Annotated in this window: 45 protein-coding genes; 33 read left to right on the top strand and 12 right to left on the bottom strand. The window is 64.2% G+C overall.

Annotation, left to right across the window (positions count from 1 at the left end):
* Positions 1–1,577: sigma 54-interacting transcriptional regulator (locus VE092_RS05920; RefSeq protein WP_324874799.1), on the bottom strand; the 1,577-nt coding region annotated here is incomplete at its 3' end.
* Between the two features lie 254 nt (positions 1,578–1,831).
* On the opposite strand from VE092_RS05920, the gene VE092_RS05915 reads away from it, so the two are divergent.
* From VE092_RS05915 to VE092_RS05865, 11 genes are all read left to right on the top strand, one after another.
* Positions 1,832–2,380, top strand: coding sequence for an OsmC family protein (locus VE092_RS05915; protein ID WP_324874797.1), 549 nt, complete (start codon positions 1,832–1,834; stop codon positions 2,378–2,380).
* Between the two features lie 37 nt (positions 2,381–2,417).
* Positions 2,418–3,560 (top strand): acyl-CoA dehydrogenase family protein, encoded by a 1,143-nt coding sequence (locus tag VE092_RS05910; RefSeq protein WP_324874795.1) that lies wholly within the window; start codon positions 2,418–2,420, stop codon positions 3,558–3,560.
* The gene (locus VE092_RS05905) at positions 3,557–4,912 is read left to right on the top strand and encodes an FAD-dependent oxidoreductase (RefSeq protein WP_324874792.1); all 1,356 of its coding nucleotides are present in this window, start codon (positions 3,557–3,559) and stop codon (positions 4,910–4,912) included. The genes VE092_RS05910 and VE092_RS05905 overlap by 4 nt, the downstream gene beginning before the upstream one ends.
* A 55-nt stretch (positions 4,913–4,967) precedes the next feature.
* Positions 4,968–6,362, top strand: coding sequence for a CmpA/NrtA family ABC transporter substrate-binding protein (locus VE092_RS05900; protein ID WP_324874790.1), 1,395 nt, complete (start codon positions 4,968–4,970; stop codon positions 6,360–6,362).
* Between the two features lie 18 nt (positions 6,363–6,380).
* Positions 6,381–7,259, top strand: a complete 879-nt coding sequence (gene ntrB, locus VE092_RS05895; RefSeq protein WP_324874788.1) for a nitrate ABC transporter permease — start codon at positions 6,381–6,383, stop codon at positions 7,257–7,259.
* Entirely contained in the window at positions 7,249–8,190 is a 942-nt protein-coding gene (locus tag VE092_RS05890) for an ABC transporter ATP-binding protein (protein ID WP_324874786.1), read from the top strand. Before ntrB ends, VE092_RS05890 begins: the two co-directional genes overlap by 11 nt.
* 43 nt (positions 8,191–8,233) lie before the next feature.
* Entirely contained in the window at positions 8,234–8,683 is a 450-nt protein-coding gene (cynS, locus tag VE092_RS05885) for a cyanase (protein ID WP_324874783.1), read from the top strand.
* Between the two features lie 134 nt (positions 8,684–8,817).
* Positions 8,818–9,240, top strand: a complete 423-nt coding sequence (locus tag VE092_RS05880; protein WP_324874781.1) for a DUF302 domain-containing protein — start codon at positions 8,818–8,820, stop codon at positions 9,238–9,240.
* Between the two features lie 55 nt (positions 9,241–9,295).
* Entirely contained in the window at positions 9,296–11,155 is a 1,860-nt protein-coding gene (locus VE092_RS05875; protein ID WP_324874779.1) for a methyl-accepting chemotaxis protein, read from the top strand.
* A gap of 118 nt (positions 11,156–11,273) precedes the next feature.
* Entirely contained in the window at positions 11,274–11,597 is a 324-nt protein-coding gene (trxA, locus tag VE092_RS05870; RefSeq protein WP_324874777.1) for a thioredoxin, read from the top strand.
* Between the two features lie 247 nt (positions 11,598–11,844).
* The gene (locus VE092_RS05865; protein ID WP_324874801.1) at positions 11,845–12,777 is read left to right on the top strand and encodes a LysR family transcriptional regulator; all 933 of its coding nucleotides are present in this window, start codon (positions 11,845–11,847) and stop codon (positions 12,775–12,777) included.
* Here the strand turns inward: VE092_RS05865 and VE092_RS05860 are convergent.
* Positions 12,726–14,009, bottom strand: coding sequence for an HD-GYP domain-containing protein (locus VE092_RS05860; protein WP_324874775.1), 1,284 nt, complete (start codon positions 14,007–14,009; stop codon positions 12,726–12,728). The genes VE092_RS05865 and VE092_RS05860 overlap by 52 nt on opposite strands.
* Positions 14,010–14,597: 588 nt before the next feature.
* On the opposite strand from VE092_RS05860, the gene VE092_RS05855 reads away from it, so the two are divergent.
* The 8 genes from VE092_RS05855 (at position 14,598) to VE092_RS05820 (ending at position 24,645) form a co-directional block, all read left to right on the top strand.
* On the top strand, positions 14,598–15,662 hold the full coding sequence (locus VE092_RS05855) for a DUF1338 domain-containing protein (protein WP_324874773.1): 1,065 nt from the start codon (positions 14,598–14,600) through the stop codon (positions 15,660–15,662).
* On the top strand, positions 15,652–17,058 hold the full coding sequence (locus VE092_RS05850) for an FAD-binding oxidoreductase (RefSeq protein ID WP_324874771.1): 1,407 nt from the start codon (positions 15,652–15,654) through the stop codon (positions 17,056–17,058). Before VE092_RS05855 ends, VE092_RS05850 begins: the two co-directional genes overlap by 11 nt.
* A 127-nt stretch (positions 17,059–17,185) precedes the next feature.
* Positions 17,186–18,070: a transcriptional regulator GcvA gene (gcvA, locus tag VE092_RS05845; RefSeq protein ID WP_039876716.1), complete on the top strand. Its 885-nt coding sequence runs from the start codon at positions 17,186–17,188 to the stop codon at positions 18,068–18,070.
* A gap of 380 nt (positions 18,071–18,450) precedes the next feature.
* Positions 18,451–19,965, top strand: a complete 1,515-nt coding sequence (locus VE092_RS05840; protein WP_324874767.1) for an aldehyde dehydrogenase family protein — start codon at positions 18,451–18,453, stop codon at positions 19,963–19,965.
* A 208-nt stretch (positions 19,966–20,173) separates the two neighbouring features.
* Complete coding sequence (locus VE092_RS05835) at positions 20,174–21,214, top strand: ABC transporter substrate-binding protein (RefSeq protein ID WP_414653422.1); 1,041 nt, start codon at positions 20,174–20,176, stop codon at positions 21,212–21,214.
* 198 nt (positions 21,215–21,412) lie between these two features.
* On the top strand, positions 21,413–22,633 hold the full coding sequence (locus VE092_RS05830; protein WP_324874763.1) for a PLP-dependent aminotransferase family protein: 1,221 nt from the start codon (positions 21,413–21,415) through the stop codon (positions 22,631–22,633).
* 128 nt (positions 22,634–22,761) lie between these two features.
* Positions 22,762–24,267, top strand: coding sequence for a DASS family sodium-coupled anion symporter (locus VE092_RS05825; protein ID WP_324874761.1), 1,506 nt, complete (start codon positions 22,762–22,764; stop codon positions 24,265–24,267).
* A gap of 66 nt (positions 24,268–24,333) precedes the next feature.
* Positions 24,334–24,645 (top strand): HigA family addiction module antitoxin, encoded by a 312-nt coding sequence (locus tag VE092_RS05820; RefSeq protein WP_324874759.1) that lies wholly within the window; start codon positions 24,334–24,336, stop codon positions 24,643–24,645.
* A 72-nt stretch (positions 24,646–24,717) separates the two neighbouring features.
* On the opposite strand, the gene adhP is transcribed toward VE092_RS05820, so the two are convergent.
* Positions 24,718–25,743 carry an alcohol dehydrogenase AdhP gene (gene adhP, locus VE092_RS05815; protein WP_180666105.1) on the bottom strand — a complete coding sequence of 342 codons (1,026 nt, stop codon included), beginning with the start codon at positions 25,741–25,743 and terminating at the stop codon, positions 24,718–24,720.
* Positions 25,744–25,991: 248 nt separating this feature from the next.
* Positions 25,992–26,750, bottom strand: coding sequence for a DeoR/GlpR family DNA-binding transcription regulator (locus tag VE092_RS05810; RefSeq protein ID WP_006464950.1), 759 nt, complete (start codon positions 26,748–26,750; stop codon positions 25,992–25,994).
* 200 nt (positions 26,751–26,950) lie between these two features.
* Here VE092_RS05810 and glpD point away from each other — a divergent pair, with 200 nt between their 5' ends.
* The 9 genes from glpD to VE092_RS05765 all read left to right on the top strand — a co-directional run bounded on the left by glpD (position 26,951) and on the right by VE092_RS05765 (position 36,666).
* Positions 26,951–28,483, top strand: coding sequence for a glycerol-3-phosphate dehydrogenase (gene glpD / locus VE092_RS05805; RefSeq protein WP_324874755.1), 1,533 nt, complete (start codon positions 26,951–26,953; stop codon positions 28,481–28,483).
* A 50-nt stretch (positions 28,484–28,533) separates the two neighbouring features.
* Complete coding sequence (locus VE092_RS05800; RefSeq protein WP_324874753.1) at positions 28,534–29,634, top strand: ABC transporter ATP-binding protein; 1,101 nt, start codon at positions 28,534–28,536, stop codon at positions 29,632–29,634.
* Position 29,635: 1 nt separating this feature from the next.
* Positions 29,636–30,724, top strand: coding sequence for an ABC transporter ATP-binding protein (locus VE092_RS05795; RefSeq protein WP_324874751.1), 1,089 nt, complete (start codon positions 29,636–29,638; stop codon positions 30,722–30,724).
* A 4-nt stretch (positions 30,725–30,728) separates the two neighbouring features.
* Positions 30,729–31,619, top strand: coding sequence for a carbohydrate ABC transporter permease (locus VE092_RS05790; RefSeq protein ID WP_006464946.1), 891 nt, complete (start codon positions 30,729–30,731; stop codon positions 31,617–31,619).
* Positions 31,612–32,442: a carbohydrate ABC transporter permease gene (locus tag VE092_RS05785; protein WP_324874748.1), complete on the top strand. Its 831-nt coding sequence runs from the start codon at positions 31,612–31,614 to the stop codon at positions 32,440–32,442. Before VE092_RS05790 ends, VE092_RS05785 begins: the two co-directional genes overlap by 8 nt.
* Before the next feature lie 2 nt (positions 32,443–32,444).
* Complete coding sequence (locus tag VE092_RS05780; protein ID WP_324874746.1) at positions 32,445–32,729, top strand: DUF2160 domain-containing protein; 285 nt, start codon at positions 32,445–32,447, stop codon at positions 32,727–32,729.
* A gap of 241 nt (positions 32,730–32,970) precedes the next feature.
* Positions 32,971–34,719 carry an ABC transporter substrate-binding protein gene (locus VE092_RS05775; RefSeq protein ID WP_324874744.1) on the top strand — a complete coding sequence of 583 codons (1,749 nt, stop codon included), beginning with the start codon at positions 32,971–32,973 and terminating at the stop codon, positions 34,717–34,719.
* Between the two features lie 179 nt (positions 34,720–34,898).
* Positions 34,899–36,380 carry a glycerol kinase GlpK gene (glpK, locus tag VE092_RS05770; protein WP_324874742.1) on the top strand — a complete coding sequence of 494 codons (1,482 nt, stop codon included), beginning with the start codon at positions 34,899–34,901 and terminating at the stop codon, positions 36,378–36,380.
* A 136-nt stretch (positions 36,381–36,516) separates the two neighbouring features.
* Complete coding sequence (locus tag VE092_RS05765) at positions 36,517–36,666, top strand: hypothetical protein (protein WP_324874740.1); 150 nt, start codon at positions 36,517–36,519, stop codon at positions 36,664–36,666.
* 12 nt (positions 36,667–36,678) lie between these two features.
* On the opposite strand, the gene VE092_RS05760 is transcribed toward VE092_RS05765, so the two are convergent.
* Positions 36,679–37,902 (bottom strand): HD-GYP domain-containing protein, encoded by a 1,224-nt coding sequence (locus tag VE092_RS05760; RefSeq protein ID WP_324874737.1) that lies wholly within the window; start codon positions 37,900–37,902, stop codon positions 36,679–36,681.
* 537 nt (positions 37,903–38,439) lie between these two features.
* Here VE092_RS05760 and VE092_RS05755 point away from each other — a divergent pair.
* Positions 38,440–39,102: a PEP-CTERM sorting domain-containing protein gene (locus tag VE092_RS05755; RefSeq protein WP_324874735.1), complete on the top strand. Its 663-nt coding sequence runs from the start codon at positions 38,440–38,442 to the stop codon at positions 39,100–39,102.
* A gap of 88 nt (positions 39,103–39,190) precedes the next feature.
* On the opposite strand, the gene VE092_RS05750 is transcribed toward VE092_RS05755, so the two are convergent.
* Positions 39,191–40,429 (bottom strand): MFS transporter, encoded by a 1,239-nt coding sequence (locus tag VE092_RS05750; protein ID WP_324874733.1) that lies wholly within the window; start codon positions 40,427–40,429, stop codon positions 39,191–39,193.
* 92 nt (positions 40,430–40,521) lie between these two features.
* Between VE092_RS05750 and VE092_RS05745 the strand changes: the two genes are divergently transcribed.
* On the top strand, positions 40,522–41,367 hold the full coding sequence (locus tag VE092_RS05745) for a helix-turn-helix transcriptional regulator (protein WP_324874731.1): 846 nt from the start codon (positions 40,522–40,524) through the stop codon (positions 41,365–41,367).
* Here VE092_RS05745 and VE092_RS05740 read toward each other — a convergent pair.
* Complete coding sequence (locus VE092_RS05740; protein ID WP_324874729.1) at positions 41,354–41,725, bottom strand: hypothetical protein; 372 nt, start codon at positions 41,723–41,725, stop codon at positions 41,354–41,356. The genes VE092_RS05745 and VE092_RS05740 overlap by 14 nt on opposite strands.
* Before the next feature lie 187 nt (positions 41,726–41,912).
* Between VE092_RS05740 and VE092_RS05735 the strand changes: the two genes are divergently transcribed.
* Positions 41,913–43,748 (top strand): hypothetical protein, encoded by a 1,836-nt coding sequence (locus VE092_RS05735; protein ID WP_324874727.1) that lies wholly within the window; start codon positions 41,913–41,915, stop codon positions 43,746–43,748.
* Positions 43,749–43,760: 12 nt separating this feature from the next.
* On the opposite strand, the gene VE092_RS05730 is transcribed toward VE092_RS05735, so the two are convergent.
* Entirely contained in the window at positions 43,761–45,410 is a 1,650-nt protein-coding gene (locus VE092_RS05730) for an isovaleryl-CoA dehydrogenase (protein ID WP_324874725.1), read from the bottom strand.
* 299 nt (positions 45,411–45,709) lie between these two features.
* Here VE092_RS05730 and cysM point away from each other — a divergent pair, with 299 nt between their 5' ends.
* Complete coding sequence (gene cysM, locus VE092_RS05725) at positions 45,710–46,612, top strand: cysteine synthase CysM (protein ID WP_324874723.1); 903 nt, start codon at positions 45,710–45,712, stop codon at positions 46,610–46,612.
* A gap of 108 nt (positions 46,613–46,720) precedes the next feature.
* Here the strand turns inward: cysM and VE092_RS05720 are convergent, their stop codons facing one another.
* Both VE092_RS05720 and VE092_RS05715 read right to left on the bottom strand, forming a co-directional pair.
* Positions 46,721–47,068 carry a hypothetical protein gene (locus VE092_RS05720; protein ID WP_324874721.1) on the bottom strand — a complete coding sequence of 116 codons (348 nt, stop codon included), beginning with the start codon at positions 47,066–47,068 and terminating at the stop codon, positions 46,721–46,723.
* Between the two features lie 337 nt (positions 47,069–47,405).
* On the bottom strand, positions 47,406–48,017 hold the full coding sequence (locus VE092_RS05715) for a DUF1415 domain-containing protein (protein ID WP_324874719.1): 612 nt from the start codon (positions 48,015–48,017) through the stop codon (positions 47,406–47,408).
* Positions 48,018–48,141: 124 nt separating this feature from the next.
* Between VE092_RS05715 and VE092_RS05710 the strand changes: the two genes are divergently transcribed.
* Positions 48,142–48,684 carry a YaeQ family protein gene (locus VE092_RS05710; RefSeq protein WP_324874716.1) on the top strand — a complete coding sequence of 181 codons (543 nt, stop codon included), beginning with the start codon at positions 48,142–48,144 and terminating at the stop codon, positions 48,682–48,684.
* A gap of 15 nt (positions 48,685–48,699) precedes the next feature.
* Here VE092_RS05710 and VE092_RS05705 read toward each other — a convergent pair whose 3' ends face one another.
* Together VE092_RS05705 and VE092_RS05700 are read right to left on the bottom strand one after the other, a co-directional pair.
* Entirely contained in the window at positions 48,700–49,881 is a 1,182-nt protein-coding gene (locus VE092_RS05705) for a phosphotransferase enzyme family protein (protein WP_324874714.1), read from the bottom strand.
* 15 nt (positions 49,882–49,896) lie between these two features.
* Positions 49,897–50,268, bottom strand: a 372-nt coding sequence (locus tag VE092_RS05700) for a TonB-dependent receptor domain-containing protein (RefSeq protein WP_324874712.1), incomplete at its 5' end; no start/stop codon positions are given.

Genomic DNA, 50,268 nt, shown 5'->3' with positions numbered 1-50,268 from the left:
TGTGCGGCACGGGACTTGTTGCCGGCGCTTTGCGCCAGCGCCGCCTTCAGTTGCGCCGCCGAATGCGAAGCGGCCGGTGCATAGGGCCTGACCGCCATGGCCGCCGGCGCTGGCGGTTGCATGTCGGGCGCGGCGTGCGGCGCTCGCGGGGCACTTGGCCATTCCGGTGCCCGACGCTGATCTCGGTCCTCGTACCTGCGTTTGTCAGGCAGGAAGCGCGCAATGTCATGGGCATCCAGGATGGGATGTTCCGCCAGCAGGATCACCCGCTCGATCAGGTTGGACAGCTCGCGGATATTGCCCGGCCATTCCTGCTGCTGCAGCAGGTCCAGCGCATCCTGGGACAGGTTGACGTTGCGCTGGTGCGCCTGGTTGATGTGATTGAGGAAATGCAGCACCAGCGCCGGAATGTCCTCGCGCCGCTCGGCCAGCGAGGGCAGATGGATGGGGATCACATTGAGCCGGTAATACAGGTCCTGGCGGAAGACGCCCTCATCGACGCCGCGCGCCAGATCCCGGTTGGTGGCCGCGACCAGTCGCACGTCGATGGCGATCTCCCGTTTGCCGCCCAGGCGGGTGATGGTCCCTTCCTGCAAGGTACGCAGCAGCTTGGTCTGCATCGCCAGCGGCATTTCGCCGATCTCGTCGAGGAAGATGGTGCCGGCGTTGGCCTGCTCGAACCAGCCCGCGCGCGCGCTGGCAGCACCGGTAAAGGCGCCGCGTTCGTGTCCGAACAGTTCCGACTCGAACAGGGTGTCGGGAATGGCCGCGCAGTTGATCTTGATGAAGGGCTTGTCGCGCCGTGGGCTGGCCAGGTGCAGTGCTCGTGCGAAGAGTTCCTTGCCGGTCCCCGATTCGCCCATGAGCAGGACGCTGGCGGTGGCGTCTGAGACCCGTTCCAGTTCCGAGATCGCCTTCAGCAGCGAAGGTGCCGTGCCGACGATCCCATAGCGGGTGGCCTCGGCCTGCAGGGCCTTGGTCAGGATTTCGTTACGCTGCTCCAAGACCTTGGTCTTGGCCAGCAGGCTCTGTTGCAGCTGCAACAGCTGGCCCGCCAGCGTACTGAGGATGCGCAGCACCGTCAGGTCGTCGCTGAGCGTACGCATCCGTGTGCGGATGCGGTGACAGGCCATCACGCCCACGGTCTGGCGGTCGATCGTGATGGGCATGGCGATGAACGAGACCGGGCCGGGCGGCAGATCCTCGCGCGGCACTGCGCGCAGCAGGAAGCGTGGTTCCTGGTCGATGTCCTGGACGATGGTCAGTTGCCCGCTCTCCAGCACTCGCCCGGTCACGCCATCGCCCGGCTGGTACACGCCGCGTGCCATTTCCTTGCGCGTCAGTCCGTAGGCGTAGCGGATGCGCGCGGTGTCGCTGCCCTCGTCGCGCAGGACCACCCGGCCCCGGTTCAGCCCCAGCAATTCGGAGAGCAGATGCAGCATCTCGCGCAGCACCACATCCGGTGAAAGGCTCTTGCCGACCAGGGACATGACCTGCTCGAACAGCAACATTTCCTGCTGGCGCCAGAACGAAGGGGAGCTGCCTGCATCGGCGTCGATTTCTGTATCGGGTGTCATGGGCGTGCGCGGGGAAGGGTGGCGGGCTCCCCTGATTATCGGGACGAATATCGCCAATGTCTACAAATTGTAAACATTGTTGGACATTCTGCGAACCTGGGGTGTGCCACCGTAAATCAATATTTATGATTTAAATCAATGACTTAACTTGATTTTTCGGATTGGCACAGCTTTTGCGAATAGGGAGAGGCCGGAGGCGCAGACCTCTGGCTGGCACGGCGCCAAAAGCCGTCATTTTTCCCTAGGAGCCTTCCGTGACTACCGCCACTCCCCAGACTGTCAAGACCTATCTGCGCCCGATCGATCGCGACGGACTGCTGAAATTTGCCGAACAGGGGCGTGACAACCCCGCGCGTCGCGGCACCAACAAGGTCCATACCGTGGTCGAGGGACAGTACCGCACCTTGAGCTATGTCGGTAACCACACTGCGGTGGTGGTCGACGAGCCGCTGCACCTGTTCGGCGAAGACACCGCGCCGGCGCCGGGTGAGATCGTGCTGTCGGCACTGGGTGGTTGCCTGGCCGTGGGGATCACCGCCGTGGCGACCTGGAAGCAGGTCAAGCTGTCGCGCCTGGAATTGTTCGTGGAGGGTGACATCGGCAATCCCGCCGCATGGGGTGCCGGTGGTGCGCAGATGCAGCCGCCCGAGATGGGGTTCCAGCAGATTCGCGTCAAGGTGCTGGTGGAAGGCGATGCCAGCCGCGAAGAACTCGAGGAGATCGTCAAGCACGCCAATTTCTACTCGCCCGTGGCCAACACCATGCGCAATCCCATCCCCTTCAGCATCGGCCTGGCCGACTGATTTGACCGCGCCCGCCCAGCCCACCGAGGAGAATGTGATGACCACCGTAGATATCCGCAGTGCGCAACTCGATCCGGCCCTAGGCGATGCCGCCGTGTTGGCCGCCGTGGCCGGCGTCGCTGGCGGGCAGCTGGCGCCGCTGGCGACCAGGATCGACCATGAAGGCCACTATCCGCTGGAGGTCATGGCTGCGCTGGGGCGCGCGGGCGCCTTCGCCGGTCATCTGCGGCGCAACGGCGAGCGCTACGGACTGGCGCTGGGCAGCATGCACGAGATCAGCCGCCATTGCGGTTCGACCGGCTTCCTCACCTGGGCACACGATGTCTGCGGCCTGTACCTGGAGCAATCCGGCAACCCCGCCCTCGACGGCCAACTGTTGGACGACCATGTCTCCGGCCGCAGCTTTGGCGGCACCGGTCTGTCCAATCCCATGAAAGCCTTCGCCGGGATCGAGCGCATGCTCCTGCGCGCGCGCCAGGTACCCGGCGGTTACCGGGTCAGCGGTGCCTTGCCCTGGGTCAGCCATATCGGGCCGGGCCAATACTTTGGCGCGATTGCCTCGGTCTATCGCGATGACCAGTCGCATTCGCATGACATCATCTTTCTGGTTCGCTGTGACCGACAGGTGGTGCTGCGTCAATGTCCGGAGTTTTCCGGGATGGAAGGCACCAGTACCTGGGGTGTGCGCCTGGAAGACTACTTCGTCGGCGAAGACAACATGATCGCCGATCCCGCCCGCCCCTTCATCGAAAAGATCCGCGCTGCCTTCATCCTGCTGCAGATCGGCATGGCCACCGGACTGATCCAGGGCGCGCTCGATTCCATGCGTGATGTGGAACCGCTGCTGGGCCACGTCAACCAGTTCCTCGATGACCGGCCCGATGAACTGGAAGCCGAATATCTCGAACTGGCCGGTCGTGTCGCCAGGCTCACCGGCTCGCCCTTCGACGGCAGCAAGGACTATCTGCTGGACGTGCTCGACGCCCGCGCCCAGGGGGCCGAACTGGCACTGCGCGCGACCCAGTCGGCCTTGCTGCACCAGGGCGCGCGCGGTTACCTGATCAACTCCGCGCCGCAACGCCGGGTGCGGGAGGCGCATTTCGCTGCCATCGTCACGCCCGCCATCAAGCACCTGCGTTCCGAAATGGCACGCCTGTCCCGCGACGAGGTGCCGGCATGAGCCTCGCGGTGGTGAAGTGGCGCCAATACCTGTGTCGCGCCTGCGGTCTCATCTACGACGAACAGCTGGGCGATCCGGATAGTGGCCTGGCACCTGGCACGCGCTTCGAAGACATTCCCGACGATTGGGTCTGCCCGCTGTGCGGTGTGGTCAAGGCCGACTTTGAACCCTATGCGCCGCAGCTGGTTGGCAGCACCCCGGCGCCGGGCACCGCGAAGTCGCTGCCGGTGCACCGGCGCGGCGTGGTCATCGTCGGTGCCGGCATCGCCGGGTGGTCGGTGGTCGAGGCACTGCGCAAGCTGGATGCCGCGCTACCCATCACCCTGGTGACCGCCTGCGCCGGTGATCGTTACCACAAGCCGGAGTTGTCGATCGCATTGAGTCGCCGGCTCGACCCCGTCGCCCTGGTCCGCGAACCGGCCGCCGATGCGGCGCGGCGCCTGGGTGTGCGACTGCTGAGTGCGACCCATGCCATCGGCATCGCCCCGGGGCTGCGGCAACTGCGGACCACGCGCGGTACGCTGCGCTATACCGACCTGGTGCTGGCCCAGGGCGCCAAGCCCTTTCTGCCGGCCGAGGTGCCTGCGGCGCTGTGCTGGCGCGTCAATGACCTGGCCGGCTGGAGCGGCCTGCAGGCGCGCCTCAGTGGCGGCGCACGGCACGTGGCCATCATCGGCGCCGGCATGGTGGGCTGCGAACTGGCCGAGGACTTCGTCCGTGCAGGACATCAGGTCAGCCTGCTCGACCTGGCCCCGCTCCCCCTGGCGCAACTGCTGCCGGCGCAGGCCGCCGCGCGCATGCACGCCAGCCTGCAGGCGCAGGGCATCGCCTTCTACGGACAGGCCCGGATCAGCCACATCGGCGGCAGCGCGCAAGGCCTCAAGGAAATCCGCAGCGCCGATGGCCGCAGCGTGCGCTGCGACGAGATCGTGGTCGCCAGCGGCCTGCATACCGATGGTCGACTGGCGCGCGGTGCCGGCCTGGCCTTCGAGCGCGGTATCGCGGTCGATGCCACCACCCTGCGTACCAGCGCCGAGCACATCTATGCGCTGGGAGACTGCATCAGCATCGCCGGCGCACCGTGTCGCTTCATCGAACCGCTGGCGCGGCAGGCGGCGGTGATCGCTGCCGGCCTGCTCGGCCTGCCCGCAGCGCAGTACGAACACCGGCCGCCGGTGATCCGGCTCAAGACCAGAGCGCTGTCGGTGGTGCTGCACGGTCAGCCCCACGCCGATGGTCGATGGCAGGTGCTGGAGGACAGTCCCGATGTCCTGCGCATGCAGCAGCACCACCAGGACAGCGTCGTCGCCGCGCTCGACATGAGCGTGCCGCGGCAGCGGCTGGCTGCCTGATAGCACCGTTGCACTGTTGATCCGCCATTCTTTTACATCTAGCCAGGGGCCTTGCATGACCGATGACAATCTCTATCGTCCGTATTCCATCGATACCTCGTTGAGCCGCTGTTCATGCGGCCAGCACGCCTCCGAAGAGGAGCATGCAAGCCAGGCCGCGGCCGCCCGGGCTGCCCGCGCCACCGATGTCGAAACCCTGTCGTGCGACTTCGTCGAAGCCGCTGCCGTGCGTGCCCTGTTTCCGCAGGATGCCACGCGCCGCAAGCTGATCAAGGCGATCGGCTCCCAGGCGCTGATGGCCGCGGTGGCCTCGGTGCTGCCCCTGGCCAGCCTGCAGGCGCAGGCGCTGGAAAAGAAGGGCAGCCTGGAAAAGAAGAACCTCAAGATCGGTTTCATCCCCATCAATTGCGCCACACCGCTGATCATGGCCGACCCGATGGGCATGTACCGGGAACAGGGCCTGGAGGTCACGCTCAGCAAGACCGCCGGCTGGGCCCTGGTGCGCGACCAGATGATCAATGGCGAACTGGATGCCTCGCACTTCCTGGCGCCCATGCCGCTGGCCATCTCCGCCGGGCTGGGGGCGGCACCGCAGCCGATGCGGGTGGCCATGATCCAGAACATCAACGGCCAGGCCATCACCCTGGCGCTGCGGCACAAGGACAACCGGGACCCGCGGCAGTGGAAGGGCTTCAAGTTCGCCATCCCCTTCGAGTATTCGATGCACAACTTCCTGCTGCGCTACTACCTGGCCGAGCATGGCATCGATCCCGATCGCGATGTGCAACTGCGGGTGACGCCACCGGCGGAGATGATCGCCAACCTGCGCGCCGGCAACATCGACGGCTTCCTCGGCCCCGATCCCTTCAATCAGCGTGCGGTGTACGACCAGATCGGTTTCATCCACCTGCTCACCAAGGACATCTGGAACGGCCATCCCTGCTGTGCCTTTGGCACCACGCAGGCCTTCATCGACCGCAACCCCAATACCTTCGCGGCGCTCTACCGGGCCATCCTCAACGCCAGCGCCATGGCGCACAAGGCCGAGAACCGGCCCGCCATCGCCCGCGCCATCTCCACTCCGGGCTATCTGAACCAGCCGGAGACAGTCGTGCTGCAAGCCCTCAGCGGGCGCTATGCCGATGGCCTGGGCAATGTGCGCAATGAACCGGAGCGCGCCGATTTCGATGCCATGCCCTGGTACTCGATGGCGACCTGGATGCTGACCCAGATGAAACGCTGGGGTTACATCAAGGAAGACATGAACTATCAGGCCCTGGCCGAAAAGGTGTTCCTGCTCACCGATGCACGCCGCCAGATGAAGGCGCTGGGCATGCCGGTGCCGGCGGCGGCCAGCAGCGGCTACCCCAGCTTCAGCATCATGGGCAAGACCTTTGACCCGGCCCATGCGCAGGCCTACCTGAACAGCTTTGCCATCAAGCGCGGCTGAGCGCGACGAGGACCGACCATGAACCATCAACTCAAACTGCGCGCCGCCCTGCTATCGGTGTTGCTGCTACTGCTCCTGCTGGGCATCTGGCAACTGGCGACCTTGCCGCGTGCCTCGGCCCCTTCCGCCACGACCACCCTCAGCGCCAAGGACGCCGAATACGCGGCCCTGATGGGGCAGGCACCGGCTGCGGGTGGCAACGCCCCGGCGAAGATCGAGGGCTTCCCCACGCCGGGGCAGTTCCTGGGCATCGCCGCGCGTCACCTGAGCGATCCCTTCTACGATCATGGCCCCAATGACAAGGGCATCGGCATCCAGCTCGGGCATTCGCTGCTGCGCGTGGCACTGGGCTATCTGCTGGCCATGCTGGTGGCGATCCCGCTGGGCTTTGCCATCGGCATGTCGCCCCTGCTGTATCGCGCCATCGATCCCTTCATCCAGGTGCTCAAGCCGATCTCGCCGCTGGCCTGGATGCCCATTGCGCTCTACACCATCAAGGATTCTTCGGTCTCGGGCATCTTCGTCATCTTTATCTGCTCGGTATGGCCGATGCTCATCAACACCGCATTCGGCGTGGCCGGCGTACGCCGCGACTGGCTCAACGTGGCGCGTACGCTGGAGGTGTCGCCACTGCGCAAGGCCTTCCTGGTGATCCTGCCGGCCGCCGCGCCGACCATCATCACCGGCATGCGCATCTCCATGGGCATCGCCTGGCTGGTCATCGTGGCCGCCGAGATGCTCATCGGCGGCAATGGGCTCGGCTATTTCCTGTGGAATGAATGGAACAACCTCTCGTTGTCGAACGTGATCTTCGCCGTTCTCGTCATTGGCGTCGTGGGCATGCTGCTCGACGTCCTTTTCGCCGCCCTGCAGAAGAAGGTGACCTATGCTGAATGATCGCTCCCGGGACGCTTCCCGTTCCTCCGCCAGCCGCCCCTTCGTCCAGGTCGATGGCCTGTCCAAGCAGTATCGGCCCGACTTGCCGCCGGTATTCCATCAGGTGCAGTTCGGCATCGAGCGCGGCGAGTTCATCTGCATCATCGGCCACTCCGGATGCGGCAAGAGCACCATCCTGAATGTGCTGGCCGGGCTGGAGGCCGCCACCACCGGCACCGTCATCATGGACAACCGCGAGGTGGTCGGACCGGGTCTGGACCGGGGCGTGGTGTTCCAGAGCCATGCCCTGCTGCCCTGGCTGAGCGTGGAAGAGAACATCGCCTTCGCAGTGCGTTCGCGCTACGCCGACTGGAGCCGCGACAAGGTGGCGGCCCACGCTGCGCGTTTCATCGAGATGGTCGGCCTGTCGGCCGCAGCCAAAAAGAAGCCTGCCGAGCTTTCCGGCGGCATGAAGCAGCGCGTCGGCATAGCCCGCGCCTTCGCCATCGAGCCCAAGATGCTGCTCATGGATGAACCCTTCGGCGCGCTCGATGCCCTCACGCGCGGCGTGATCCAGGATGAACTGCTCAACATCTGCGAGGCGACGCAGCAGACCGTCTTCATGATCACCCACGACGTGGACGAAGCCATCCTGCTTTCCGACCGCATCTTCCTGATGAGCAACGGCCCCAAGGCGCGCATCGCCGAGATCGTGGTCAACACGCTGCCGCCGCAGCGCACCCGCGCGACCATCCATCGCGATCCGCAGTTCTATCGGATCCGCAACCACCTGGTCGATTTCCTGGTGCACCGGTCCAGGACCGTGCAGCTGTCCGGCGACGTCTCGGAACTGGCGGTCACGCGCATCGTGCGTCCCGGACTGGAGTCCGATGCTGTGAGCGATATCCCGGCCGATCTTGCGCCCGCCGTGCAGATATGCGCTTCGGCGTGAAGCCACCCTTCATTTTTTCAACCCGTCAATTCGGAGCCAGCAAATGATTTCCAGTCGTGAAGAAGTAACCAGAATGATCCTTTCCGCCAAGGTGAGCAAAGGCATCAAGTGGAGCCAGGTCACCCAGGCCACCGGCCTGTCCAAGGAATGGAGCACGGCCGCCTGCCTGGGGCAGATGACCCTCGACAAGCCGCAGGCGGAAGCCGTGGGCAAGCTCTTCGGTCTGTCCGACGAAGCCATCGCGTGGTTGCAGATCGTGCCCTACAAGGGCTCGCTGCCCACGGCCGTGCCGACCGACCCGCTGATCTATCGCTGGTACGAGATGGTCAATGTCTACGGCACCACCATCAAGGAACTGATCCACGAAGAGTTCGGCGACGGCATCATGAGCGCCATCGACTTCAAGATGGACATCCAGCGCCAGGCCGATCCCAATGGCGACCGCGTGAACGTGGTCTTGTCCGGCAAGTACCTGCCGTACAAGACCTATTGAATCGTCCGCGCCGACGCTGACACTGGCATGGTCTCTTGGGGCCACGCCGGCTTGCCCCAAGAGACCGTGCCAGGGCTGCAGTCGGCGGCAGGCCTGCCTGACGATTCCTCCGTACACTTTCTGAGCCGATACCCATGAATGCCAGACTCGAAGGGGTGTGCTATGCCCCCGTCAATGTATTGTCCATACGCAGTCGCCTGGATTTCAAGAAGACCCATGGCCTGCTGCTTGCCTTGCTGCGCGATCGCGGCATCGCGCTCTTCGCCGATATCGACCAGCAGGCCGCAGCCGCGCACAAGGGCCTGACACTGCGTCCGACCCGGGTGCTGCTGTTCGGCAATCCGGTCGTGGGCACACCCATCATGCACAGCAATCCGCGTGCCGCGCTGGAGTTGCCGCTGAAGGTGGTGATCTGGGAAACCGCCGACGGCCGGACCTATCTGGACTATGCCGACCCCAGTGACGCACTGCGGGCCGACTACGAGATCAGCGAGACGCTGCTGGCGCCGCTGATGGCGGTGCGCAAGCTGCTGTGTGCATTTTCCGATATCCAGTGAGCGGTCACCGCGCGGGCGAGCCGTGCTGGTGCCGCTGCTTCATGCAGAGACAGAGATGAAATTACGATTCCAAAGCCAGTTGATGCTGGTGGTGCTGTCGGTGGCGCTGGCCTCGACCCTGGTGATCGGCGCAGTGGCCGCCTTCCAGGTCAATTCGGCAGAAAGCGGCAAGGCCCTGCAAGGCGCCGCCCAGCAACAGGAAATGCTGGTCGAGGCCGCGCGCAGCGCTATGGCGCAGATCGCTTCGGACGCCCGCTTCGTGGTGATGACTCCACCTTTCCAGGGCGCGCTCAGGGCGCTGGCCCATGGCGGCATCGATCCCGCCGACCAGAGCAGCCAGGCCCAGTGGGCTGCGCGCGGCGAGACCAATCTGCGCGGCCTGATGCGGGTGCGACCGGCCTATGACAGCGCCATCTTCATGGCTGCCGACGGCCGGGTGCTGTTCGCCGCCGCCCGCGAGGCGGGGGGCAAGGTGGCAGCCCCTCCGGTACCGGCGCTACGGCAACGGTTCCTCGGGGCCGACGATGTGCGCTTCTATGGACGGCTGGCGGAGGGCCAGGTCGATGCAGCGGTGCCAGTCATCCAGGATGGCCAGCACGTGGGCACGCTGGTGCTGAGCATGAAGTCGTCGGTGATCCTGCGCCCCACTGCCGATGTGAGCGCCGCGCTCTATGATGCCGCCGGCACACCGGTGGCGCGCATGGGGGCCGATGCTGCGAGCGTGCCGCAGCCGGGCGCCGATGCTGCCGCCTACCTGCGGCCCGGCGCCGGGTCAGGACGCTTCCAGGCCGCCAGTCGCTTCGATCACGGCGGGCCGGCCGGCAAGGGCTGGTGGCTGATGTCGGACCTGCCGCTGCCGCCACCCTCGCAGGCCCTGAACCAGCTGTTGCTATGGCTGATCTGCAGCACCGGGGTCATCGTGGTGTTGGCCTTCGCCGTCACGCGCATTGTCATGGGCCGTCTGGTACAGCGCTTCCTCGGTGCCGAACCGGAGGCGCTGGCCGCCATTGCCCAGGCCGTCGCCGGGGGCGACCTGAGCCAGGCGCAGCAGGCCGGCAAGGTGGCCGGCGGCAGCGTGCTGTATTCACTGTTCGAGATGCGCGGCCAGCTGGCGACCATCGTGCAACGGTTGCGCGCCATGGCCAGCGACATCGACCAGGCGTCGCAGGAGATCGCCAACGGCAATGACGAACTGTCGCGTCGCACCGAGCTGACCGCCGAGCGACTGCAGCAGACGGCCGCAGCCATGGAGCAGGTGACGGTCGCTGTGGGGCAGAGCACGCAGGCCGCCTCGCGCGCTCACGCCCTGGTGTCTTCGGCCAGCGGCGTGGCGCAGCAGGGCGGCACGGTGGTGGGCGAAGTGGTGCAGACCATGGACGCCATCAACCAGAGTTCCAAGCAGATTGCCGACATCATCGGCCTGATCGATGGCATCGCCTTCCAGACCAATATCCTGGCGCTCAATGCGGCGGTGGAGGCGGCCCGTGCCGGCGAGCAGGGACGTGGATTTGCGGTGGTGGCCGCCGAAGTGCGTTCGCTGGCGGGGCGCTCGGCCGAGGCCGCCAAGGAAATCAAGTCGCTCATCGTCAATTCGGTCGACATGATCGAAAACGGAGCGCGCCTGGCGCAGGACGCCGGATCGACCATGACTGAGATCGTGGCCGAGGTCAGGCGCGTGAGCGAGATCACCGAGGAAATCCTGCGCTCGGCACGCGAGCAGGACATGGCCATCGCCGATATCAGCCAGGCGGTGCAGGAGATCGATCATTCGACCCAGCAGAACGTGGCCCTGGTGGAAGAGTCGTCGGCCACTTCCCTGGCCCTGAAGCGACAGTCGCAGCAGCTGGCCGGCGCGGTCGCCGGTTTCGTGCTGGAGGCGCGGCCCGGTCTGCGGAGCCTGCCGCTGATCGGATAAGCCGGTCATGGGACGTGGGAGTCCCTTTCAGGAAGACCGGTGGCCCCGGTGCGGCCGGTCTTCCCCTTTTCACCTGTCGCCGCCCGCAGTCGCGCGACCACCGGAACGGAGCAGTTCCATGAATGCCAAGCAGACGACGGCAGAACACTTCGAGCGCGATGTCCTGGGCAGCGGCAAGCCGGTCCTGGTCGACTTCTGGGCGCCGTGGTGTGCTCCTTGCCTCAGCCTTGCGCCCTGCCTGGATGCCATTGCCGGTGAGCATCCGGAAAAGCTGGCGGTCTACAAGGTCAACGTCGATCAGTGCATCGGACTTGCGCAACGCTATGGCGTGTCGTCGATTCCGGAGCTGAAGGTGTTCGTCGATGGCAAGGTGGTCAAGTCCTTCGGCGGTGCCATGTCCAAACGTTCGCTGGAGGTCCAGCTGGCGCGCTGGCTCTGGTAGGTCTGGCAGGCCGCAGCGTCAGGAAGCAGCGTGCCCGTATCAGGCATGCATCCGCATGGCGCGCGTATCCCGCGTATCCCTTGTCCTGTCAAACGGGAAATTAAACCATTTCTCGTGCCCAGCTTCCATGTTGTATGACGTCCCGTTCCCGCTATAGTCGATCCCGACGATAGAACATGGACGAACAGCGTCGCTAAGCCCTGTGCGGGCGGCGGCGGAACCGACAGACGACAACGACTGCGCAATGATGAAAAACAACGCGATGGACTACCTGCCGCGCATGGTGATCTTTTCCCGGGTGGTGGAACTGGGCGCTTTTTCCAAGGCGGCCCGGGAACTGGGCCTGACTTCCTCCTCGGTGAGCCAGCATATCAGTGCTCTGGAAACCATCCTCGGTACCACGCTGCTGCACCGGACCACCCGCAAGCTCAGTCTCACCGAGGCCGGCCAGTCCTTCTACGCCCATTGCGCGCGCATCGTCGCGCTGGCCGACGAGGCCCGGCAGAATACCGAGAGCCTGCACAATGAGCTGGTCGGCGAGTTGCGTATCGCCGCTTCCAGCTTCATGGCTTCCGAATACCTGGTGCCGGCCCTGGAGGATTTCATCCGTGACCATCCCAGGCTGCGCATCAACATCGACGTCAACGACCATAACGTCGATCTGATGGACAAGAACGTGGATCTGGCGTTGCGTGTGGGCAAGACGGCCGGCACCGACGATGTCTACCTGGCGCCCCTGGAGGCGGTCCTGTGCGCGGCGCCGTCCTATCTGCAGGCACATTCCCCGATCCGCAAGCCGGAAGACCTGCTGCAGCAGCATTTCCTGTTCTTCACACCGCACGGAACCAGCGTCGAAGTGACCCTGCGCGACCGCGGCGGGCAGTGCATGCAGATGCGCCTGACGCCACGCATCACTGCCAACCATGCGCGCTCACTGCGGCGGCTGGCCCTGCAAGGACACGGGGTGGCACGCTTGCTACGCAGCAAGGTGCAAGCCGATCTCGATGCCGGCCGGCTGGTGCTCGTGCTGCCGGAGTGGAGCCTGGAAGGCTACTGCGCCTTCCTCACCACCAAGCATAGGGAACCGGTCCCGCAAAAGATCGTGACCTGTATCGAACAGATACGCGCTTATTTCCGGCGTCGCCATCCCGGGGCTGTCGAAGCGTCGCGCCCGGGCTGATCGCGCGCTTGCTCGCGGGCTACTGGCGCGGCATCTGATGCCGCCAGCATGGCCTGCAGTGATTCGAGCACCAGGCCGTGGCTCCTGAGCCAGTCCTGGCCGCTGCGTTCGATGATGCTCTCGTGCTGCTCCGGATCGGACAGGTCGATGAGCTCGTACTCCAGCACCTCCATCGTGCTGCTGGTGGTGAAGGCCTTCACCACCGGGCGCGTCAGATCCCGGTGGTTCTGTCGGATCACCAGCGCCGTGCGTCCCGATTGCAGGGTGACGATGGAACCCAGCGGATAGATGCCCAGTGTCTTGACGAATGCAAGGAAGATGGCGCGGTCGAAGTGGCCCTGCCAGGAGGCCATGCGCGAGAGGGATTCGGCCGGGTCCCAGGCGCTCTTGTAGGGGCGGTGCGAGGTCACTGCATCGTAGACGTCGCACACTGCGGCCATGCGCGCATACAGGCTGATCTGCTGGCCTTGCTGACGGGTCGGATAGCCGGAACCGTCGATCTTCTCGTGATGGTGCAGGCAGACGTCGAGCACATAGTCGGGCACGCCCATCAGGCCGCTCAGATAGGCGTGACCCAGGGCGGGATGACGTTGGATGATCCTGTACTCCTGTTCGCTCAGGCGGTCCGGCTTGTTGAGCAGGTCGAGCGGGATGAAGGCTTTGCCGATGTCATGCAGGTAGCCCGCCAGTCCGGCCTGCTGGCAGGCCGTGTCGTCCAGTCCCAGCGTGCGGCCCAGCGCCACCATCATGGTGCAGACCGCAATCGAATGCAGGTAGGTGTATTCATCGGCGCGCTTGAGGCGCACGATGCCCAGCAGGGCATCTGCATGGTGTGCCACCGAGGTGGCGATCTGCTCGACCAGCTCCTTGCATTTCTCCACGTCCAGCGACTTGCCCAGGCGCGCCTGGCTGAAGACTTCCTGGGTGGTCTGCCGGGCATGCTCGTAGAGCCGCAGCGCATCGGCGAGGTGGGCGTCGCCACTGTCGTCGTCTGCCGGTGTGGCCGCAGCCGGCAATGGCGCCGGCTCATCCTCGCTCATGATGTCGCGGCCCCTGGCGGTATCGATCCAGCAATACTGCTGGCCGGTACGCTGCGCCAGGCGGATTTCGTTCTCCGAGCGGATCAGGAAGCTGGCGCGCCAGAAAGGAGAGGCAATCCATGCGCCGTCGAAGCCTGAAAAATACATTCCCGTGCTGAGCTGGTTGACATGGATTTTTTTCAGGCGGGTCATCGGTTCCGTTCGAGGGGGCAGGCGGGGGCAGGGCAGCGAGGATTTCGCCACAATGTATTACATCCCGGAAAAATTGATTAGAGGCCTGTCATTAAAGAGTGTGCTCATGGATTCGCAGCAATCCCCGGCCGCCCCGGACCCAGCCTGTCATGGCGCCCATTGTTAAGCTGGATTAATGAGTTCATTCGCAAAACGGTGGCTAATCAAATGTGGTGAGTTGTAATACATTAGCCCTGCCGATTCCCGTCGGTGCCGTGTCGGGGGGCACGGCGGGCGCAAGCCCACACCGGCGGAGTGCAGTCATGGAGGGGGTTTCCGGCTGCACCCCGAGCAGTTCAGAGGAAGGGAACGATGCCGACAATCGCAGGATGCACCGTGACTCTGGACTTCGGGACGGTCGTCAATGGACAGGTCAGGCATCTGCTCGGCATCGTGACCGACATTGGCATGCAGCGGCGTTGCCGACCGGCGAAATGCCGGTTTGCATGAGAAAAAAGCGGGCATACCTCAGAAATTATCGTTTTATTCCTCCCCTGCGCTGCCGTTACCATGAGGCTATCTCATTGTCCCATGGTCAAAGGCAAGCAAATGACGACTTCCGCGCAAGACAGCAACCTCTACCAACTCCTGCTTTCCCATTACGGTGACCAAGCCATTGTCGAGCGCCAGTTCGTGCGGCTGGAGGTCCCGGTATCCACCCTGAAGCCAGCCGGGCAGGAGGTGTCGCGCCTGGAGCTGGCGCAGGCACTGAACATGCTGCTCTTCGAACAACTGCTGCAGCAGGTCGCCAGCGGCCGCGACTATGTGGATGATGCCGAGCGCGACGGTGTGAAGATCTGTTTCGACCACGGTGCCGTGCGCACTGTACGGCGTGGCCGCGACAGCGGCTTCCCCGATGGCGAAACCCTGTTCACCAAGGTCTTGCTGCCGCTGGGTTACCAGCAGAGCGGGACCTATCCGCTGGCCCGCATCAAGATGACCGGCCGTGTCTATACCCACGCGGATGATGCCGAGAACATCGCCCAGTTCTTCGTCAGCGAACTGCATCCCGAGCAGTTCTCGCCGCAGTTCCAGCAGACCGTAGAGGCAGTGCTGGCCAGCTCGCGCAACCCGCTCTCCGACGAGGTGCTGGCGCTCCTGGGCCAGCTGGAAGCGCAGGGCAGGCTGGCGCTGGACCAGGCCAAGCGCCTGCTTCCCGCCATGCTGGCCTGTTTCGCCCGTCACCATGATCTGCCCACCGTGGCGCAATACGAAACCCTCAAGGCCGAGTCCGCCGAGATGGCCTGGATCTCCACCGAAGGCAATGCCTTCAACCACGCCACTGACCGCGTGGGCGATGTGGTCGCCACGGCCGAGCGCCAGCGCCAGCTGGGACGGCCGATCAAGGATCAGGTCGAGGTCTCGCGCAATGGCCGCGTGCGCCAGACCGCCTTCCGCGCCGTCAAGGTCGATTACCAGATGCAAGGCGAGGATGGCCAGCCGGTTGCCATGACGGTGCCCGGTTCCTTCTACGAATTCATCTCGCGCGATCACTACCTGGACGAGGCCGGCCAGCGCAAGCTGGACCTGACCTTCGACAGCGGCAACGCCCAGGGCATCTTCAAGATGACCGCAGCGGTACCGGCCGGCGACGAGGCAGGCAGTGTCTGCTGAACGGGCGCTGCAGCAGCTGCAGTCGCTGCTGGGCAGCAGCGGCCTGATCACTGCCGCCGCCGAACGTACGCCCTATGAACATGGCCCGCGCTATGGCGCCGGCCAGGCGCTGTGCGTGGCGCGTCCCGCCGATGTGGCCCAGGCCGCCGAGCTGATGCGCCTGTGCGCCGCCGAGGGTGTGCGGTTGATACCGCAGGGTGCCAATACCGGGCTGGTCGGCGCGGCTTCCCCGGATGATTCCGGCCTGCAGGTGATTCTCAGCATGGAACGCATCCGCGGCGTGATCGATATCGATCCCGTCGATGGCGTGATCCAGGCCTGGGCCGGTACCCGGCTGTCGGACCTGAACCAGGCGCTGGCGCCGCATGGGCTGTGCTTTCCCATCGATCTCGGCGCGGACCCGTCGGTGGGCGGCATGCTGGCTGCCAATACCGGTGGCGCACGCCTGATCCGTTACGGCGATGTGCGCCACAACACACTGGGCCTGCAGGCCCTGCTGATGCAGCCCCCCGGCGAACTGCTGGAGATGGGCAATCGCCTGCACAAGAACAATACCGGCCCCGACTGGAAGCAACTCTTCATCGGTACCGCCGGCAGCTACGGCATCGTCACCCAGGCGGTGTTGCGCGCCCATCCGCTGCCGCGCCAGCGTGCCACGGCACTGGTGGTGCCTGCGTCGCTGGAGGCCGGTCTGCGCCTGCTGCAGGATGCCCAGGCGCAGTTCGCCGATTTCCTGACCGCCTTCGAAGGCATTTCCCGCAATGCGCTGGCCTCGGTGCTGCGCCATCTGCCGCAGCTTGTCGCACCTTTCGATCCCTTGCCGGACTATGCCTTGCTGGTCGAAGTCAGTTCATCGGCTGAAGCAGGCGAGCACTTCGATCTGGACAAGCTCTTCATGGCCTGGCTGGAGCGCCATTTCGACGACGCCATCGTCGATGCCGTGGTCGACAAGCCCGATACCCTCTGGCGCCTGCGCCACGCCATCAGCGATAGCGTCAAGCAGGAGGGCAAGATCGTGGCCTTCGATATCTCAGTCTCGCGCTCGCGCCTGCCGGCCTTCCGTGCCGAGGCGCTGGCGCTGGTGGAGCGGGATTTCGCGGGCGCCGACGTGTATGACTTCGGTCACTGGGGTGACGGTGGCGTGCACTTCAACCTGGCCATCGCTCCCGCCGCGCAGCCGCAGTTCCCGGCTGAACGCATTGAGGCCCTGCGTACCGCCCTGTATGACCTGGTGGTGCAACGCTACCAGGGCAGCTTCAGTGCGGAGCATGGCATCGGGCCATTCAACCAGCACTACTACCAGCGCTATACCCAGCCCGCGCAACGCGCGCTGGCGGCGCGGGTGCAGCCGGTGTTCGATCCGGACTGCCTGCTGGGCAATACGCGTTTTGCATGAGACCGTCCCGCCCGGCCGCGCTGCAGCCAGCGCTGCTACCACTGGCATGAGCGGGGCTGGTCGCGCTGGAGGGGAGGGGGCGGCTTTTGCTATAGTGCGGGGTCATTTACCCAGCGGAACCCGTCCCATGCGCCGTTTCATCCCGTCAACGTCATGCCTGATCGCCTTTGATACCTCGGCGCGGCACATGTCGTTTACCAAGGCGGCCAACGAGTTGCACATGACGCAGGGGGCGGTGAGCCGGCAGGTGGCGATCCTGGAGGACTACCTCAACGTCAAGCTCTTCGAGCGCATCAACCGCCGACTCATTCTCACCGAGGCCGGGCGCGACTACGCGGCCCAGGTCTCCACCATCCTCAAGCAGATCGAGATGGCGACCTTCCAGGTGATGACCTACAACAGCCTGGCCAGCGTACTGAACCTGGCCATCCTGCCGACCTTCGGCGTGAAGTGGCTGATCCCGCGCCTGGCCAAGTTTTCCGCCGCCCATCCGGATGTGCTGCTCAACCTCAGTACCGAGGTCTTGCCCTTCGATTTCAGTACCCGCCAGGTGGATGCCGCCATCCACTTCGGCGAACCCGACTGGCCCGATACGGTGATGGTGCGGCTGATGGGCGAAGAGGTGGTGCCGGTCTGCAGCAAGGCCTTGAGCGAGCGCATCCACGCGGTCGAAGACCTGGCCAACGTCACCCTGCTGCAGCACACCACCCGCCCGCAGGCCTGGCAGGACTGGTTCCGCCATGTTGGCGTGGACTGCCCCAATGCCTTGTCGGGGCCGCGCTTCGAGCAACTGGCGATGGTCATCCAGGCGGCCGTCGCCGGCATGGGCGTGGCCTTGATGCCCAAGTTCATGGTCGAGACCGAGATCAGCCTGGGCCAGTTGCATGTGCCGTTCCCCTTCGCGGTCAAGAGTCCGCAATCCTATTACCTCGTCTATCCCGAGAAGAATGCCGGCAAGGCCGCCATCCTGAAATTCCGCGAATGGCTGCTGGGCGAAGCGCAGGGCGGTTGAGCCCTGAGGCCGGTACGGCGCTGCATTGCTTCGGTGCGCATGGCTGCGGGCCATTTGATCTCCAGGCTGACTAAAACTCATGGCCGATGGTCGTCAGGCCTGGGCCGGGAGTGAGGGCGCCCAGCTTGCGCGGGGCGCCCGGGCAGGGCTGGCCGGATTCTGGTCGGCAGGGCGCTATCCCTCTATCAGAAAGGCTCTCGGCGTAAATGCCCGTGATGCGCCGCACCATCCTCGCGCATCCTCGCGGATTATCGCGCGCCACGACGGTGCATTCCAAAAACTCATGATGTCGTGAAATTTTTTGGTTTTAAGAATTGTCCTGGCTGTCCTTATACTCCACCGTTCCAGACCCATCCCACTCCACTTTTCAAGGGAATTCCATGTCTTCTCCACGCATCTTCTCCACCCTGGGTGCTGACCTCTCGGCCTATGCCGGCAACGATCTGGTGATCCGTTCGCCGCGTGATGGCGAGGTCATCGCGCAACTCAAGGCGCAGACGCCGGCCGACGCCGAGGCCGCCATCACCGGCGCGCACAAGGCCTTCCTGGCCTGGCGCGAAGTACCGGCCCCGGTGCGTGGCGAACTGGTGCGCATGCTGGGTGAAGTGCTGCGCGAGCACCGCGAGGAACTGGGCGCGCTGGTGACCCAGGAAGCCGGCAAGATCCTCTCCGAAGGACTGGGCGAGGTGCAGGAAATGATCGATATCTGCGACTTCGCCGTGGGCCTGTCGCGCCAGCTGCATGGCCTGACCATCGCCTCCGAGCGTCCCGGTCACCGCATGATGGAAACCTGGCATCCGCTGGGGGTGGTGGGCGTGATCACCGCCTTCAACTTCCCGGTCGCGGTGTGGGCCTGGAATGCCGCGCTGGCCCTGGTCGCCGGCAATGCCGTGGTGTGGAAGCCGTCGGAAAAGACGCCCGTCACCGCGCTGGCGGTACAGGCCATCTTCGAAAAGGCGGTCGCGCGCTTTTCGGCGCAGCGCCCCAACCTGGTCCCGGCCGGCCTGTGCCCCTTGCTAATCGGCGGCGCCGATCTGGGCGAGAGCCTGTCGCGTTCGGCGCTGGTGCCGCTGGTGAGCGCCACCGGCAGCGTGCGCATGGGCCGCAAGGTCGCCACCGTGGTGGCCGAGCGCCTGGGTCGCAGCCTGCTGGAACTGGGCGGCAACAATGCCATGATCGTCGCGCCCTCGGCCGACCTCAACCTGGCGCTGCGCGCCATCACCTTCTCCGCCGTGGGCACGGCCGGACAGCGTTGCACCAGCCTGCGCCGCCTGTTTGTCCACAGCAGCATCCATGACCAGGTGGTGGCGCAGATCAAGCGTATCTACGCCAGCGTCAAGGTCGGCGATCCGCTGCAGAGTGACACCCTGGTCGGCCCGCTGATCGACAAGGGCGCCTTCGATGCCATGCAGGCTGCGTTGCAGCAGGCGCGCGCACAGGGTGGCGAAGTCACCGGCGGCGAACGCGTGACGGTGATGGGCGAGCAATCCTGGTACGTGCGTCCGGCCGTGGTGGCCATGCCCGGCCAGACTGCCATCATGCATCACGAGACCTTCGCGCCCATCCTCTACATCGTCAAGTACGAAGAGCTGGCCGAAGCCATCGCGCTCAACAACGCCGTGCCGCAGGGCTTGTCCTCGGCTATCTTCACCAACGACATGCGCGAGGCCGAACTGTTCGTCTCCGCGGTCGGTAGCGACTGCGGCCTGGCCAACGTCAATATCGGCACCAGCGGTGCCGAGATCGGTGGCGCCTTCGGTGGCGAGAAGGAAACCGGCGGCGGCCGCGAATCGGGCTCGGACGCCTGGAAGAACTACATGCGTCGTGCCACCAATACCATCAACTACAGCAAGACCCTGCCGCTGGCGCAGGGCGTGAAGTTCGATATCGACTGAGTCACCGGCGGCCGCCCTCCACGGCGGCCCGCGCAGGGCCTGAAGCGATAACAGCAATAACAGCAACAGCGTCAACAGCAGCAATAGCGACAGCAGCGACAGCAGCAACCACGCCGGCCCGGCAAGGGACCGGCGCGGCATCCCACGTACCCACACCCGCGCAAGCGGGACCCACATCGGCAAACCGGCAAGGAGTGCAGTAATGAAGATGAAGACCCTGGCAGTGACCTGTGCAATCGGCGCGACCCTGATGGCCGCCTGCGGCGCGCAGGCGCAGACCAAGACCATTTACGTCGGCATGAACGGCGGCACGATGGAAAAGAACTACACCGCCTCGATCTTCCCGGACTTCGAGAAGGCCAACAACGTCAAGGTGGTGGTGGTGCCCGGCACTTCCTCGGACATCATCGCCAAGATGCAGGCACAGCGCGACAAGCCGCAGATGCACGTGGCCTTCCTGGACGACGGCATCATGTACCGAGCCATCAACATGAGCCTGTGCGAAAAGGTCAAGGACGCCGCCGTGCTCAAGGATGTCTACCCCTTCGCACGCCTGGCCAATGACCAAGCCGTGGCCATCGAGATGGGCGTGCTGGGCATCGGCTACAACAAGAAGCTGTTCGCCGAAAAGGGCTGGCCGGCACCGACCTCGTGGATGGACTTCGCCGATCCCAAGTACAAGCAGAAGGTGGTGTTCCAGTCCATCTCCGCCAGTACCTTCGGGCTGTATGGCTTCATGATGTTCAACCGTCTGGTGGGCGGCACCGACAAGAACGTCGACCCCGGCTTCAAGAAGTGGGGCAGCACGGTCGGCCCCAACGTGGTCGAATACCTGTCCAGCTCGGCCAAGATTTCCGAGATGGTGCAGACCAACGAAGCAGCGATCTTCCCGCTGACCGTGACCGGCATTGCCAACCTGAAGGACAAGGGCATCCCCGCCGAATTCGCCACACCCAAGGAAGGTGGCGTGCTGCTGATGACCGGCGCCTGCCCCATCAAGGGCAACAGCGAGCCGGAACTGGCGCAGAAGCTGCTGGAATACCTGCTGACCCCGGCCGTGCAGGCCAAGAGCATGGCGCTGGCCAATTCCATCCCGGTCAACCGCAACGTGCCGCTGTCGGAAGCCGCACAAGCCAAGCTGGGCAAGAGCGAGGTGCTGACCAAGAACCTCAATACCGTCGACTGGGATGTGGTCAACGAAAAGCGTTCCGAATGGAACAACCGCTGGAACCGCATGATCGAGCAGTGATCGGCTGACGCGACGGGGCTCCGCCTGGAGCCCCCGCTGGCCTTTTCTCTTCTTTGCTGCTCTTTTCTCCTCGGGCTGCGGCTGCAGCCACCGTAGAAGCTTTCTTCATGCCCTGAACAACCATGCGGCGCCGCGCATCCCGCACATCCCGCGCTGGCCGCGCTCGTCCTTTTTTCTTCACATTTTGCTGCGCACATCATGACAGCCGCCTACCGCTTCAATCCCGCCTTCGAGGCGCCGCAGGGTTCGCCTATCCGCGAGTTGTTCAAGTACACCCAGCAGCCCGGCATGATTTCCTTTGCCGGTGGCTATCCGGCACCGTCCCTGTTCGATGCCGCCGGACTTGCGCGCAGTGCTGCCACCTTGCTCGATAGCGCCGCCGCGGCCTGCCTGCAATATGGTGCTACCGAAGGCACGGCGGTGTTGACGCAGACGCTGAGGCAGCTCACCCGCGAGCGCATCGGCGGCGCCGATCCGGGCGAGCTGATCGTGACCACCGGCTCCCAACAGGGTTTCGAACTGCTGCTGCGCATCCTGCTGCAGGCAGGTGACTGCGTGGCCATCGAACGTCCTTGCTATCCGGCCGCGATCCAGGCCTTGCGACTGGCGCATGCCGACCTGCTGGAAATTCCCGGCGATGCGCAGGGGATGGATACCGATGCCCTGGAAGCCGCGCTGCAGGCCGGCGCCCGGCCGAAGATGCTGTATCTGGTGCCGACCTTCGCCAATCCCACCGGTGCCACCTTGCCGCTGGCGCGCCGGCGGCATCTGCTGTCACTGGCGGTGCGCTACCAGTTCATCGTGGTGGAAGACGATCCCTACGGAGAACTCCGTTTCTCCGGCCAGGCTGAACCGCCGCTGCTGCAGGTGGCGCAGGAGATCGAGGGCGCCAGCGACTGGCTGGTCTATCTGTCCAGCCTGTCCAAGACGGTGGCACCGGGTCTGCGCATCGGCTGGATGTGCGGCCCGGCGCAAATCCTGCGCCGCGCCGTCATCGCCAAGCAGACCGGCGACCTGTGCACCGCGCCGTGGATGCAGATGGTCGCGGCCCGTTACCTGCAGGCCGGTTGCCTGCAGGCGCATCTGCCCACCATCATCGCCACCTATCGCGAACGTTGCCGGATCATGCTGGCCTCGCTGAAGGAGGCGTTCGGCGACAGCCTGGACCTGATTGCGCCGGAAGGCGGCATGTTCATCTGGGCCAGCTGGAAGGATGGCACCGATGCCACGGCCCTGCTGCAGCAGGCGGTCAGGCACAACGTGATGTATGTGCCGGGCGCGGCCTTCTACGCCAGCGCGGCCCACGCCGGACACTGGCGATTGTCGTTCGCCAATGCCCAGCCCGAGGACATCGTGGAGGGCGTGGCGCGACTGAAGAAGGCGCAGCAGGAATGGAAGGCGGCGAAATCCGCTGCTTAGCTGGCACAGATCAATTCATCGGCAATGAGCGGACCAGCCCGGGCGGTCGCGTGACTATACTGGCGCCACGATGGTCGCCACGGTGATGCCGCGCGGCCATCCTGCTTTTCCACTCCAGGGATGACGCGATGTTTGCCAGACTCAAAGCCACTTTCAACTACTTCAACGAGGCCGTGCCGTTCCGGCTGGTCCCCGCCCTGATCACCACGGCCGTGCTGATCCTGCTGTTGCTGCTGCCTTGTCCGCAGGGGCTTGCGCCCAAGGCCTGGGCGCTGGTGGCGATCTTCCTCACCACCATCGTGGCCATCATTCTCAAGGTCATGCCCATCGGCGTGATGGCGATGATGGCCATCGTCATCGTCTCGCTCTCGCAGGTTACCTCGACCTCATCCAAGGGCGCCATTGCGGATGCACTGGCCAGCTTTTCCAATCCGCTGATCTGGCTCATCGTGGTAGCGATCCTGATCTCGCGCGGCCTGAAGAAGACCGGGCTGGGACGGCGCGTGGGCCTGATGTTCATCGCCCTGCTGGGCCGGCGCACTATCGGCATCGGCTACGGGCTGGCCATCTGCGAACTGGTGCTGGCACCCTTCACCCCCAGCAATACCGCGCGTGGCGGCGGCATCGTCCACCCCATCATGAAGTCGATCGCCAATGCCTTTGACTCCGACCCGGCCAAGGGCACGCAGAACAAGGTCGGCAGCTACCTGGCGCTGGTCAACTATCACGCCAATCCGATCACCTCGGCCATGTTCCTTACCGCCACCGCGCCCAATCCGCTGGTGGTCAACTACGTCGCCAAGGCGACCGGCCAGGCGCTGCAACTGTCCTGGACCACCTGGGCGCTGTGCATGCTGCTGCCCGGTCTGGTGTGCCTGCTGATCATGCCCATGGTGATCTACCTGATCTCGCCGCCGGAGCTGAAGTCCACGCCCAATGCGGTGGACTACGCCCGCGGCGAACTGGACAAGATGGGCCGCCTGGGCGCCAGTGAAAAGGTCATGCTGGGGACCTTCGCCCTGTTGCTGCTGCTGTGGGCCAATGTGCCGGCCATGCTGCTGGGTGCGGCCTTCACGCTGGACCCGACGGTGGTGGCCTTTGTCGGCCTGTTCGTGCTGATCATTACCGGCACCATCGACTGGGATGATGTGCTTTCCGAAAAGAGCGCCTGGGACACCCTGGTCTGGTTCGGCGCGCTGGTGATGCTGGCCGAGCAATTGAACAAGACCGGCGTGGTGGCTTGGTTCTCGGAGGGCATGAAAGCGGCCATCGTCGCCAGCGGCATGGGCTGGTTGGCGGTCGCGGCGGTGCTGCTGCTGGTGTTCGTGCTGTCGCACTATTTCTTTGCCAGCACCACCGCCCACATCAGCGCCATGCTGCTGGCCTTCCTGATGGTGGGAGCGCAACTGCTGCCGCAGCAGTACGTGCTGCCCTTCATGCTGATGATGACCGCCGGCTCGGCCATCATGATGACGCTGACCCACTACGCCACCGGTACCTCGCCCATCATCTTCGGCAGTGGCTACGTTTCCATGGGCAAGTGGTGGGGCGTGGGGCTGGTGATGGCGGTGGTGGAACTGCTGGTGTTCGTGACCGTCGGCACGGCGTGGTGGAAGGTGTTGGGGTATTGGTAGGGTAGCGGCAAGGCGGTTCCGTTTTTCGAGACCGACATCGTGGATTACCAACATAAGGAGATCAATATGGCTCGCCACCTTGCTCCCGTGACGCCGGGAGAGTTGCTCAACGAGGAGTTCCTCAAGCCGATGGGCATCACCCAGTATCGCCTGGCCAAGGAGATCGGGGTTTCCCAATTGCGCATCAGTGAAATCGTCAACGGCAAGCGTTCGATCACAGCCGATACCGACCTTCGGCTGGCGCGCTTCTTCGGTCTGTCCGACAGATATTGGCTGCGCGCACAGGTCGCGCATGACACCGAGATTGCACGAGAAAAGATGCGGGACGTACTGGCCGGCATCCGGCAGTGGCAGCCCAGGGAAGAGCCCTCCGCCTGAATCTGGAGAGGGCCCATGAAAATGGCGACGCACTGAGGTGGGTCGCCATTTTCTTGTCTGTCACGGGTAGGGCTACTTCAGGTCCAGCACGATGCGCCCATCGATCTTGCCTTCTTCCATGCGGGCGAAGATGGCATTGATGTTATCCAGCTTGTCCCAGGTGAAGTGCGCGGCGACCTTGCCTTCGGCGGCGAAGACCAGTGACTCTTCCAGATCCTGGCGGGTGCCGACGATGGAGCCCCGCACGGTGATGCGCTTCAAGACCGTGTTGAACACCGGCAGGCTGATGTCGCCCGGTGGCAGACCGACCAGGGCCATGGTGCCGCGTGCGCGCAGGAAGCCGAAGGCCTGTTCCATCGCCTTGGGCGAGACTGCCGTCACCAGCGCACCATGGGCGCCGCCGATGATGCGCTGGACGTCGGCCACGGCATTGATGTCGCGCCCATCGACGGTGAGGTCCGCGCCCAGCTTCTTGGCCAGCGCCAGCTTGTCTTCGTGGATGTCGGCGGCGACCACGTGCATGCCCATGGCCTTGGCGTATTGCACGGCCATGTGGCCCAGGCCACCGATGCCGGAGATCACCACCCATTCGCCGGGGCGCACCTCGGTTTCCTTCAAGCCCTTGTAGACGGTCACACCCGCGCACAGCACCGGCGCGGCCGGGCCGAACTCCAGGCCGGCCGGCAGGTGGCCGACGAAATCGGGATCGGCCAGGCCATATTGCGCGAAGCTGCCATTGACGGAATAGCCGGTGTTCTGCTGTTCGGCGCACAGGGTTTCCCAGCCTGTGCGGCAGGGCGAACAGCAGCCGCAGGCCGTATGCAGCCAGGGTACGCCGACGCGGTCACCTTCCTTGACGCGCTTGACGCCCGCGCCCAGCGCGGCGACATAGCCGGTACCTTCGTGGCCGGGGATGAAGGGTGGGGTGGGCTTGACGGGCCAGTCGCCATGGGCGGCATGCAGGTCGGTGTGGCAGACACCGCTGGCCTCGAACTTGACCAGGATCTGACCTGGGCCGGGGGTGGGAACGGGAACTTCCTCGATGGACAGGGGCTTGCCGAATTCGCGGACGACGGCCGCTTTCATCATTTGCGTCATATGCACTCCTCGGGGGGGATCAACGGGATGCGAGGGCAGGGGGATGGCCGTTTTGCTGCGTTGGCCAACTGTTGTGCCTGCCTGCATGGCCCACTATCCTCCGGGCGCGCAGGGACGACAATCAATGATTGGACATGGGTTGATCCATGTCGCTCATCGTTGAAAAACTTGGACGTTCATTCAAGAAATACGCAGGGCGGACGGTGCGCAGGCCCTGCTCCCATGACCCTCCCAGGGCAGGGTGTTTTCTATTTCGCGATCACCACTTCGACATCGGTCTCGGCCAGCAGCTTGGCCAGTTCCGGCGGTGGAGGGGCATCGGTGAAGAGCACATCGATCTGCGACAGGTGCGCCATCTTCACCAGCGCCTGCCGGCCGAACTTGCTGGCGTCGGCCACCAGCCAGACCTGGCGTGACTGTTCGATGATGGTCTGGGCCACCTTGACCTCGCGGGCGTCGAAGTCGCGCAGCACGCCGTCCATCTCGATACTGGAAATGCCGATGATGCCGATGTCCACCTTGAACTGGCGGATGAAATCGATGGTCGCCTCGCCGACGATGCCACGGTCACGGGCGCGCACTACGCCGCCAGCGATGATCACTTCCAGCTCGGGATTGCTGGCCAGTGAATTGGCCACGTTCAGGTTGTTGGTCACCACGTGCAGGTTGCGATGCTGTTGCAGGGCGCGCGCAACCTCTTCCGTGGTGGTGCCCAGGTTCAGGATCAGGGAGCAGCCGTCGGGCACGCGGGCAGCCACGGTACGACCGATGCGGCGCTTGGCTTCGGCATGCAGCACCTGGCGCTCCGGATAGGCGATGTTCTCGGTCGAGGACAACAGGCCGACGCCGCCGTGGTAGCGCGCCAGCAGGCTGGCATCGACCATCGCCTTGACGTCGCGGCGCACGGTCTGGGTGGTCACGCCCAGCTGTTGGGCCAACTCTTCGACCGAGATCGTGCCGTGCTTGCGCACGCATTCCAGCAGCGTCTGTTGCCTGGGATTGAGCATGGTGGCTTGAAAAAAGATTAAAGATTGTGATCAGAGATGAACATTAAAAAACATAAACGAACATAAAACAACAAATAATTGTTGATTTACGTTCGGGATGTCGCTTATCTTACTGGGCATTGCCAACTCCCGGGAAATGGGGGAGCTGGGTGCAGCGAATGAAGCGAAAAGCGAACAAGCGGAAAGTGGAGAACAGGCCAATGGCGCTCGAATACGATCTCTTGGTGGTAGGCGGTGGCATCAACGGTGCAGGCATTGCACGTGATGCGGCCGGCCGCGGGCTGCGGGTGCTGCTGTGCGAACAGCATGACCTGGCCCAGCACACCTCTTCGGCCAGCACCAAGCTCATCCATGGCGGCCTGCGTTATCTCGAATACTACGAGTTCAAGCTGGTGCGCAAGGCGCTCCAGGAGCGCGAAGTGCTGCTGCGCTCGGCGCCGCACATCATCTGGCCCCTGCGTTTCGTCATGCCGCACGATGCCAACCAGCGTCCGGCCTGGATGATCCGCGCCGGCCTGTTCATGTATGACTACCTGGCCAAGCGCGAGATATTGCCAGCCTCCGAAGGCGCCAACCTGACCCGTCACGTCGCCGGCCAACCCCTGAAGGGCGACTATCGTCGCGGCTTCGTCTATTCCGATGGCTGGGTCGACGATGCGCGCCTGGTGGTCCTGAATGCGATGGACGCGCAGGAGCGCGGCGCCCGCATCCTCACCCGCACCAAGTGCATCAGCGCCCGCCGCGAGGGCGATGCCTGGCATGCCGTGCTGGAACATCAGCATGCCAATGGCGTGCAACAGGAAGAAGTGCGCGCCCGCGCCATCGTCAACGCTGCCGGCCCCTGGGCCGCACGCTTCGCGCAGGCGGTGCCGCAGGCCAGGACCGGGCGCAGCCTGCGCCTGATCAAGGGCAGCCACATCGTGGTCAAGCGCCTGTTCGACCATCCCTACGCCTACATCTTCCAGAACCCCGACAAGCGCATCATCTTCGCCATTCCCTACCAGGAAGAATTCACCCTCATCGGTACCACCGACCTCGAATACCACGGCGACGCCGGCAAGGTCGAGATTGATGCCGAGGAGATCGATTACCTGTGCGAGATGGCCAACCGCTACTTCAAGCGCCAGATCGGCCGTGAAGACGTGGTCTGGACCTATTCCGGCGTGCGTCCGCTGCTGGACGACAGCGCCGAGAATGCCTCGGCCATCACCCGCGACTACCTGCTCGAATGCGACGACGCCGGTGCGCCCATGTTGAATGTCTGGGGCGGCAAGATCACCACCTATCGCAAGCTGGCCGAAGAGGCGCTGGCCATGCTGGCACCGCATCTGGGTGCCTCCAGCCAGCCCTGGACAGCTGGTGCGCCGCTGCCCGGCGGCGACCTGGAACAGCCCGGCAAGATGGTGGCGCGCTACGACTTCGACGCTTTCCTGCGCCAGTTCCAGGCACGTCATCCCTGGCTGCCGGCCGCGCTTGCGCATCGCTATGCGCGCAGCTATGGCTCGCGCGTGACGCAGATCATCGGTCAGGCCGACAGCCTGGCCGCGCTGGGCGAGGAGCTGACCCCGGGCCTGTATGAAGCCGAGGCGCGCTACCTGGTGCAACACGAATGGGCAAGCGGCGCCGACGATATCCTGTGGCGCCGCAGCAAGCTGGGCCTGCATTGCGGGCCCCAGCACAGAGGACGGCTGGAGGCGTGGTTGGCGAGTCTGCCCGATCACGCCGCCAGCTGATCCCAGGTCGACGCCCACCATCAATCAAAAAAATGCAGTGAGGAGACAGCGTGACCCTGGAACTGAAACAAGTGGCCAAGACGGTCGGTGCCGAAACGCACCTCTACCCGCTTGACCTGAATCTCGCCAAAGGTGGCATCAACGTCCTGCTAGGCCCGACCCAGGCCGGCAAGACCTCGCTGATGCGCATCATCGCCGGGCTCGACAAGCCCACCGCCGGTCGCGTGCTGGTCGATGGCCAGGATGTCACTGGCGTGGGGGTGCGCGAGCGCAACCTGGCGATGGTCTATCAGCAATTCATCAACTATCCCGGTCTGACGGTGTTCGAGAACATCGCTGCACCCTTGCGCCTGCAAAAGCAGGGCGAGCAGGAAATCACCCGGCGCGTCAACGAGATCGCCGACAAGCTGCACATCGCCCATCTGCTGCAACGCCTGCCGGGCGAACTCTCCGGCGGCCAGCAGCAGCGCACTGCGCTGGCGCGCGCGCTGATCAAGCGCGCACCGCTGGTGCTGCTGGACGAGCCGCTGGTGAATCTGGACTACAAGCTGCGCGAGGAATTGCGCAGCGAACTGATTTCGCTCTTCGCCACCGGCGACACCACCGTGGTCTATGCCACCACCGAGCCGCAGGAAGCCCTGCTGCTGGGCGGCCATACCGCGGTGATGCACGAAGGCCGGCTGCTGCAGTTCGCACCGACCCTGGCACTGTTCAATTCGCCGGCCTCCACCCAGGTGGCGGCGATCTTCAATGATCCGCCGATGAACCTGCTGGATGCCACGGCCGTGTCCTCGGCCAATGGCGTGGCCGCCGTCCGCATGAATGATGGCAGTGTGCTGGAGATTGCCGGCCGCGCGCTGACACTGGCCGAAGGCCAGCGCTGCAAGCTGGGCATCCGCTGCAACGATGTGCGGCTGCAAGCGCTGGAAGCACCGGGCGTGAGCCTGGGATGCAGCGTGGCCCTGGCCGAGCTGTCCGGCTCCGAGACCTATCTGCACCTGCGCCATGGCGAGGTACCGCTGGTGGCGCAGCTCTCGGGCGTGCATGAAGTGGCCATTGGCAGCACGGTGCAGGTCAGCATCGCTGCCGCCAAGGCTTTCCTGTTCGACACAGAGGGTCGCCTGTTGAGCGCCCCGTTGGAGACGCACTGACATGGCCCGCATCGAATTCAAGAACCTGGGCCATGCCTACAGCGGCAATCCGGCCAGCCTCAAGGACTACGCCCTGCAACCGATGAACATGGTGTGGGAAGACGGTGGCGCCTATGCCTTGCTGGGTCCCTCCGGCTGCGGCAAGTCCACGCTGTTGAACATCATCTCGGGGCTGTTGCAGCCATCCGAAGGGCAGGTGCTGTTCGACGGTGTCGACATGACCCGCATGGCGACCCGCGATCGCAACATCGCCCAGGTGTTCCAGTTCCCGGTGCTCTACGACACCATGAGCGTGTTCGATAACCTGGCCTTCCCGCTGCGCAACCGCAAGATGCCCGAGCGCGAAGTGCAGGCGCGTGTGCGCGAGATCGCCGAGATGCTTGATCTCACCCGTGACCTGAAGCAGCGCGCCGCCGGCCTGTCGGCCGATGCCAAGCAAAAGATTTCGCTGGGGCGCGGCCTGGTGCGCAAGGACGTGGCCGCCATCCTGTTCGATGAACCGCTGACCGTGATCGACCCCCACATGAAGTGGGAACTGCGCCAGAAACTGAAGGAGATCCACCACCAGCTGAAGCTGACCCTCATCTACGTGACGCACGATCAGGTCGAGGCATTGACCTTCGCCGATGAAGTGGTGGTCATGACCGAAGGCAAGGTGGTGCAGCAGGGTAAGCCCGAGGCACTGTTCCTGAGGCCGGACCACACCTTCGTGGGCTACTTCATCGGCAGCCCCGGCATGAACTTCTGCCCGCTCAGCATCGAAGGCGATGCCGTGCTGCTGGGCCGGCAGCAAGTGCAGGTGGACGCGGCGCAGTTGCAGGCGTTGAAGAACAGCAGTGGCGAGCTCAAGCTGGGCATCCGCCCCGAATTCGTCGAACTGGCCGCGCCCGGCACGGCCGGCGCCATCAGCGCCGAGGTCACCCAGGTCCAGCATCTGGGGACCAGCCAGCTGGTGACGGCGCAGTTCGAGGGCATGAGCGTGAAGGCGCGCGTGGCGCCGGAGATGAAGATCGCCACCGGGCCGCAATGGCTGCGCCTGGCCAAGCCCGAGACGATCTACTTCAGCAACGACCAGAGAATAGGACGCTAAGCCCATGAACAAGCCCTACAACAACAAGGCCTGGTTCTTCATCCTCCCGGTCTTCCTGACGGTGGCCTTCTCGGCCATCATCCCGCTGATGACGGTGGTCAACTACTCGGTGCAGGACATCATCAGCCCCGAGCAGAAGGTCTTCGTCGGCCTGGAATGGTTCAAGGACGTCATGCGCGACAGCGAGCTGCATGCGGCCCTGCTGCGCCAGCTGATCTTTTCCTTCTGCGTGCTGCTGGTGCAGATCCCGCTGGGCATCGGCCTGGCGCTGGCCATGCCGCACAAGGGCTGGAAATCCTCGGCCACGCTGGTGATCCTGGCCATGCCGCTGCTCATCCCATGGAACGTGGTCGGTACCATCTGGCAGATCTTCGGCCGCGCCGACATCGGCCTGGGTGGCTACGTGCTCAATCTGCTGGGCATCGGCTACAACTACGCCTCCAATCCGCTGGATGCCTGGCTGACCGTGTTGGTGATGGACGTCTGGCACTGGACACCGCTGGTGGCGCTGCTGGCCTTTGCCGGTCTGCGCTCGATCCCGGATGCCTACTATCAGGCTGCGCAGATCGATGGCGCCAGCCGCTGGGCAGTGTTCCGTTTCATCCAGCTGCCCAAGATGCGCGGCGTGCTGGTGATCGCGGTGCTGCTACGCTTCATGGACAGCTTCATGATCTACACCGAGCCCTTCGTGCTCACCGGTGGTGGCCCCGGCAATTCCACCACCTTCCTGAGCCAGTACCTCACGCAGAAAGCCGTGGGCCAGTTCGACCTCGGTCCGGCCGCCGCCTTCTCGCTGATCTACTTCCTCATCATCCTGCTGTTGTCCTTCGTGCTCTATAACTGGATGCAGAGCGCCGGCAACAACGCCAATGCTTCGGGTGGCCAACATGAATAAAATCCAGGGAAAAAACCAGGACAAGATCCTCACCCGCGTGCTGGTGATGCTGGTCTACATCGCCTTCACGCTGGTCCCGCTGTACTGGCTGCTGAACACATCATTGAAGACCAACGAGGAAACCCTGTCGGTGTTCACCCTCTGGCCCAATGCGCCCACGCTGGACAACTACAAGGTGATCTTCACCGATCCTTCGTGGTATTCGGGTTACATCAACTCCATCATCTACGTGGCCATGAACACGGTCATGTCGCTGCTGGTGGCCTTGCCGGCAGCCTATGCCTTCTCGCGCTATCGCTTCCTGGGCGACAAGCACATGTTCTTCTGGCTGCTGACCAACCGCATGACACCGCCGGCGGTGTTCCTGCTGCCGTTCTTCCAGCTGTATTCCACCATCGGCCTGTCCGATACGCACATCGCGGTGGCGCTGGCGCACATGCTCTTCAACGTGCCGCTGGCGGTATGGATCCTGGAGGGCTTCATGTCGGGCGTGCCGCGTGAGATCGACGAGACCGCCTATATCGACGGCTTCTCCTTCCCGCGCTTCTTCCTGCGTATCTTCCTGCCGCTGATCAAGTCAGGCGTGGGCGTGACGGCCTTCTTCTGCTTCATGTTCAGCTGGGTGGAGTTGCTGCTGGCGCGCACCCTGACTTCGGTCAATGCCAAGCCGATCAGCGCCATCATGACCCGCACCGCCTCGGCGGCGGGCATGGACTGGGGCATCCTGGCCGCCGCCGGTGTGTTGACGATTGTTCCTGGTGCCCTGGTGATCTGGTTCGTGCGCAACCATATCGCCAAGGGCTTCGCAATGGGGAGAGTGTGATCATGGCAAATGCATTTTCGTGGATGTCATGGACGCCACCGGTGGCGATCTTCTTCGCCTGTGTGGCGCTGATGCTGGTGGGCATGACGGTATGGGAGCTACGTTCTCCCACGATCGAGCGCAAGGGCTTCCTGCCCATGCGCACCACCCGCGGCGATCGCCTTTTCATCGGACTGCTGGCAGCGGCCTATATCAACCTGGCCTGGGTCGGACTGACCGACCTGGATCAGTGGTACGCGGCTGGTCTGGGTTTGCTCGCCCTGGTGCTGATCATGCGCAAGGGCTGATCGGAGCTGATGACTCCCGTTCGTCCTGAGTAGCGGCGCAGCCGCGTATCGAAGGTTCGCATGAGGCTGAGCGTCTTCGATACGACCCTGGCGGGCCTACTCAGTCCGAACGGTTCGTGGCGAGCTGGACATCGATTTTTATAGCAGCAGGCAACAGATCTGTAGTGCCAATCAGAACGGACGTCCGGGGATACTCCTTCCCTACCCGGCACGCCAATTCAGGGGAAGGTGACGAGGAGACATGATGCAGAACATGCGGAAAATCAAATTAACCGTGCTGGTGGCTGCCATGGCGATGGCCGGTGTCGCCGGCAATGCCTGGGCCGACATCAAGGCGGCCGAGAAGTGGGTGGATTCGGAATTCCAGCCCAGCACGCTATCGCGCCAGCAGCAGGTCAGCGAGATGCAATGGTTCATCGACGCTGCCGCCAAGCTCAAGGCCAAGGGCGTCAAGGAAATCCACGTGGTCTCCGAGACCCTGGACACCCACGCCTATGAATCCAAGACCCTGGCCAAGGCCTTCGAGGAAATCACCGGCATCAAGGTCATCCACGACGTGATCCAGGAAGGCGACGTGGTCGAGAAGATGCAGACCTCGCTGCAATCCGGCAAGTCGATCTACGATGGCTGGGTCAATGACTCGGACCTGATCGGCACCCACTACCGCAACGGCCAGACCGTGGTGCTGACCGACTACATGGCCGGCCCCGGCAAGGAATACACCAACCCCGGCCTGGACCTGAAGGATTTCATCGGCACCAGCTTCACCACCGCACCCGACGGCAAGCTCTACCAGCTGCCCGACCAGCAGTTCGCCAACCTGTACTGGTTCCGTGCCGACTGGTTCGCACGCAAGGACCTGCAGGACAAGTTCAAGGCCAAGTACGGCTATGAACTGGGCGTGCCGCAGAACTGGTCGGCCTATGAAGACATCGCGGCCTTCTTCACCAACGACGTGAAGGAACTCGATGGCAAGAAGATCTACGGTCACATGGACTACGGCAAGAAGGACCCCTCGCTGGGCTGGCGCTTCACCGATGCCTGGCTGTCGATGGCTGGCGCCGCCGACAAGGGTTTGCCCAACGGCTTGCCGGTGGATGAGTGGGGCATCCGCGTGGCCGACGACAAGTGCACCCCGGTGGGCGCATCGGTGGCACGCGGCGGCGCGACCAACTCGCCGGCAGCGGTCTATGCCCTGACCAAGTACCTGGACTGGATGAAGAAGTATGCCCCACCCGAGGCGCTGGGCATGACCTTCTCCGAAGCCGGCCCGGTGCCGGCGCAGGGGCACATCGCGCAACAGATCTTCTGGTACAGCGCCTTCACCGCCAGCATGACCAAGCAGGGTCTGCCGGTGGTCAATACCGATGGCTCGCCCAAGTGGCGCATGGCCCCCGGCCCGCACGGCCCGTACTGGAAGGATGGCATGCAGAACGGTTACCAGGACGTAGGCTCGTGGACCTTCCTCAAGAGCACGCCACCTGACCAGATGGCCGCAGCCTGGCTGTATGCGCAGTTCACGACCTCCAAGACCGTCTCGCTGAAGAAGTCCATCGTCGGCGTGACCTTCATCCGTGACTCCGACATCCGCTCCGACTACTTCACCAAGAACGCGGCCAAGTACGGCGGCCTGATCGAGTTCTATCGCAGCCCGGCACGGGTGGCGTGGACCCCGACCGGGACCAACGTGCCGGACTATCCGAAGATGGCGCAGATCTGGTGGAAGAACATCTCCTCGGCCATCTCCGGCGAGAAGACCCCGCAAGGTGCGATGGACAACCTGGCCGACGAGATGGACGGTATCATGGCCCGCCTGCAGCGCGCCGGCATGAAGCAGTGCGCGCCCAAGCTGAACCCGAAGAAGGACCCGGCCTCCTGGCTGTCCGACAAGGGGGCGCCGTGGGCCAAGCTGGCCAACGAAAAGCCCAAGGGCGAGACCATCCCCTACGACAAGCTGTTGCAGGCCTGGAAGGATGGCCGCGTACGCTGATAGTCTGATCGTGCAATCTGATCCGCATCACGCGTAGGATGACGCCATCCCGGCTTGTGTCGGGATGGCGTCTTCGCGTTTCTGGTATCCCGGTCTTGCAGCCGGTCTGATTCAGTTTTTTTCGTTTTCAAGGCTTCATTTTCAACCCGCCGTTTTCAGTACGTCAGCAAGGAACCAGCATGGCCTATCTGCTCGCCCTCGACCAGGGCACCTCCAGCTCGCGCAGCATCATCTTCGATCAGAGCGGGGCCATCGTGGCCACCGCCCAGCAGGAATTTCCGCAGATCTTTCCCCAGCCGGGCTGGGTCGAACACGACCCCATGGATCTGTGGCACAGCCAGTTGCAGACCGCGCAGAAGGTGTTGGCGCAAAGTGGCATCCAGGCCAGTGAGCTGACCGCGCTGGGCATCACCAACCAGCGCGAGACCACCGTGGTCTGGGAGCGTGCCACCGGCAAGCCCGTCTACAACGCCGTGGTGTGGCAGGATCGACGCGCCGAAGTGGTGTGCGCGGCGCTGCGCGAACGCGGCCTGGGCGAGGCCATCCAGAAGAAGACCGGGCTGGTGCTCGACCCCTATTTCTCCGGCACCAAGTTGCGCTGGATCCTCGATAACGTGTCCGGCCTGCGCGAGCGTGCCGAGCGCGGCGAACTGCTGTTCGGTACCGTCGACTCCTGGCTGGTTTGGAACCTCACCGGCGGCCGTCTGCATGTGAGCGATGTTTCCAACGCCTCGCGCACCATGCTGTGGAATATCCACACCGGTGCCTGGGACGAGGAACTGCTGCAGTGGCTGGGCATTCCGGCATCGATGCTGCCGCAGGTGCATGCCTCGGCCCATATCTATGGCGAGATCGATGCGCAGCACCTGGGCGCAGCGGTCAAGATCGGTGGCATCGCCGGCGACCAGCAGTCGGCCCTGTTCGGTCAGGCCTGCGTGCGTCCCGGCATGGCCAAGAACACCTATGGCACCGGTTGCTTCATGCTGCTGCATACCGGCGACCAGTGCGCGACCTCGCACAATGGCCTCATCAGCACCGCCGCCTGCCAGGTCGATGAACGCAAGCAATACGCGCTGGAAGGCAGCGTCTTCATCGGGGGCGCAGTGGTGCAATGGCTGCGTGATGGCTTGAAAGCCATCAAGACCTCCACCGACGTCGAAGGCCTGGCCTGCACGGTCGAGGATTCGGGCGGGGTGGTGTTCGTGCCGTCCTTCACCGGCCTGGGCGCGCCCTATTGGAACCCGTCGGCCAAGGGCGCCATCGTGGGCCTGAGCCGGGGCAGTACGGTGGCGCACATCGCCCGCGCGGCGCTGGAATCGATCGCCTTCCAGAGCACGGCCCTGCTCAATGCCATGGTGCGGGACGCGGTCTCGCCCATCACCGAATTGCGGGTCGATGGCGGGGCGGCCGCCAACAACCTGCTGCTGCAGTTCCAGGCCGACCTGTTGGGTATTCCCGTGATCCGCCCGCAGGTCACCGAGACCACGGCGCTGGGTGCGGCCTATCTGGCCGGCGTGGCCACCGGGGTCTATCGGGATCTGTCGGAACTGTCCGCGCAATGGCGCATGGAACGCACCTTCGAACCACGCTTCACGCGGGAACAGGCGCAGGAGAGAATCCACGCGTGGGAGGCGGCGATCCGCCAGGTCAGCGCGGCCTGACCGCTAGGTAGGCGGTGGGGCAATGTTTCAGTTGAAATCCAGGTGCCACCGTCTGACATCGGATTGATACGGTGCCAGCCGATGATGTTCTCAAGCCCGCTGCAATCCGGCAGCGGACATCTCAAGGAGAACGATCATGGAAGGCTTCCTGTTGGATTGCATGCAATTGGCCACCGGCTTCTTCGATGCCGCATCCACCTTCGTGATGGCCTGCGACATCGGCGTCCCCGACGCCTCCCACGAGGCCCATGGCCGCCACTTCATGGCAGCGCTGGGCATGGCCTGAGCGGCGGGCGGGTCAGGCCGGGGTGCCGGTGCTGAGCAGTTGCATGGAATCCAGATGGCTCAGGCGCGCCCATTCCTCGCCGCCGCGGGCGACGATGGTATCGGCCTCGGGCGTGGCCATCAGGTCGAGGATTTCGGTATCGCTCATTTCCATGTCATCGTTGTAGCGGAACACCTTGAGCACCGGACGGGTCAGGTCTTGGGCATTCTGCCGGATCACGAAGCCGGAGCGGCCCGATTCCAGCTTGACGATGGACCCCACCGGGTAGATGCCCAGGGTCTTGACGAAGGCGAGGAACATGGCGCGGTCGAAATGCCCGCTCCAGGTGGCCATGGTGGAAATGGCTTCGGCCGGGTCCCAGGCGCGCTTGTAGGGGCGGTCCGAGGTGAGGGCGTCGTAGACGTCGCAGATCGCCGCCATGCGCGAATACAGGCTGATGGAACCGCTGCGCAGGGCTTCCGGGTAACCGTTGCCGTCCATCTTTTCGTGGTGGTGCAGGCAGACGTCGCGCGCATAGTCGGGGACGTTGGGGTCCTGGCTCAGGTATTTGTAGCCCAGTTCAGGATGTTTCTTGATCTGGGTGAATTCGTCGTCGGTGAGCTTGCCCGGCTTGTTGAGCAGTTCATGCGGCAGGAAGGCCTTGCCCACGTCATGCAGGAAACCGCCCAGTCCGGCCTCGCGACAGGCTGCCTCGTCCAGCCCCAGGGTACGGCCCAGCGCTACCATCAGCGCGCACACGGCCACCGAGTGCAGGTAGGTGTATTCATCGGCCAGTTTCAGGCGCAGCACGCTGAGCATGCCGTTGGGGCTCTTGACCACCGAACCGGCGATCTCTTCCACCACCGAAACACAACGCTCCATGTCCAGCACCTTGCCCATGCGGGCTTCACTGAACATGGCCTTGGTGGCTTTCTTGGCGGTCTCGCGCAGGGCCATGGCGTCCAGCAGCGTGGTGTCGATGGCCGGCGCTGGCGGCGGTTCCTGCTCCGGCGGGGCGGCCTCTTGCGTTGCCTCGACGGGGGCATCCTGGTCGGTCACATCCTGGTCGTCCACATCCAGACCACGCGCGGTATCGATCCAGCAGTAGGCGATACCGCTGGCGTGGGCTAGCTTCAGTTCACTCTCGTTCTTGAGCAGGAACTTGTTCTTCCAGAACGGATGATCCAGCCACGCAGCCTCGAAGCCACAGAAGTACATGCCGAGGACCAGATCCTCCGTTTTGATTTTCTTTAACATTTCTCGTGCGTCTCTCCGGCGTGCGCCGGGGAACAGGTTGGCTCGGTCACCCCTGTCCAACGGGACAGGGCGATGCCGTTCAGCCCGGCTCAGGATTGCCGGTCGTTAATCATCTCATATGAAAGGCCATAAGTGAACGGTTGAGGTTGTTGCAGGCCGGTATGGGGGCTTCCGTCGGGCAAAGATGCCACACCGTCATCGACATGGAGCAGCCAAAAAAAGGCCCGTCCGGGGGATGGACGGGCCTGAAAGATCCGCTGGATGTCGTCGCAGCGGACAAGGGGAAAGAGGAGATCCCGATGTGCCTAATGTAGGCGTCGAAAATTAAGCGAGACTTAAATAAGCGGAAAAAAAGCGGCTGAGCGGAAAACGGACGCGGGTCAGCCCCGCCCTTGAGCCCAGCGCCGGCATACTCTTGCCGGGGTGCAAGCGTTTGTGGCGGGATGCAAACACCCTGTAAATTTAGCTAAACATTTTGTTGTCGTTTAATTAAAATTCCTCCTACATTAATATCGAATTGACAACAAAGAGAAATCCATGAAAACCCTGATTGCAGCCATCCTTCTGGTAGCCAGTTCAATCGCCCACGCCGCCCCGGGTGGCCCCAGCGTGGGCAATGCCAGTCGCGACGACGTGACCCTGAGCGGTCACAAGGCCGATAATTTCACCCTGGCCGCGGGCAACGCGCAGTCCGGCGCGAACGGCACCAGCTCGGTATTCAGCAGCGCCTTCGGCGGCGGCAGCTGGAGCCTGCTCAACAAGATCGATTCCAGCGGCGCCCAGGTGGGTAGCACCGCCTCGGTGTTGGGCTCCAACGTCAGCATCAGCTTCAGCCTGGGCAGCGACAACAAGAGCGGCACCTGGAGCATCACCTCCAGCAAGAGCCTGCAGATGGATCTGGTACTGGGCATCCACGCCAGCAATGCCACCGGCTCCTTCCTGTTCGACAATCTGGTGCTCAACGCCGGCCAGACCCAGAGCGGCAGCTTCGCCATCAACTGGAAAAACAATGGCGGCCAGGTTCCGGATTATTCGAACCTGACCATGTTCTATTCCAACGCTTCGCTGCGCACCGTGGCAGCGGTGCCGGAACCCTCGACTTATGCCATGCTGCTGGCGGGTCTGGCACTGGTGGGCGGCCTGGCCTGGCGCCGTCGTCGCCAGGCCGGTGCCGGTGTCCTGCCGCTGGGCGCCGCCTGAGCCGGCTGCAAGACAAGCCCCAAGAAAAACGCGCTGGCCCGCAAGCCAGCGCGTTTTTTGTTTTGCGTACCGGCCAGGGCCGGTGGTCTCAATGTTCCCGCACATCCGGTAGCAGCACCGTCAGCAGCCCGGCCAGCGGCAGGAAGGCGCACAGGCCATAGACCCAGGCAATCCCGTACAGGTCGGCCAGGTGGCCCAGCAGCGCCGCGCCGATGCCGCCGAAACCGAACATGAGGCCGAAGAACACACCGGCGATCATGCCCACCTTGCCCGGCACCAGTTCCTGCGCATACACCACGATGGCCGAGAAGGCCGAGGAAATGATCAGCCCGATCACCACCGACAGCACGGCCGTCCAGAACAGGTTGGCATGCGGCAGCATCAGGGCGAAGGGCGCGGCGCCGAGGATGGAGATCCAGATCACCAGTTTGCGGCCGATGCGGTCACCGATGGGGCCGCCGACGAAGGTACCCACCGCCACCGCGCCAAGGAACAGGAACAGGTACAGCTGCGAAGACGCCACCGACATCTGGAAACGGTCGATCAGGTAGAAGGTGAAATAGCTGGTGAAGCTGGCCATGTAGAAATACTTGGAAAACACCAGCAGGGCCAGCACCACCAGGGCGCGGCGCACGGTCGCGGCCGGCAACTGGTGGCGCGCCAGCACCTTGCCCTTGCCCTTGCCGGCGGCCAGGTGGCTGCGATACCACGACGACACGCGCGACAACACCACGATGGCCAGCGCCGAGAGCACCAGGAACCAGGCCACATGGGTTTGCCCATAAGGCACCACGATGGCCGCCGCCAGCAGCGGTCCGAAGGCCGAACCGGCATTGCCGCCGACCTGGAAGGTTGATTGCGCCAGGCCGAAACGACCGCCCGAAGCCATGCGGGCGATGCGCGAGGCTTCCGGGTGGAAGGTCGAGGAACCCACGCCGATCAGCGCCGCCGCCAGCAGAAAGGCGCCGAAGCTGCCGGCCAGCGCCAGCAGCACGATGCCGATCAGGGTCGCCACTGCGCCGCTGGGCAGCAGCCAGGGCTGCGGATGGCGATCGGTGTACATGCCGATCCAGGGCTGCAGCAGCGAGGCGGTGACCTGGAAGGTCAGGGTGATCAGCCCGACCTGGGTGAAGCTGAGCCCATAGCCTGTCTTGAGCATGGGATAGATCGAGGGCAGCAGGGCCTGGATCATGTCATTGATCAGGTGGGCGCCGCCGCAGGCCAGCAGGATGCTCATCACCAGCGGCTGGGCGGCGATGGTGGCGGCGCTGCCGTGGCCGGCTGGGGTGGACGCGGCAGACGGATTGGGGTCGGTAGCACTTGTCATGACATGAGCGGGTCGAGTGAACAAAAAGGGAGGAGCGAAGCGTATCATTGGCACCTATTGATGATGATGCCAATTGTTAGCGATTAAGTGCCATGGTTGCCCAGCTCAAGCCCGTCAGTCCCAGTGCCGAGGTCAATACCTTCCAGCATGCACGTAGTGCGGTGGTGGCCTTCGCCCGCGAACTGGCCTATCGCGACCTGCTGACGGCGCACTCACACCCGCGCGGCCAGCTGCTGTACGCGGTGGAGGGCGTGATGCAGGTACGCACACCGCAAGGGGTGTGGCTGGTACCGCCGCAACGCGCCTTGTGGGTGCCGCCGATGGTGGAGCACGAGATCCGCATGCTCAGCAAGGTCAGCATGCGCACCGTCTACATCGGTCCGGACCTGGGAAGAGGGATTGGCGAGCAGTGCCGTTTGCTGGAGGTCTCGGTATTGCTGCGCGAGCTGATCCTGGCCCTGCTGGCCGAGCCCCGGGAATATGAAGAAACCAGTCGGGCCGGCCACGTGGCCGCCTTGATTCTGTCGGAGCTGGCCCGGGCGCCGGCCATTCCGGTGGCCATCCCCTGGCCGCAGGATCGCCGCCTGCAGGTCATCTGCGAAGCCATCCTGGCCGATCCCGGTCGCCAGTTCGCGCTGGCCGACTGGGCCGGGGTGGGAGGCGCCAGTGTACGCACGGTGATCCGTCTGTTTCCCCGGGAGACGGGTCTGCAGTTCCGCCACTGGGTGCAACAGGTGCATCTGAGCGAAGCGCTGGTGCGCCTGGCGCGTGGCGATGCGGTGGGGGTGGTGGCGCAGGCGCTGGGCTATCGCAGCCAGAGTGCGTTTTCCAACATGTTCCGCAAGGCCTTGCGCAGTAGCCCCAATCACTACCAGCCGCGCCAGGAGAGGCGACGCCTTACCCGCTCGCCGGCGAGTGCACCGCTCAGTAGGGAATGACCACCACCCGCGGGCCGCGCCGGGCCTGTGGGGCCGTGGTCGCGGCAGTTGGTGCGGCGCTGGCTTGCTGTTGCGGCTGATCGGGATCGCGTTCCAGGAAGTAGGGATCGTCCTGCGGCGCCAGCGCGCCGGCTGCTCCGGTCACTTGTTGCGCGCGGTCATTGACGGTGCCGGCACCGACTGAGCAGACCTGGAAGAAGTCGGCACTCCCCTCGGAAAAATCGATACGGCATTTCTCGGCCACCACCACCGAGATATCGAGGGCGCTCACATTGGCGGCCACGGCCAGTTCACCGCGCTGCGCCTGCAGTATCAGCATGAGCGTCATCATGGCGATGACGGGATAGGTCTTGTTCATGGCATTCTCCGGTTGCTCCCACTGTAGCGTTTGCAGTGCGCCGGGCGCATCGGAAAAAACCTGAGCCGACACATCCTGATCGCCCGAGACGCCGCGTCCCGCCTGGATGATGCCGCTTTGCAAGTGTAAAGATTGTCGGTTTTCTACCGTAATCAGGTCATGAGAACTCCGATCCGGGAGAGTGAACATGGCGATGGAAACCGATCTGGTCATCATGGCGCGCGAAGCCGTCTCGCCACTGACGGCGCAGCAGCAGCCCCGCGACAATACCCAGGCAATGCCCGCTGCCGTCAGCGCGGCCACGATAGCGGTGGTCGCCGACGAGGGGGTGACGCTGTCGTTGTCGGCACAGGGCAAGCTCATGGCCGCCGTGGCGCTGGCGGTGGAGCATGTCACTACGGCCGCCGTCGATTCCACCGAAGCAGCGCAGGGCGCCAATGCGTCCCAGGCCCTGAAGGCCGTGCTGGAGGCCAGCCTGCCGATCACGCGCGACACCCTTTTCGCGATCGAGGCACGCCTGGTGGCGGCACGGCGCGGGGCCGACGCCATCGCGGCGGCCGATGCCCAGGTGCCACCGTCGGATGATCCACGCCGCCTGAGCCAGGCACGCCAGGCCACCGAGGCGCTGTATGGCCGCGCTCCCAATCCCTTTGCCGGATGGTCGCGGGCCGAGCTGTCGGCCATCGTCTTTGACGAGAGCGGCGCCTACACCATCAACGAACGCTACGCCGCCACCAACCAGCGCACCGAGCTGGACCAGAAATTCTGGGCACCGGTGTTCCAGCGCGCCCTCGACAGTGGCGACTGGAAGCCGGTCATCACCGCCGCGCTGGTCTTCTACGCCAGCCTCTCGCCGCTGGAGCAGACCGCCTATCCCGGCAACTACGCGCAGCTGCTGCAGCAGTACCTGGATCTCTACCAGTTGCAACCGCAAGCACCGCTGCCGCCGCAGCAACAGATCGACCTGGCCCGCATGCTGGAGACCCTGGTGCTGCCGCTGGGACCGCTGGCGCTGGCCGGCGGCGTGATCCGCGGGCTGGTGCTGCCGCGCCTGGGGCCTTCGCTGGCCGAACTGATTGCCGCCGCGCCGCGCCTGGCGGACCTGATCCAGGTCAACAATGCCGCTCACAGCGTGCAGGACAGCGCCTATCTGGTCCTGCTGCAGCGGGTGTTCGGCGTCCAGCGGCGCGAAGATGAACCGACGCCCGTGCGCCGGGCCGCCGCCGGGGTGGCCGGTCGCGATTTCCTGGCCTATGGCGACCGGCGCCTGCTGGCCGAGGCCTATGCCTATGCCCAGGCCAACGGGATGGCGCTGGACGAAGTGGATGCACTGGCCCGGGATCTGGCCACCTATCGGCAGGCACGCGCCGGCGGCCCGGCTTCCTACGGCGGCGCTTCCAGCGGGATGACGGGTGCGGCATCGCTGGCGCAGGCAGGCCGCATGAGCAGCGAAGAGGCGGCCATCGCCCAGCGCCTGCTCACCAGCCGCGCCGCCAGCATGACCCGGCTGGATCATGGCTTCCTGGCCTGGCTGCTCGATCCGGCTGGTGGCGGCTGGCGTGACGGCGACCTGAGCGGTCATGTGAGCAGTTTTAGTGCCCTGGAGAAACTGCTGGCCGGCCTGGCCGGAGTACCGCTGGGCGAGAGGGCGGGAGAGAGCAGCGAACTGGAAGCCGCTTATCGGATGGTGCTGGAACGCATCGCGCTGCAGGACGCGCCCTCCATCAGGCAGCCACTGCCAGCGGCAGCCGCCGAGGGCGCGCGCAACCTGACCCTGGCGGCACAGATGGCGGCGCTGGCGCGCAGCGATGCGGCCGACAACGCCTTCATGAACAACGCACTGATGCTGCTGCGGATGTATCGCATGTCGCTGACGATGAGTGTAGCCGAGCAGCGGACCCTCTCCGAGCTGGTCTATGCGGCCATGAAACAGCGCCGCCTGCGCACACGGCGCGGCAAGCTGTTCGTGGCCTGGGCCGAGCGCAGTCCGCTGATGCCGTCCTTGCCTTCGATGCCGGGCTGAGCGCGGGCGGACTCAGGCGGGCCAGGCGCGTTCCAGGATGGCCTGCTGGCTGGCCAGGCTGGCGCCGGCCAGGGTGCCGTACACGCGGCCGCCATCGCTGTCGCAGCGGCTGGCCAGGAAGGCTTCGGCCGACCCGGACGGCGCATGGCGCAGCATCAGCATGCCCTGCAGGGCCAGCACCAGTTGCTGGACCAGGCGGCGGGCGCAGGCTTCGCGCTCCTCGTCGGGGGCCTGCAGTAGTTGCCTGAGGGTGTGCACCCGCGCCGCCAGGGCGGCATGGGCCGCAGCCGCGTCCTCCAGTTCCTGCAGCAGGCGCTGGAAACCCTCGGTCTCGCGGCTGATGGCGCGCAGCACATCCAGGCACATCACGTTGCCCGATCCTTCCCAGATCGAATTGACCGGTGCCTCCCGATACAGGCGCGCCATCGGGCCGGTTTCCACGTAGCCGTTGCCACCCCAGACTTCCATGCATTCTCCGGTGAATTCCAGCGCGCGCTTGCAGATCCAGAACTTGGCGGCGGGCGTGACGATGCGTTTCCAGGCTCGCTGCAACGGATCGTCGGGATCATCGAAGGCATGCGCCAGGCGCAGCATCAGCATGGTCGCCGCCTCGCTTTCCAGGGCCAGGTCGGCCAGTACGCTGCGCATGAGCGGCTGCGCGGCCAGCAGGCGGCCGAAGGCGCTGCGATGGCGCGCGTGATGCAGCGCCTGCACCAGCGCCTGGCGCATCAGCGCGGCGCTACCGATGACGCAATCCAGACGGGTATGGTTGGCCATTTCGATGATGGTCGCGATACCGCGCCCTTCGGCGCCGACCATGATGCCCATGGCTTCTTCGAATTCCACCTCGCTGCTACTGTTGGAGCGATTGCCGAGCTTGTCCTTGAGCCGCTGGATCAGGATGGGATTGCGGGTGCCGTCGGGTAGCCAGCGCGGCACGAAGAAACAGGACAGGCCATTCTCGGTACGCGCCAGCATCAGGTGGGCATCGCACATCGGCGCCGAGAAGAACCACTTGTGGCCCGACAGCAGATAGGCCGTGCCGCGGCCGTCGTTGAGCGGATCGGCTGGCATGGCGATGGCGGTATTGCTGCGCACGTCGGAGCCGCCTTGTTTCTCTGTCATGCCCATGCCGATCAGGATGGAGCGCTTGTGCGTGATCGGCAGGTCGCGGGCGTCGTGCTCGCGCGAGAACAGGCGCGTGCGCAACTGTTCGAACAGGGCCGGTTCCTGCTGCAACACCGGGATCGCGGCGAAGGTCATGGTGGTCGGGCAGAGCGAACCGGCCTCGATTTGCGCATGCAGGAAGTAGGCGGCAGCGCGGGCCACGTGGGCGCCGTCGCCCGGTTGCATCCAGGGCAGGGCGTGCAGGCCGGCGCGGCGCAGCTGGGCGAGCAAGGTATGCCAGGCCGGGTGGAAATCGACGACATCGATGCGGTGGCCGCAGCGGTCATGGGTGCGCAGCACCGGCGGATGCTGGTTGGCCAGTTCGGCCAGCAGTGCCATCTCGGCGCTTCCCAGGGCCTCGCCCTGGCTGGCCAGGGTGCCGTCGTGCCAGTGCGCGCCCTCGCGCTGCACGGCCTCGACCAGGGCGGTATCGCTGCGGTAGAGGTCGTAGTCGTGCAGGTCCGGGACCTGGTTGGTGATCTCGTGGGTGTGCATGGTGTCTCCGTGAACCCGCGCAGATATTGTCGTGGTGGCCCCTGGCCCTTTTTGTGCGCGCGCGATGGCCCTAGTGTGCGCGTATTTGGCGGGATTGGGAACCGTCGCTGTCCCGCGCCGATGGGCAGCAGGGTGGCGGTCGCCTGAGCGAGCGGTCGCGCTTCTAAGTTTTGGCTATATCCTTATAAGCATCTTGTTAGGTAGTGCCCCCGGCACATGCGCAGCAGTCATATTAGAATGCCTCTTTCGACCAAAGATCGCCCCGTGCCCGTGCACGGCTGCGCAAGGAAGCCAAGCAGATGTCTTATCCGACCATCGAATCCACCATCGGCAATACCCCGCTGATCCAGCTGCCGCGCATCGGCGGCGACGAAGCCCGGCGCCGCAACAACATCATCCTCGGCAAGCTGGAAGGCAACAATCCTGCCGGTTCGGTCAAGGACCGTGCCGCCTATTCCATGATCACCCGCGCCGAGGCGCGTGGCCAGATCAAGCCGGGCGATACCCTCATCGAAGCCACCAGCGGCAATACCGGTATCGCCCTGGCGATGGTAGCGGCTATGCGTGGCTACAAGATGGTGCTGCTGATGCCGGAAAACCTGTCCGAGGAGCGCCGCCAGAGCATGGCGGCGTATGGCGCGCGTATCGTGCTCACGCCCAAGAGCGGCGGCATGGAATACGCCCGCGACCTGGCCGAACAGATGCAGAAGAACGGTGAAGGGCTGATCCTGGACCAGTTCGCCAACCCGGACAATCCGCTGGCGCACTACGAGACCACCGGCCCGGAAATCTGGCGCGATACCAAGGGCAGCATCACCCATTTCGTCAGCGCCATGGGCACGACCGGTACCATCATGGGGGTGTCGCAATATCTGAAGGAAAAAAATCCGCAGGTGCAGATCATCGGCGCCCAGCCGGAAGAAGGTTCGTCCATTCCCGGCATCCGCAAGTGGCCCGAAGCCTACCTGCCCAAGATCTTCGACCGCTCCCGCGTGGACCAGACCGAATCGGTCAGCCAGGCCGATGCCGAGAACATGGCGCGCAAGCTGGCGGTGACCGAAGGCCTGTTCTGCGGGATCTCGGCTGCCGGGGCTTGCGAAGTGGCAGTACGGCTGTCGCATCAGCTGGAGAATGCCACCATCGTCTTCATCGTCTGCGATCGCGGTGACCGCTATCTTTCCACCGGCGTATTCCCGGCCTGAGGAAGGGCAGTCACGAGGAGGGGCCAGCTTGGCCGGCCCGCAATGCAAAACGGAGCCATGGGCTCCGTTTTTTATGACCCATCCGGGACGTTGCAGCCGTCCCGCCGATTATTCCGGCGAACCGGCCGTCGGGGCCGCTCCCGGAGCGGCACCTGGCTTCGGCTTGAACTGCTTGTCGCTGATGCGGAATTTCTCGCGACGATCACCCATCAGCTCGCGCAGTTCGCGAATGGACAGCTCGCTCACCTCATGCATGCGGATCAGCAGCGATGCTCCGACCGGCAGACGACGGTGACGGATCTTGCTGATCACCGGTGGCGCCACTTCCAGAGCGCGTGACAGGGCTGCATCGTTCTTCAGGTGCAGCTTCTCGATCAGCGCATCCAGCAGATGGTTGGGATCGTAGTTGACTTGATCGGAAATGGAGTTGGTTTCAGCAGTATCGTTGGTAGTCATGATCGGGACGTTCCATTATGCAGATGTTTGTGGAAGGCTTTGCGCCTATGCATTAATTGTTTGTAAAACTGCAAAACGCGACTGACGATATCCGAGCCAAGGCGGTGCCTTTTTCTGCAAGATAGCGAAAGCCCTATCAAAGAACGACTTCAAAACAATGCTTATCAAGTTCTCTGTTCTCTGACCAAGTGCGCTTGAAGCAGCACAACAATAATTCTATGTCTATATAGAAATAATTGCACATTTTTCATGCAGTCAGAAAATTCTATTCCACAATAGTTGCAGAAACTCATTTCCGAATTTGTAACAGATATTAACAGCATTCCTCGAAAAATTGCTAGCGTTGTTCTTTTGTCACGACAAATGGCAGCATGTTCCAGCCAGATAGCCCCAATTGCCGCAAGGTAAGCATGTTTTTCTCAAAGATGGCAGACGCGTCGGGGTAGGCCTGGACCGCCCGGTCGATGCTGTTTTCTCGCAACAGATGGAGGATGGGAAAAGGCGAGCGATTGCTGTAGTTCTCGATATCGTCGGGTTGCGCATCGGCAAACTGGTAGGCCGGGTGGAAGCTGGCGATCTGCAGTACGCCATCCAGTTCCAGTCGTTCCAGGATACGCTCGGCCCAGTCCAGAAAGTCGTTGTATTCGAGGAACTCGGCTAATGCGAGCGGAATGATCAGGAGGGTGGTGTCCACCTGTTCCGGGTCGGTTTCTGCCAGCAGTTGCAGTTCCTGTTCCAGGTCGGCGGCCAGGGTGTCCCAGTCCCGGCCATGGCTGACGCGGTAGCGGATCTGGTTCTTGACATGGACTGACTTGGCGAAAGGGCAGAGATTGAGGCCGATGACGGCCTGTTCCAGCCAGCCGCGGGTAAGGGCGACGACCTCGTCGTCGCTGCGGGCCGGCGCGGCGGCGGGAGAAGGGGAGGGGGATGCGGTGTTCATGGGCGGCATTGTCGCATGCAGCCCGGCAAGCCCGCACAATCGCCCACGCTGCGGCCAGATCGGCTATGCTTGCCAACCTTTGGCGGCGGCCCTGCGTGGGCCGCCCCGCCTTTCTCCAGCAAGCATACATTCCATGGCGCTCAAATCCACCATCTTCAAGGCCGACCTGCAGATCTCCGACATGGACCGGCATTACTACCAGCAACATGCCCTGACCATCGCCCGTCATCCTTCCGAGACCGACGAGCGCATGATGATCCGGGTGCTGGCCTTCGCCCTCAACGCCAGCGAGTCACTGGCCTTCGGCAAGGGACTCTCCGACACCGACGAGCCCGACCTGTGGCAGAAGGACCTGACCGGCGCCATCGAACTGTGGATCGAAGTCGGCCAGCCCGATGACCGCGCCATCCTCAAGGCCTGCGGCCGCGCCGAGCGGGTGCTGGTCTACAGCTACAGCAGCGTTTCCAACATCTGGTGGAACCAGACCGGCAGCCGCGTGGAGCGCGCCAAGAACCTGAAGGTGGTCAATATCCCGGCTGAGGCCAGCCAGGCCCTGGCGGCCCTGGCGCAGCGCACCATGCAACTGCAGTGCACGATCCAGGATGGGCAGATCTGGCTGGGGGCCAATGAAGACATGGTGTTGATCGAACCGGAGACGATCAAGGATTTTGCCTGATCCTGCGCGCCCCGCTCAGGCCGAAGACGGCCGTTCCAGCGCGTCGGCGCGACCTTGCAGATGCGTCAGCAGGCGCTGGCCTTCAGCGGTGTGGAACCAGGCGGCGTGGCCCAGCAGATAGGTGTCATAGGCCAGCGAGGCATTCTGCGGCGACTGCGTCACGCCGTGGAAGTAATCCAGTTCGGCCAACGCGAACTCGGCATGCACCAGCGGCAGCAACGCCGCCAGTGCCCGGATCTGGCGGGCCGAGAGCGGCAGCAGCGAGGCATAGCCTTCCAGCATCGCATCCAGCAGGTCCAGATGTACCAGTTGCACCGCCCGCTGCGGGATGGCCAGCCACTCGACGATGTTGCGCTCGATGGCGGTGGCCAGGTCGTGCAGCGCGCAGGTGCGGTCGCACAGGCCGAAGTCCAGCACCGTCTGCACCTGCGCCTGGTCGCTGGCGTCGCTCCACAGCAGGTTGGAGGCATGCCAGTCATTGTGCGTCCACAGCGGCGCGAATTCATCCAGATACGGTTTCAGGCCCGCATGCCAGGGCAGCAGGTGTTGCGCCACCTCGCCACGCCAGGGGCGGTTTTCCAGGTAATCGGCGATGGCCGGCCGTTGTTCGATATAGGCCTGCAGGGGCCGCACCGGATCTTCCTGCGAAAAGATCGTGAAGCTCGATACCAGCGGCCGTGCGGGACGGGCCGGGGCGTCGTAGCCGGCCGAGGCCTGGTGCAGTCGCGCCAGCATGCGACCCGCCGAATGGGCATGCTGACTGCTGCTGAAGGGCGTCCACGACACCGCTTCGCGATACAGGTCGACCCCCGCTGCCAGCGGAAACACTTCGTAGGTCCAGTATTCGTCGGCCAGTGCGGTGGCACCATCGTCGGTGCGCAGCGCGGTGCTGACCGGCAAGCCCCGCGCCTGCAGGTGGGCCACGAAGCGATGTTCCTCGGCCAGTGCCACCACGTCGCGTACGCGCGCGTGATGCCGCTTGACGATGATGGCGCCGCTCTCGGTCTGCATCACACAGGCCGCCGAGAACGGGCGCGGGCTATGCCACTCCAGCCGTAGCGGCTGGCCGACCTCGGGATAGTGATGCAGCACCCGGGCCACTTCGGCAGAGGTCAGCGCCGGCCAGTCGGAGATGACCGGCTCGGCGCCCATGCCATGGCTGATGACGCGCGTGAGGTGATGCGAGGCGGCTTGCATGATCGCGGCGACCCGTCAGAAATCGTACTGCAGCGACAGGCGCGCCGTACGTGGCGCACCCAGGTGCACATAGCCGTCGCCCAGGTACTGGCCGGCATCCTTCCAGTAGCGCTTGTCGAAGAGGTTGTCGATGTTGGCGCGCAGGGTGGCGGTATGGCCGCCCATGCGCATGCGGTAGCGCAGGCCGGCGTTGAAGACATGCACCGCCGGCAGGCTGACGCTGCCATCGCGGGTGGCCGGCTTGCTGCTGCTGTAGAGCCAGTTGCCCATCAGGTTCAGGCCTTCCACGCCGGGCAGCGCGTAATCGGCATAGACGCTGCTGCGCAGGCGCGGCACGTTGACCACCTGCTGGCCATCGTAGGCGGGGGTGCCGGTATCGCTGGCGCG

This window comes from Herbaspirillum sp., assembly GCF_035644555.1.
Lineage (GTDB): Bacteria > Pseudomonadota > Gammaproteobacteria > Burkholderiales > Burkholderiaceae_D > Herbaspirillum.
The sequence above is the reverse complement of the archived record's forward strand: the minus strand, read 5'-3'. Positions and strand labels throughout refer to the sequence as shown.

What these genes read in the sequence shown, in the direction of transcription:
- VE092_RS05910 (WP_324874795.1), top strand. Translation starts at nt 2,418, where the DNA reads ATGACCACCGTAGATATCCGCAGTGCGCAACTCGATCCGGCCCTAGGC.
- VE092_RS05905 (WP_324874792.1), top strand. Translation starts at nt 3,557, where the DNA reads ATGAGCCTCGCGGTGGTGAAGTGGCGCCAATACCTGTGTCGCGCCTGC.
- VE092_RS05900 (WP_324874790.1), top strand. Translation starts at nt 4,968, where the DNA reads ATGACCGATGACAATCTCTATCGTCCGTATTCCATCGATACCTCGTTG.
- ntrB (WP_324874788.1), top strand. Translation starts at nt 6,381, where the DNA reads ATGAACCATCAACTCAAACTGCGCGCCGCCCTGCTATCGGTGTTGCTG.
- VE092_RS05890 (WP_324874786.1), top strand. Translation starts at nt 7,249, where the DNA reads ATGCTGAATGATCGCTCCCGGGACGCTTCCCGTTCCTCCGCCAGCCGC.
- cynS (WP_324874783.1), top strand. Translation starts at nt 8,234, where the DNA reads ATGATTTCCAGTCGTGAAGAAGTAACCAGAATGATCCTTTCCGCCAAG.
- VE092_RS05880 (WP_324874781.1), top strand. Translation starts at nt 8,818, where the DNA reads ATGAATGCCAGACTCGAAGGGGTGTGCTATGCCCCCGTCAATGTATTG.
- VE092_RS05875 (WP_324874779.1), top strand. Translation starts at nt 9,296, where the DNA reads ATGAAATTACGATTCCAAAGCCAGTTGATGCTGGTGGTGCTGTCGGTG.
- trxA (WP_324874777.1), top strand. Translation starts at nt 11,274, where the DNA reads ATGAATGCCAAGCAGACGACGGCAGAACACTTCGAGCGCGATGTCCTG.
- VE092_RS05865 (WP_324874801.1), top strand. Translation starts at nt 11,845, where the DNA reads ATGAAAAACAACGCGATGGACTACCTGCCGCGCATGGTGATCTTTTCC.
- VE092_RS05860 (WP_324874775.1), bottom strand. Translation starts at nt 14,009, where the DNA reads ATGACCCGCCTGAAAAAAATCCATGTCAACCAGCTCAGCACGGGAATG.
- VE092_RS05855 (WP_324874773.1), top strand. Translation starts at nt 14,598, where the DNA reads ATGACGACTTCCGCGCAAGACAGCAACCTCTACCAACTCCTGCTTTCC.
- gcvA (WP_039876716.1), top strand. Translation starts at nt 17,186, where the DNA reads ATGCGCCGTTTCATCCCGTCAACGTCATGCCTGATCGCCTTTGATACC.
- VE092_RS05840 (WP_324874767.1), top strand. Translation starts at nt 18,451, where the DNA reads ATGTCTTCTCCACGCATCTTCTCCACCCTGGGTGCTGACCTCTCGGCC.
- VE092_RS05835 (WP_414653422.1), top strand. Translation starts at nt 20,174, where the DNA reads ATGAAGACCCTGGCAGTGACCTGTGCAATCGGCGCGACCCTGATGGCC.
- VE092_RS05830 (WP_324874763.1), top strand. Translation starts at nt 21,413, where the DNA reads ATGACAGCCGCCTACCGCTTCAATCCCGCCTTCGAGGCGCCGCAGGGT.
- VE092_RS05825 (WP_324874761.1), top strand. Translation starts at nt 22,762, where the DNA reads ATGTTTGCCAGACTCAAAGCCACTTTCAACTACTTCAACGAGGCCGTG.
- VE092_RS05820 (WP_324874759.1), top strand. Translation starts at nt 24,334, where the DNA reads ATGGCTCGCCACCTTGCTCCCGTGACGCCGGGAGAGTTGCTCAACGAG.
- adhP (WP_180666105.1), bottom strand. Translation starts at nt 25,743, where the DNA reads ATGACGCAAATGATGAAAGCGGCCGTCGTCCGCGAATTCGGCAAGCCC.
- VE092_RS05810 (WP_006464950.1), bottom strand. Translation starts at nt 26,750, where the DNA reads ATGCTCAATCCCAGGCAACAGACGCTGCTGGAATGCGTGCGCAAGCAC.
- glpD (WP_324874755.1), top strand. Translation starts at nt 26,951, where the DNA reads ATGGCGCTCGAATACGATCTCTTGGTGGTAGGCGGTGGCATCAACGGT.
- VE092_RS05795 (WP_324874751.1), top strand. Translation starts at nt 29,636, where the DNA reads ATGGCCCGCATCGAATTCAAGAACCTGGGCCATGCCTACAGCGGCAAT.
- VE092_RS05790 (WP_006464946.1), top strand. Translation starts at nt 30,729, where the DNA reads ATGAACAAGCCCTACAACAACAAGGCCTGGTTCTTCATCCTCCCGGTC.
- VE092_RS05785 (WP_324874748.1), top strand. Translation starts at nt 31,612, where the DNA reads ATGAATAAAATCCAGGGAAAAAACCAGGACAAGATCCTCACCCGCGTG.
- VE092_RS05780 (WP_324874746.1), top strand. Translation starts at nt 32,445, where the DNA reads ATGGCAAATGCATTTTCGTGGATGTCATGGACGCCACCGGTGGCGATC.
- VE092_RS05775 (WP_324874744.1), top strand. Translation starts at nt 32,971, where the DNA reads ATGATGCAGAACATGCGGAAAATCAAATTAACCGTGCTGGTGGCTGCC.
- glpK (WP_324874742.1), top strand. Translation starts at nt 34,899, where the DNA reads ATGGCCTATCTGCTCGCCCTCGACCAGGGCACCTCCAGCTCGCGCAGC.
- VE092_RS05765 (WP_324874740.1), top strand. Translation starts at nt 36,517, where the DNA reads ATGGAAGGCTTCCTGTTGGATTGCATGCAATTGGCCACCGGCTTCTTC.
- VE092_RS05760 (WP_324874737.1), bottom strand. Translation starts at nt 37,902, where the DNA reads ATGTTAAAGAAAATCAAAACGGAGGATCTGGTCCTCGGCATGTACTTC.
- VE092_RS05755 (WP_324874735.1), top strand. Translation starts at nt 38,440, where the DNA reads ATGAAAACCCTGATTGCAGCCATCCTTCTGGTAGCCAGTTCAATCGCC.
- VE092_RS05750 (WP_324874733.1), bottom strand. Translation starts at nt 40,429, where the DNA reads ATGACAAGTGCTACCGACCCCAATCCGTCTGCCGCGTCCACCCCAGCC.
- VE092_RS05745 (WP_324874731.1), top strand. Translation starts at nt 40,522, where the DNA reads ATGGTTGCCCAGCTCAAGCCCGTCAGTCCCAGTGCCGAGGTCAATACC.
- VE092_RS05740 (WP_324874729.1), bottom strand. Translation starts at nt 41,725, where the DNA reads ATGAACAAGACCTATCCCGTCATCGCCATGATGACGCTCATGCTGATA.
- VE092_RS05735 (WP_324874727.1), top strand. Translation starts at nt 41,913, where the DNA reads ATGGCGATGGAAACCGATCTGGTCATCATGGCGCGCGAAGCCGTCTCG.
- VE092_RS05730 (WP_324874725.1), bottom strand. Translation starts at nt 45,410, where the DNA reads ATGCACACCCACGAGATCACCAACCAGGTCCCGGACCTGCACGACTAC.
- cysM (WP_324874723.1), top strand. Translation starts at nt 45,710, where the DNA reads ATGTCTTATCCGACCATCGAATCCACCATCGGCAATACCCCGCTGATC.
- VE092_RS05720 (WP_324874721.1), bottom strand. Translation starts at nt 47,068, where the DNA reads ATGACTACCAACGATACTGCTGAAACCAACTCCATTTCCGATCAAGTC.
- VE092_RS05715 (WP_324874719.1), bottom strand. Translation starts at nt 48,017, where the DNA reads ATGCCGCCCATGAACACCGCATCCCCCTCCCCTTCTCCCGCCGCCGCG.
- VE092_RS05710 (WP_324874716.1), top strand. Translation starts at nt 48,142, where the DNA reads ATGGCGCTCAAATCCACCATCTTCAAGGCCGACCTGCAGATCTCCGAC.
- VE092_RS05705 (WP_324874714.1), bottom strand. Translation starts at nt 49,881, where the DNA reads ATGCAAGCCGCCTCGCATCACCTCACGCGCGTCATCAGCCATGGCATG.